This is a genomic window from Campylobacter sp. IFREMER_LSEM_CL1085, assembly GCF_025772235.1.
Lineage (GTDB): Bacteria > Campylobacterota > Campylobacteria > Campylobacterales > Campylobacteraceae > Campylobacter_D > Campylobacter_D lari_D.
The window spans coordinates 1-56,103 of the sequence record NZ_JAKMRU010000002.1 but is presented as its reverse complement, the minus strand read 5'-3'; the positions used below and the strand labels follow the sequence as shown (position 1 = coordinate 56,103).

The 56,103-nt window shown below is 30.8% G+C and carries 61 protein-coding genes, 2 tRNA genes and 2 pseudogenes (1 of these 65 only partly in view); 43 read left to right on the top strand and 22 right to left on the bottom strand.

The features are described 5' to 3' along the window. From L8W56_RS01365 to map, 8 genes are all read left to right on the top strand, one after another. Positions 1-765, top strand: the 3' portion of a protein-coding gene (locus L8W56_RS01365; protein ID WP_263659249.1) for a type II asparaginase. It extends 267 nt beyond the left edge of the window; 765 of the gene's 1,032 nt are visible here — the last part of the coding sequence; its start codon lies off the left edge, out of view; the stop codon is at positions 763-765. Positions 766-850: 85 nt separating this feature from the next. After that, positions 851-1,498, top strand: a complete 648-nt coding sequence (locus L8W56_RS01360; protein WP_263659180.1) for a ferritin family protein — start codon at positions 851-853, stop codon at positions 1,496-1,498. Between the two features lie 54 nt (positions 1,499-1,552). Then, positions 1,553-2,026 carry a DNA-deoxyinosine glycosylase gene (locus tag L8W56_RS01355; RefSeq protein ID WP_263659179.1) on the top strand — a complete coding sequence of 158 codons (474 nt, stop codon included), beginning with the start codon at positions 1,553-1,555 and terminating at the stop codon, positions 2,024-2,026. After that, positions 2,026-2,577 carry a ribonuclease HII gene (locus tag L8W56_RS01350; RefSeq protein WP_263659178.1) on the top strand — a complete coding sequence of 184 codons (552 nt, stop codon included), beginning with the start codon at positions 2,026-2,028 and terminating at the stop codon, positions 2,575-2,577. The genes L8W56_RS01355 and L8W56_RS01350 overlap by 1 nt, the downstream gene beginning before the upstream one ends. A gap of 160 nt (positions 2,578-2,737) precedes the next feature. Continuing rightward, positions 2,738-3,766: a tRNA-dihydrouridine synthase gene (locus L8W56_RS01345; RefSeq protein WP_263659177.1), complete on the top strand. Its 1,029-nt coding sequence runs from the start codon at positions 2,738-2,740 to the stop codon at positions 3,764-3,766. A 98-nt stretch (positions 3,767-3,864) separates the two neighbouring features. Further along, the gene (locus L8W56_RS01340) at positions 3,865-5,148 is read left to right on the top strand and encodes an aromatic amino acid transport family protein (protein WP_133319191.1); all 1,284 of its coding nucleotides are present in this window, start codon (positions 3,865-3,867) and stop codon (positions 5,146-5,148) included. Between the two features lie 11 nt (positions 5,149-5,159). Then, on the top strand, positions 5,160-6,527 hold the full coding sequence (locus L8W56_RS01335) for an L-serine ammonia-lyase (protein ID WP_258107772.1): 1,368 nt from the start codon (positions 5,160-5,162) through the stop codon (positions 6,525-6,527). An 89-nt stretch (positions 6,528-6,616) separates the two neighbouring features. Continuing rightward, positions 6,617-7,372, top strand: a complete 756-nt coding sequence (gene map, locus L8W56_RS01330; protein ID WP_263659176.1) for a type I methionyl aminopeptidase — start codon at positions 6,617-6,619, stop codon at positions 7,370-7,372. 16 nt (positions 7,373-7,388) lie between these two features. Here map and L8W56_RS08830 read toward each other — a convergent pair whose 3' ends face one another. The 4 genes and pseudogenes from L8W56_RS08830 to L8W56_RS01315 all read right to left on the bottom strand — a co-directional run bounded on the left by L8W56_RS08830 (position 7,389) and on the right by L8W56_RS01315 (position 11,442). Beyond that, positions 7,389-8,015 carry a methyl-accepting chemotaxis protein gene (locus tag L8W56_RS08830; RefSeq protein WP_263665375.1) on the bottom strand — a complete coding sequence of 209 codons (627 nt, stop codon included), beginning with the start codon at positions 8,013-8,015 and terminating at the stop codon, positions 7,389-7,391. Positions 8,016-8,516: 501 nt separating this feature from the next. Further along, positions 8,517-9,191, bottom strand: a pseudogene (locus tag L8W56_RS08825) (DAHL domain-containing protein); the annotation flags it as partial. Next, positions 9,175-10,098 (bottom strand): cytochrome-c peroxidase, encoded by a 924-nt coding sequence (locus L8W56_RS01320; protein WP_263659248.1) that lies wholly within the window; start codon positions 10,096-10,098, stop codon positions 9,175-9,177. The pseudogene L8W56_RS08825 and the gene L8W56_RS01320, both read right to left, overlap by 17 nt. A gap of 54 nt (positions 10,099-10,152) precedes the next feature. Beyond that, positions 10,153-11,442: an MFS transporter gene (locus tag L8W56_RS01315; protein ID WP_263659173.1), complete on the bottom strand. Its 1,290-nt coding sequence runs from the start codon at positions 11,440-11,442 to the stop codon at positions 10,153-10,155. A gap of 137 nt (positions 11,443-11,579) precedes the next feature. Here L8W56_RS01315 and infA point away from each other — a divergent pair, with 137 nt between their 5' ends. The 17 genes and pseudogenes from infA to flgE all read left to right on the top strand — a co-directional run bounded on the left by infA (position 11,580) and on the right by flgE (position 25,307). Then, positions 11,580-11,798 carry a translation initiation factor IF-1 gene (infA, locus tag L8W56_RS01310; protein ID WP_012660842.1) on the top strand — a complete coding sequence of 73 codons (219 nt, stop codon included), beginning with the start codon at positions 11,580-11,582 and terminating at the stop codon, positions 11,796-11,798. 173 nt (positions 11,799-11,971) lie between these two features. Then, positions 11,972-12,085 (top strand): 50S ribosomal protein L36, encoded by a 114-nt coding sequence (gene rpmJ, locus L8W56_RS01305; protein WP_002781429.1) that lies wholly within the window; start codon positions 11,972-11,974, stop codon positions 12,083-12,085. A gap of 3 nt (positions 12,086-12,088) precedes the next feature. Continuing rightward, positions 12,089-12,454, top strand: coding sequence for a 30S ribosomal protein S13 (gene rpsM / locus L8W56_RS01300; RefSeq protein WP_012660843.1), 366 nt, complete (start codon positions 12,089-12,091; stop codon positions 12,452-12,454). 9 nt (positions 12,455-12,463) lie between these two features. Next, on the top strand, positions 12,464-12,856 hold the full coding sequence (rpsK, locus tag L8W56_RS01295) for a 30S ribosomal protein S11 (RefSeq protein WP_133319145.1): 393 nt from the start codon (positions 12,464-12,466) through the stop codon (positions 12,854-12,856). A 30-nt stretch (positions 12,857-12,886) separates the two neighbouring features. Next, positions 12,887-13,513: a 30S ribosomal protein S4 gene (rpsD, locus tag L8W56_RS01290; RefSeq protein WP_263659172.1), complete on the top strand. Its 627-nt coding sequence runs from the start codon at positions 12,887-12,889 to the stop codon at positions 13,511-13,513. A gap of 14 nt (positions 13,514-13,527) precedes the next feature. Beyond that, positions 13,528-14,541: a DNA-directed RNA polymerase subunit alpha gene (locus tag L8W56_RS01285; RefSeq protein ID WP_039627711.1), complete on the top strand. Its 1,014-nt coding sequence runs from the start codon at positions 13,528-13,530 to the stop codon at positions 14,539-14,541. 3 nt (positions 14,542-14,544) lie between these two features. Continuing rightward, positions 14,545-14,898 (top strand): 50S ribosomal protein L17, encoded by a 354-nt coding sequence (gene rplQ, locus L8W56_RS01280; RefSeq protein WP_263659171.1) that lies wholly within the window; start codon positions 14,545-14,547, stop codon positions 14,896-14,898. 116 nt (positions 14,899-15,014) lie between these two features. Then, positions 15,015-15,914, top strand: a complete 900-nt coding sequence (hisG, locus tag L8W56_RS01275; protein ID WP_133319147.1) for an ATP phosphoribosyltransferase — start codon at positions 15,015-15,017, stop codon at positions 15,912-15,914. A 9-nt stretch (positions 15,915-15,923) separates the two neighbouring features. After that, on the top strand, positions 15,924-17,204 hold the full coding sequence (gene hisD / locus L8W56_RS01270; protein ID WP_263659170.1) for a histidinol dehydrogenase: 1,281 nt from the start codon (positions 15,924-15,926) through the stop codon (positions 17,202-17,204). Next, positions 17,201-18,268, top strand: coding sequence for a bifunctional histidinol-phosphatase/imidazoleglycerol-phosphate dehydratase HisB (gene hisB, locus L8W56_RS01265; protein ID WP_263659169.1), 1,068 nt, complete (start codon positions 17,201-17,203; stop codon positions 18,266-18,268). The genes hisD and hisB overlap by 4 nt, the downstream gene beginning before the upstream one ends. Positions 18,269-18,334: 66 nt before the next feature. Further along, the gene (locus tag L8W56_RS01260) at positions 18,335-19,033 is read left to right on the top strand and encodes a hypothetical protein (RefSeq protein WP_041570259.1); all 699 of its coding nucleotides are present in this window, start codon (positions 18,335-18,337) and stop codon (positions 19,031-19,033) included. 21 nt (positions 19,034-19,054) lie between these two features. Continuing rightward, a complete protein-coding gene (gene hisH / locus L8W56_RS01255; protein WP_263659168.1) occupies positions 19,055-19,636 on the top strand; it encodes an imidazole glycerol phosphate synthase subunit HisH in 582 nt (193 codons plus the stop codon). A gap of 6 nt (positions 19,637-19,642) precedes the next feature. After that, positions 19,643-20,377, top strand: a complete 735-nt coding sequence (locus L8W56_RS01250; RefSeq protein ID WP_263659167.1) for a 1-(5-phosphoribosyl)-5-[(5-phosphoribosylamino)methylideneamino] imidazole-4-carboxamide isomerase — start codon at positions 19,643-19,645, stop codon at positions 20,375-20,377. Continuing rightward, positions 20,359-21,126 (top strand): imidazole glycerol phosphate synthase subunit HisF, encoded by a 768-nt coding sequence (gene hisF / locus L8W56_RS01245; RefSeq protein WP_263659166.1) that lies wholly within the window; start codon positions 20,359-20,361, stop codon positions 21,124-21,126. The genes L8W56_RS01250 and hisF overlap by 19 nt, the downstream gene beginning before the upstream one ends. Positions 21,127-21,137: 11 nt before the next feature. Continuing rightward, the gene (gene hisIE / locus L8W56_RS01240; protein ID WP_263659165.1) at positions 21,138-21,764 is read left to right on the top strand and encodes a bifunctional phosphoribosyl-AMP cyclohydrolase/phosphoribosyl-ATP diphosphatase HisIE; all 627 of its coding nucleotides are present in this window, start codon (positions 21,138-21,140) and stop codon (positions 21,762-21,764) included. A 334-nt stretch (positions 21,765-22,098) separates the two neighbouring features. Further along, a pseudogene (locus L8W56_RS08820) lies at positions 22,099-22,703 on the top strand (NYN domain-containing protein). A 135-nt stretch (positions 22,704-22,838) separates the two neighbouring features. Beyond that, positions 22,839-25,307, top strand: a complete 2,469-nt coding sequence (flgE, locus tag L8W56_RS01225; RefSeq protein ID WP_263659162.1) for a flagellar hook protein FlgE — start codon at positions 22,839-22,841, stop codon at positions 25,305-25,307. Between the two features lie 167 nt (positions 25,308-25,474). On the opposite strand, the gene L8W56_RS01220 is transcribed toward flgE, so the two are convergent. After that, the gene (locus tag L8W56_RS01220) at positions 25,475-26,056 is read right to left on the bottom strand and encodes a zeta toxin family protein (RefSeq protein ID WP_263659161.1); all 582 of its coding nucleotides are present in this window, start codon (positions 26,054-26,056) and stop codon (positions 25,475-25,477) included. 133 nt (positions 26,057-26,189) lie between these two features. Further along, entirely contained in the window at positions 26,190-27,431 is a 1,242-nt protein-coding gene (locus L8W56_RS01215; protein WP_220567024.1) for a multidrug effflux MFS transporter, read from the bottom strand. A 122-nt stretch (positions 27,432-27,553) separates the two neighbouring features. Between L8W56_RS01215 and L8W56_RS01210 the strand changes: the two genes are divergently transcribed. Genes L8W56_RS01210 through L8W56_RS01155 form a run of 12 tightly spaced genes read left to right on the top strand, consistent with a single transcriptional unit; the run spans position 27,554 to position 37,555 of the window. After that, entirely contained in the window at positions 27,554-27,823 is a 270-nt protein-coding gene (locus L8W56_RS01210; protein WP_039619526.1) for an iron-sulfur cluster biogenesis protein NfuA, read from the top strand. After that, entirely contained in the window at positions 27,810-28,349 is a 540-nt protein-coding gene (locus tag L8W56_RS01205; protein ID WP_263659160.1) for a histidine kinase, read from the top strand. The genes L8W56_RS01210 and L8W56_RS01205 overlap by 14 nt, the downstream gene beginning before the upstream one ends. Further along, positions 28,333-29,616 carry a UDP-N-acetylmuramoyl-L-alanyl-D-glutamate--2,6-diaminopimelate ligase gene (locus tag L8W56_RS01200; RefSeq protein ID WP_263659159.1) on the top strand — a complete coding sequence of 428 codons (1,284 nt, stop codon included), beginning with the start codon at positions 28,333-28,335 and terminating at the stop codon, positions 29,614-29,616. Before L8W56_RS01205 ends, L8W56_RS01200 begins: the two co-directional genes overlap by 17 nt. Next, entirely contained in the window at positions 29,617-29,922 is a 306-nt protein-coding gene (locus L8W56_RS01195) for a YbaB/EbfC family nucleoid-associated protein (RefSeq protein WP_039667857.1), read from the top strand. Then, positions 29,919-30,998, top strand: a complete 1,080-nt coding sequence (locus tag L8W56_RS01190) for a PDZ domain-containing protein (protein WP_133319161.1) — start codon at positions 29,919-29,921, stop codon at positions 30,996-30,998. The genes L8W56_RS01195 and L8W56_RS01190 overlap by 4 nt, the downstream gene beginning before the upstream one ends. Then, the gene (locus L8W56_RS01185; RefSeq protein WP_263659247.1) at positions 30,998-31,843 is read left to right on the top strand and encodes a polyprenyl synthetase family protein; all 846 of its coding nucleotides are present in this window, start codon (positions 30,998-31,000) and stop codon (positions 31,841-31,843) included. The genes L8W56_RS01190 and L8W56_RS01185 overlap by 1 nt, the downstream gene beginning before the upstream one ends. Before the next feature lie 3 nt (positions 31,844-31,846). Next, entirely contained in the window at positions 31,847-33,751 is a 1,905-nt protein-coding gene (gene tkt / locus L8W56_RS01180) for a transketolase (protein WP_263659158.1), read from the top strand. Between the two features lies 1 nt (position 33,752). Then, the gene (locus tag L8W56_RS01175) at positions 33,753-34,853 is read left to right on the top strand and encodes an MlaE family lipid ABC transporter permease subunit (protein WP_412175535.1); all 1,101 of its coding nucleotides are present in this window, start codon (positions 33,753-33,755) and stop codon (positions 34,851-34,853) included. Next, positions 34,850-35,572 carry an ABC transporter ATP-binding protein gene (locus L8W56_RS01170; RefSeq protein ID WP_263659156.1) on the top strand — a complete coding sequence of 241 codons (723 nt, stop codon included), beginning with the start codon at positions 34,850-34,852 and terminating at the stop codon, positions 35,570-35,572. Before L8W56_RS01175 ends, L8W56_RS01170 begins: the two co-directional genes overlap by 4 nt. Continuing rightward, a complete protein-coding gene (locus L8W56_RS01165; RefSeq protein ID WP_263659155.1) occupies positions 35,572-36,399 on the top strand; it encodes an MlaD family protein in 828 nt (275 codons plus the stop codon). Before L8W56_RS01170 ends, L8W56_RS01165 begins: the two co-directional genes overlap by 1 nt. 1 nt (position 36,400) lies before the next feature. Then, on the top strand, positions 36,401-36,991 hold the full coding sequence (locus tag L8W56_RS01160; protein WP_263659154.1) for a hypothetical protein: 591 nt from the start codon (positions 36,401-36,403) through the stop codon (positions 36,989-36,991). Positions 36,992-37,033: 42 nt separating this feature from the next. Next, a complete protein-coding gene (locus L8W56_RS01155; protein WP_133319168.1) occupies positions 37,034-37,555 on the top strand; it encodes a flagellar FLiS export co-chaperone in 522 nt (173 codons plus the stop codon). A 28-nt stretch (positions 37,556-37,583) separates the two neighbouring features. On the opposite strand, the gene L8W56_RS01150 is transcribed toward L8W56_RS01155, so the two are convergent. Further along, positions 37,584-38,123 carry a superoxide dismutase family protein gene (locus L8W56_RS01150; protein ID WP_133319169.1) on the bottom strand — a complete coding sequence of 180 codons (540 nt, stop codon included), beginning with the start codon at positions 38,121-38,123 and terminating at the stop codon, positions 37,584-37,586. A gap of 109 nt (positions 38,124-38,232) precedes the next feature. Between L8W56_RS01150 and L8W56_RS01145 the strand changes: the two genes are divergently transcribed. Both L8W56_RS01145 and L8W56_RS01140 read left to right on the top strand, forming a co-directional pair. Beyond that, positions 38,233-39,114 carry a helix-turn-helix domain-containing protein gene (locus tag L8W56_RS01145; protein WP_220567031.1) on the top strand — a complete coding sequence of 294 codons (882 nt, stop codon included), beginning with the start codon at positions 38,233-38,235 and terminating at the stop codon, positions 39,112-39,114. 66 nt (positions 39,115-39,180) lie between these two features. Continuing rightward, positions 39,181-40,017, top strand: a complete 837-nt coding sequence (locus L8W56_RS01140) for an ATP-binding protein (protein WP_263659153.1) — start codon at positions 39,181-39,183, stop codon at positions 40,015-40,017. A 20-nt stretch (positions 40,018-40,037) separates the two neighbouring features. Here L8W56_RS01140 and L8W56_RS01135 read toward each other — a convergent pair whose 3' ends face one another. The 6 genes from L8W56_RS01135 to L8W56_RS01110 form a co-directional block, all read right to left on the bottom strand. Beyond that, the gene (locus L8W56_RS01135; RefSeq protein WP_133319172.1) at positions 40,038-40,292 is read right to left on the bottom strand and encodes a zf-TFIIB domain-containing protein; all 255 of its coding nucleotides are present in this window, start codon (positions 40,290-40,292) and stop codon (positions 40,038-40,040) included. 49 nt (positions 40,293-40,341) lie between these two features. Continuing rightward, positions 40,342-41,031 carry a uracil-DNA glycosylase gene (gene ung / locus L8W56_RS01130; protein ID WP_220567033.1) on the bottom strand — a complete coding sequence of 230 codons (690 nt, stop codon included), beginning with the start codon at positions 41,029-41,031 and terminating at the stop codon, positions 40,342-40,344. Positions 41,032-41,039: 8 nt separating this feature from the next. Beyond that, positions 41,040-42,347, bottom strand: a complete 1,308-nt coding sequence (locus L8W56_RS01125) for a sensor histidine kinase (RefSeq protein WP_263659151.1) — start codon at positions 42,345-42,347, stop codon at positions 41,040-41,042. Further along, positions 42,337-43,023, bottom strand: a complete 687-nt coding sequence (locus L8W56_RS01120; RefSeq protein WP_263659150.1) for a response regulator transcription factor — start codon at positions 43,021-43,023, stop codon at positions 42,337-42,339. Before L8W56_RS01120 ends, L8W56_RS01125 begins: the two co-directional genes overlap by 11 nt. A gap of 1 nt (position 43,024) precedes the next feature. Beyond that, positions 43,025-43,450, bottom strand: a complete 426-nt coding sequence (locus tag L8W56_RS01115) for a DUF1104 domain-containing protein (protein ID WP_133319176.1) — start codon at positions 43,448-43,450, stop codon at positions 43,025-43,027. Between the two features lie 62 nt (positions 43,451-43,512). Further along, positions 43,513-44,265 (bottom strand): SIMPL domain-containing protein, encoded by a 753-nt coding sequence (locus L8W56_RS01110; protein WP_263659149.1) that lies wholly within the window; start codon positions 44,263-44,265, stop codon positions 43,513-43,515. An 88-nt stretch (positions 44,266-44,353) separates the two neighbouring features. Here L8W56_RS01110 and mutY point away from each other — a divergent pair, with 88 nt between their 5' ends. Both mutY and L8W56_RS01100 read left to right on the top strand, forming a co-directional pair. Next, positions 44,354-45,382 (top strand): A/G-specific adenine glycosylase, encoded by a 1,029-nt coding sequence (gene mutY, locus L8W56_RS01105; protein WP_263659148.1) that lies wholly within the window; start codon positions 44,354-44,356, stop codon positions 45,380-45,382. Further along, positions 45,372-46,223: a radical SAM/SPASM domain-containing protein gene (locus L8W56_RS01100; RefSeq protein WP_263659147.1), complete on the top strand. Its 852-nt coding sequence runs from the start codon at positions 45,372-45,374 to the stop codon at positions 46,221-46,223. The genes mutY and L8W56_RS01100 overlap by 11 nt, the downstream gene beginning before the upstream one ends. On the opposite strand, the gene L8W56_RS01095 is transcribed toward L8W56_RS01100, so the two are convergent. Genes L8W56_RS01095 through L8W56_RS01080 form a run of 4 tightly spaced genes read right to left on the bottom strand, consistent with a single transcriptional unit; the run spans position 46,213 to position 49,737 of the window. After that, positions 46,213-46,890, bottom strand: a complete 678-nt coding sequence (locus L8W56_RS01095; protein WP_263659146.1) for a class I SAM-dependent methyltransferase — start codon at positions 46,888-46,890, stop codon at positions 46,213-46,215. The two genes, L8W56_RS01100 and L8W56_RS01095, sit on opposite strands and share 11 nt — an antisense overlap. A 1-nt stretch (position 46,891) precedes the next feature. Next, positions 46,892-47,767 carry a CsgG/HfaB family protein gene (locus L8W56_RS01090; protein ID WP_243705634.1) on the bottom strand — a complete coding sequence of 292 codons (876 nt, stop codon included), beginning with the start codon at positions 47,765-47,767 and terminating at the stop codon, positions 46,892-46,894. Then, positions 47,761-48,381: a penicillin-binding protein activator LpoB gene (lpoB, locus tag L8W56_RS01085; protein ID WP_263659145.1), complete on the bottom strand. Its 621-nt coding sequence runs from the start codon at positions 48,379-48,381 to the stop codon at positions 47,761-47,763. Before lpoB ends, L8W56_RS01090 begins: the two co-directional genes overlap by 7 nt. A gap of 9 nt (positions 48,382-48,390) precedes the next feature. Further along, entirely contained in the window at positions 48,391-49,737 is a 1,347-nt protein-coding gene (locus L8W56_RS01080) for a hypothetical protein (RefSeq protein ID WP_263659144.1), read from the bottom strand. A gap of 53 nt (positions 49,738-49,790) precedes the next feature. Here L8W56_RS01080 and L8W56_RS01075 point away from each other — a divergent pair. Next, positions 49,791-49,878, top strand: a tRNA-Ser gene (locus tag L8W56_RS01075). Here the strand turns inward: L8W56_RS01075 and L8W56_RS01070 are convergent. Further along, positions 49,879-50,529, bottom strand: coding sequence for a putative metalloprotease CJM1_0395 family protein (locus L8W56_RS01070; protein ID WP_263659143.1), 651 nt, complete (start codon positions 50,527-50,529; stop codon positions 49,879-49,881). It lies immediately after the preceding tRNA gene. 126 nt (positions 50,530-50,655) lie between these two features. On the opposite strand from L8W56_RS01070, the gene L8W56_RS01065 reads away from it, so the two are divergent. Beyond that, positions 50,656-50,732 (top strand) — tRNA-Met (locus tag L8W56_RS01065). Between the two features lie 236 nt (positions 50,733-50,968). Here the strand turns inward: L8W56_RS01065 and L8W56_RS01060 are convergent. The 4 genes from L8W56_RS01060 to L8W56_RS01045 form a co-directional block, all read right to left on the bottom strand. Then, on the bottom strand, positions 50,969-51,610 hold the full coding sequence (locus tag L8W56_RS01060; RefSeq protein ID WP_133319183.1) for a potassium channel family protein: 642 nt from the start codon (positions 51,608-51,610) through the stop codon (positions 50,969-50,971). Next, positions 51,607-52,950 (bottom strand): TrkH family potassium uptake protein, encoded by a 1,344-nt coding sequence (locus L8W56_RS01055; protein ID WP_133319184.1) that lies wholly within the window; start codon positions 52,948-52,950, stop codon positions 51,607-51,609. Before L8W56_RS01055 ends, L8W56_RS01060 begins: the two co-directional genes overlap by 4 nt. A 93-nt stretch (positions 52,951-53,043) precedes the next feature. Continuing rightward, positions 53,044-54,378 carry an anaerobic C4-dicarboxylate transporter gene (locus tag L8W56_RS01050; protein ID WP_133319185.1) on the bottom strand — a complete coding sequence of 445 codons (1,335 nt, stop codon included), beginning with the start codon at positions 54,376-54,378 and terminating at the stop codon, positions 53,044-53,046. An 18-nt stretch (positions 54,379-54,396) separates the two neighbouring features. Then, entirely contained in the window at positions 54,397-55,809 is a 1,413-nt protein-coding gene (locus tag L8W56_RS01045; protein ID WP_263659141.1) for an aspartate ammonia-lyase, read from the bottom strand. Positions 55,810-56,103 lie beyond the last annotated feature (294 nt).

Here is a 56,103-nt window from a genome sequence, read left to right as displayed (position 1 = left end):
GTCAATAGGCTTTTAAAATCTGATGTAGATGGAGTTGTGATTACTCATGGTACTGATACCATGGAAGAAACTGCATATTTCCTAAATTTAACCGTAAAAAGCGATAAACCTGTTGTTTTAGTTGGTGCAATGCGCCCATCAACTGCAATTAGTGCAGATGGTCCTAAAAATCTTTACAATGCTGTAGCGTTAGCAGCAGATCCACAAGCAAAAAATAAAGGTGTAATGGTGGCTATGAATGATAGAATTCAAAGCGCTAGAGGCGTTATGAAAACTCATAGTTTAAATGTAAATGCATTTAGTTCACCGGATATGGGTGATGTGGGTTATATAGTAGATGGAAAAGCATTCTTCTACAATACTAATACAAAATTACACACCAAAAAATCTCCATTTGATGTTAGCAAGCTAAAAGAATTACCAAAAGTAGATATTCTTTATAGTTATGCAAATGATGGTAGCGGTGTTGCAGCAAAAGCTTTGTTTGAAAATGGAACTAAAGGTATAGTTGTAGCTGGAACAGGTGCTGGCAGTATTCATGATTATCAAAAAGATGTATTAAAAGAATTGCTTAAAAAAGGTCTTAATGTAGCGGTAAGTTCACGCGTAGTAGCTGGTAGAGTTGCAGTAAGTGATGCTGATGCAAAACTTGGTTTTATTGATACAGGTGATATGAGTCCTCAAAAAGCTAGAGTATTATTAATGCTTGCTTTAACTAAAACAAGTGATCCTAAGAAAATTCAAGAATATTTCTTAAAATACTAAAATCTTTTAGCGCCCAAATGCTACAATAACATTTGGGTGAGTTTTTCAATCAAAATCTTACTTAAATTAATCACAAGGATATTAAATGAGACAATATGAAAGCTATAAATGCCAAAAATGCGGCAATGAAGTAGAAGTGCAAAATGTAGGTGGTGGAAAGCTTAGTTGCTGTGGTCAAGAAATGGAGTGCATTACTAAAGATTTAACAGCCATAAATTTGATGAAAGCTTTCGCAGGTGAATCTATGGCAAGAAACAAATATGATTTATTTGCAGATATTGCTCAAGAAGAAGGTTGGCATGCTATTGCAAAGCATTTTAGAGAAGCTGCAGAAAATGAAAAATGGCATGCAAGAGCTGAGTTTAAAGCTTATCATGAATTAGTAGATGGTAAAGCTTTAGAAGAAACTGCTAAAAATTTAATCTGTGCAGCAGAGGGTGAAAATTACGAGCATACTACCATGTATCCAAATTTTGCACAAATTGCAGAAGATGAAGGCAAGAAAAATATAGCAAGATTATTTACTGCCATAGGTAAGGTAGAGATAGAACACGAAAGAGAGTATTTAGCGCTTAAAAAAATGCTTGAAGAGGAAGACTTCTTTAATTCAGATGTAGAAGAATTATGGGTTTGTGAAGTTTGTGGGCATATACACCGTGGTAAAAAAGCACCAAATGCCTGTCCTTTGTGTAAAGCTCCAAAAGAATACTTCAAACGAGAATTTTTAGGATAATTTTAAAAATCTTGATAAAAATGATAAAATATTTTATTTTTATCAAGGCCTAATATGCAAATTCTAAGTCATCCTTTTGAACCTTTTTTTGATGAAAACTCAAAAGTTTTGATACTAGGTTCTTTTCCATCTATTAAATCAAGAGAAGAAAATTTTTATTATCAACATAGTAAAAATCGCTTTTGGCGTATCTTTGAAATATTATTTGAGTGTGAGTTAAAAACAGTACAAGTTCAAAAAGCTTTTTTGAAAGTAAATCATATAGCACTTTGGGATGTTATAGCAAGTTGTAAGATAAAAAATTCAGATGATAAAACTATTTCTTATGCCAAAGCAAATGATATAAGTATTATTTTAGATAAGGCAAATATAGAAAAAATTTGTGTATTAGGTAAAGTTGCAAGTAAATATTTTGCTAAATTTTATCCTGAGCAAGAATTTTTTGAACTTCCTTCAAGCTCACCTGCCAATATAAATTATTCTTTAGAAAATTTAGTAGAAAAATATACTATTATAAAGGAAAAATAATGGCTTTAGTTGGAGTAGATGAGGCTGGGCGTGGAGCTTTAGCTGGAGATATGCACTTGGCAGCTTGCAAGCTTTTAAAAAATATTGATGGTTTAGCTGATTCTAAAAAATTAAGTGCAAAAAAAAGAGAAGAATTATATGAGCAAATTCTTTCTAATTCAAATTTTTTAATCCTTGCTTTTTCACCTTTGCAAATTGATATTTTAGGACTTAGTCAGTGTTTAAATTTGGGCTTAAAGATAATAAAAAAACATTTTAACCAAGATGAGGTTTTATATGATGGAAATTTAAATTATGGTGTTTTGGGTATTAATACTATGATTAAAGCTGATATGAAAGTGCAAGAAGTTTCAGCCGCTAGTATATTAGCTAAGGTAAGTCGTGATCAAAAAATGTGTTATTTTTCTAAAATATATAATAATTATGATTTTGATAAACACAAAGGTTATGGTACAAAAGCTCATATAGAAAAGATTAAAGTATTTGGTTATTCGCCCTTACACCGCAAAAGCTTTATGTTAAAGTGTTTTGAGAAAAGCTTATTTGATTAGATTGTGTTTTGTAGTTTTAATAATGAAAAAATATAATTAAAAACTATTTTTTTAATAATAATCTATTAAAAATTATAATATTGGTCTAAAATACTCTATGTTTTAAGAAAAATTAATTTTTTTCTATTATAGTAATATAAAAAATATTTTAAGGGGTATTATGTCTTTACTTTTAAGTGAGCTAAAGATTGGAAATTTTTATGTAAAAAATCGCATCGTAATGCCTCCTATGGATATGTATGAAACACAAGTTTTAGATGGTAAGATTAATCAATTTCACTTGATACATTATGGAGCTAGAGCTTTGGGTGGTGTTGGGCTTATCATAGTTCAAGCTTGTGCGATTAGTGAAAATGCAAAAATTGCTGATAATGATATAGGCCTTTGGGGAGATTTTCAAATTCGAGGACATAAGGAGCTTGTCGATCTTTGTCATCATTTTGGTGCTAAAGTTGCTATCCAACTAAATCATAGTGGTCGTAAAAATTCATGCAAACAAGCTATATCAAAAGCCCCAAGTAATATCGCTTTTAGTGAAAAATTTTCTAAACTTCATGTTTTAAGTAAAGATGAAATTTTACAAATTGAACAAGAATTTATCCAAAGTGCTAAAAGAGCTAAAGAAGCAGGCTATGATGCGATAGAGCTTCATAGTGCTCATGGGTATTTGCTTAGTTCATTTTTATCTCCTTTATCAAATCAAAGAGATGATGAATATGGTGGTAGTTTTGAAAATAGAGCGCGTCTTTTGTGTGATATCATTAAGCGTATAAAAAAAGAAGTTGATATTACTTTATTTGTAAGAATTTCAGCTACAGAGTGGCAAGAGGGTGGTTGGAATTTGGAAGATAGTAAAAAACTTGCCTTGATTTTAGAAAATTTAGGCGTTGATATGTTAGATATTTCAGCAGGAGGAAATATCAACAAACCTTCTTTAGTGCCAAATATAGCACCACTTTACCAAGCTCCTTATGCTAAGGCTTTAAAAGAAGTTGTTAAAATTCCTATATCTTGCGTGGGTCTTATAAATAGTGCTAGCGAAGGTGAGGCTTTGCTTTTGGGTGAGGTGTGTGATTTAGTTTGTTATGGTAGAAAATTATTAAGAAATCCAAATTTTGCAAATGAAGCCGCAGTTGCTTTAAATGAAAGGGAAAAAATCACGCCAAACTACTCAAGAGCATATTTGTAAAATAATACAAAAAGTTTTTAGGTAAAAGCTTTTTTTATTATTTTATACAAGGAGAAAATGTGGATAATCTTAAGTGGAATTCTTTTGATACGCGTTGGATGCTTTCTCTTTTTGGGACTGCAGTTGGTGCTGGGATTTTATTTTTACCTATTAAAGCAGGTGTTGGTGGTTTTTGGCCAGTTGTTGTAATGGCTTTGATTATTTTTCCAATGGTGTATTTAAGCCATAGAGCCTTAAGTCGTTTTGTATGTCAAGCAAATGGTAATGATAAAGATATTACTCATGCGGCTGAAGAGTATTTTGGTAGAAAAGTAAGTATTTTTATTTCTGTGCTTTATTTCTTTGCAATTTTCCCAATTTGTTTAGCATATTGTGTAGGTATAACTAATACTTTTGAGAGTTTTATTTATAATCAATTCTTACCACTTTTAGATCCAAATGGTTCTTTCGCAAACGCAATTAGTGCTATGTATCAAACAAGTGTAAATGAGCAAGGAAAAACTATAGCTAATTTACTTCCTTTTTATAGAGCGCTTTTTGCTTTTGTTTTAGTAAGTATTTTTATGCTTATTATGCTTTTTAGTGAAGAATTAATTACCAAAGTATGTGAGTGGCTTGTATATCCTTTATGTGCTATTTTATTTTTATTTTCTTTATATCTTATCCCGCAATGGTCGTTTGAAAGTTTTAGTGCTATTCCTGGAACAAAAGAATTTATTACTATAGTATGGCTAACTTTACCGGTTTTAGTGTTTTCATTTAATCACTCACCAGCGATTTCTACTTTTTCTTTAAGTGTAAAAAGGCAATATCCTGAAAATTCAGTACAAAAAGCAAATCAAGTGTTATTTAGAACTTCTGTAATGTTACTTGCTTTTGTAATGTTTTTTGTGGTATCTTGCGTGCTTTCTTTAACTCCTGCAGAACTTGCTGAAGCTAGAGCACAAAACATACCTGTACTTTCTTATTTTGCTAATAAACTTGATAATCCATTTATTTCTTATGGTGGTCCACTAATCGCATTTTTAGCAATTTCTAGTTCATTCTTTGGGCATTATTTTGGTGCTAGGGAAGGTGCTTATGGTATAGTTAGAAAATGTTGTAAATTAGCAGGTAATGATAATCCGGATTTGAAAAAAATCGCAGTTTATTCAACTTTGGTAATGTATATTGTTATGTTAATTACTGCTTATGTAAATCCAAGTATTTTAGGTTTTATTGAAAGCTTAGGTGGTCCAATCATTGCCGCAATCTTATTTTTAATGCCTATGATTGCAATTTACACTGTATCTAAAATGAAAAAATTCCAAAACAAAGCTTTAGATGCATTTGTGTTTATCACAGGTATTTTGACAATCATCACTGTAATTTATACTTTTTAAGGTGCTGATGAATGAGTAGTAATTTAAGTATATTTAAAGTTGGTGTCGGTCCTTCATCTTCTCATACTTTAGGACCAATGCTAGCAGGGAATATGTTTTGTGAAAAAATCAAAGATAAAATCACACAAATTACAAAAATTCAAATCAAACTTTATGGCTCTTTATCGCTTACTGGTAAAGGCCATTTAAGTGATAAAGCTATTATATGGGGGTTGAGTGGCTTAAGAGCAAAAGAATTAAATATTGCTTTGCAAGATCGTGTGTTTAATAAAATTTTGCAAGATAAAATTTTGGTTTTAGATGCTCAAAAAGAATTAAATTTTGATTATGATAAAGATTTGATTTTTGAAAAAGACTTTTTACCTTTGCATGAAAATGGATTGAAAATAAGTGCTTATAATGAAAATAGAGAAATCATTGCTGAAGAAATTTATTATTCGGTAGGCGGTGGTTTTGTTATGAGTGAAGCTGAACTTCAAAAACACAAAGATGGAGCTTGTGAGCAAAAACATACTAAATTAGAACTTGATATTAATAATGCAAGCGATGCTTTAAGAATTTGCGAAGAAAATTCATGGGATCTAGCAAAACTCTCTTATGAATATGAGCTTCAATTTCACACTAAAGAAGAAATTAGAGCTTATTGTTTAGAAATTTGGGAAGTAATGCAAGAAGTTTATTATAATGGTATTCATCCAAGCTCAGATTTTCTTCCAGGGAATTTACATTTAAAACGCCGCGCCAAAGGACTTAATGAGCGTTTGGCTATGACAAGTGATCCTTTAGGAATTATTGATTTTATTTCTTTATATGCTATTGCTATTGCAGAGGAAAATGCAAGTGGAGCTAGAGTGGTAACTGCACCAACTAATGGTGCATGTGCTGTTGTACCTGCTGTAATGCTTTATCTTAAAAATCATACTATTGGTTTTAACGATGAAAAAGCCATTAATTTTTTACTTACTGCTATGTTAATAGGCTCTTTTTATAAGAAAAATGCAAGTATAAGTGGTGCTGAAGCTGGCTGTCAAGCTGAAATTGGTAGTGCAAGTTCTATGGCAGCAGGAGCTATGGCTACTGTAATGGGTTTTGATGCAAAGATAGCTTGTAATGCTGCTGAAATTGCAATGGAGCATCATTTAGGTTTAACTTGTGATCCAGTAAGTGGTTTAGTGCAAATTCCTTGTATAGAAAGAAATGCCTTTGGAGCGATTAAAGCAATTTCAGCTGCTAGAATGGCAATGAGTAGAAAATCAACTCCAAAAGTAAGTCTTGATGAGGTTATAAAAACTATGTATGAAACCGGCAAAGACATGAACTCAAAATACAAAGAAACTTCTTTAGGTGGCCTAGCTACTAATCTTACAAGTGTATGTTAAAACCTTAAGTTTTAAAACTTAAGGTTTTTCCTTAAAGCTTTTAAAAGCGCATAAATGCTAAATTTTTAAAAATTTTAAGGAAAATATAAATGATAGAAATCAAAAAACCAGCAGAAATAGAAAAACTACGCAAGGCAAATGAACTTGTAGCTAGAACGCTTGACTATCTAGAGGGTATTATAGTTCCGGGTATGAGTTTAAAAGAAATTGACATTAAGGCAGAAGAATTTATACTTGATCATGGTGCAAAACCATCTTTTAAAGGCTTATATGGTTTTCCAGGCAGTATTTGTATCTCGCTTAATCAAGCTTGCATTCATGGCGTAGGGGATGAGCGTATTTTAAAAGAAGGCGATATTTTAGGGCTTGATGTGGGTACTTGCATAGATGGATATTATGGAGATGCAGCAAGGACTATACCTATAGGTCAAATTTCAGCCACTGATGAGGCTTTGATTGCTTGTGCTAAAGATGCTTTGTATTATGCTATAGATATTATCAAAGAAGGTATGCGTTTTAAAGAGCTTTCATATGAGCTTGGCGAGTTTATCGCTAAAAGAGGATTTGTACCTTTGAAAGGTTATTGTGGTCATGGTATAGGTAAAAAGCCACACGGTGAGCCTGAAATTCCAAATTATTTAGAACCAGGTGCTAGTGCAAAAAGTGGACCTAAAATCAAAAATGGCATGGTATTTTGCATAGAGCCTATGGTATGTCAAAAAGATGGCACACCGGTACATTTAAAAGGTAATTGGGAAGCAGGAAGCAAAGATGGATTAAATGCTGCTCATTATGAGCATTGTGTTGCAATTATAAATGGCAAAGCAGATATTTTATCTAAGTAAGAAAGTTTAAACTTTCTTACTCAAATGTTTTTAGTTTTTCTGAAAGTTTAGAAGCATTTTCTAAAACATCTTGTGAAATTTGTGTTAGCTCGAGTGAATAGTTTTTAACACAATTTGCAAGCTCAGTCACTTTTTCTACATTTTGTTCTAACTCATTCATTTTAGCTTTTGACTCATCACTTTTTTCTTCCATAATTTTAGTAGAATGGATACTTGTTTTTAATTTTTCTATAGAAGCACCGACTTCACCTTGTAAGATATTAGCTTTGTTGGAAGTATCACTCATAGATTGATGAATTCCATCCATCAAGCTTTTGTTGTCATTGATTTGTTGTACTATAGTTCTTACAGTAGTTTCTATAGCGACTAAAGATTTTGTAGTTTTATCAGCTAAGTTTCTAACTTCATCAGCAACAACAGCAAAGCCTCTACCATGTTCTCCTGCACGAGCTGCTTCAATAGCTGCATTTAAAGCTAGTAAGTTAGTTTGATCGGCTATATCTTTGATAGCTGCTGTAACTTCTACAATACTATCAGCACTTTGTACTAGTATATCCATAGCACTTAAAACACTTTGTTCTTTTTCTCCACTTAGTAATATAAGCTCTACTAACTCTTTAAGTGTTTTTTCAACTTCTCCCATAACTTCTTGCATATCATGCATATCTTTTATAGTATTTTTAGCTAGATTTTGAGTTAAGTCTATATGACTTTCTAAAACAGAACTTATTTCATGGACATTAGAAATTTGCTCATGCTGTAAAAGTGAACTTTGCTGTAAAATTTCAGCATTTTGGGAAAGTTTTTGTGAGCTTTTGTGGCTTGAATTTGCAGTTTGTATGGCTTCTAAAACTGAATTTTGCACTATCTGTATGAAAGAATTAATATAGTTAGCACTTGTAGCTAATTCACTTTTTTTATCAATGTCTAATCTTGCACTTAAATTCGCATGTTCTCCCGCTAGATTTGCACTTAGTTTTTCAAGTAAAGATATAGGTATGATTACTTTTTTTAATGTTAAAAGTATGAAAAAAATCAATACAACTAAGGTAAATAGGAAAATTCCTATAGCTGTATAAAGATTATATTTATTTTGTAGATTGATATTTTTAGCAATTAAATTTTGGTGTGCTAGAATTTGTTTTTGCAGTTCTTGATCAAGAAAACTTTGAGAATTATCTTTTAATATTTTAATTTGACTTAATATCATCTTACAATGTGTATTAAAAAGCTCAAATAACTCTTGTGGTAATTGAGAATCTTTTGCGTTTAAATTTGTGACAAGATTTTGTAATCTATTTTGTGCTAAAGGTTCTAATATATCCATAGTTCCTATAATGCTTAAAATATTTCCTATATATTCTATTTGTTTAGCCTCTTGAGTAGTGAGTGCTAATTGATTTGTTTGTTTGATGATCTCTTGTTGAATTTCGTAAAGATAAAGCTTTGAATTTATAGCAATAGAATTGGCTGATTTAAAATGTTGTAGTTGCGTATTTTTTTTCTGAAAAATTGCTTCTAGCTTTTTAGTATCTATTTCATTGGCTTTTAAAATAGCTAAAGTATTTTCAAAATCTCTTACTAGTTTGACGCTAATGTCATAGTTTTGTAGATTTAGTTTATTTTTAAAAATTTCATCTATTTTAGTATCTAGAATTTCTAATTTTTGAAAAGAATCCATAATAAGTGAATTTCTTTTGGTGGTATTGTAAGTATTAAAAATAAATAAAGTCAAAGTTAAAAGCAATACCAAAACCACTATGGATAAAGTGATGAATTGTTTTAAAAAAGAGAAAGTTTTTTTATTTGAGTGGATCATGGTATTCTCCTGTTAAAGAATTTAAAAATGCAACTATATCATCAACTACATCTTGCTCTAAAAATTTACCAAGCTGATAATACGCCATAAATTGTACGCAAGCATCAAGTGTTGGCATAGAACCATCATGAAAATAAGGAGCAGTTTTGGCTATGTTTCTAAGACTTGGCACTTTTACTACAAATTGATCGTGAGGATCTTGAGTGATCTCATAGCGTCCTTTCCAATTTGTTCCATTATCATAAGGAACAAATACCCCCATTTTTTGATACATATTTCCACCTATATTTTGTCCTTGATGGCACGCTATACAACCATTTGATAAAAAGGCATTATAGCCTCTTTTTGCTTGTTCGCTTATAGCATTTTTATCTCCCTTTAAGTAGCGGTCAAATGGGGAATTTGGCGTAAGTAAGGTTTTTTGAAATTCAGCTAAAGCATCTGCTATATTATCAAAGGTAACTTCTCCGTAAAGTCTTTTAAATTCTTTTTCATAAATTGCGTTAGTTTTTACTATTTGCACCACTTCATCTGCATCTTTTAACCCCATTTCTTTAGGGTTTAACAAAGGATGTTTGGCTTGTTCTTGTAAATCTTTTGCATTGCCTCTCCAAAATTGTGCTAGGCTAAAAACGGCATTAAAATTTGTAGGAGTATGGAATGGCTCATCTATTATGCCATTAATACCTGTTGAAAAAGTTTTATTATCTACTCCAAAATTTGCAATATCATGACAACTATTGCAAGATACTTTTTTATCTTTTGATAAACTTGTATCCATATAGAGTTTTTTTCCTAAAATAGCTTTTTCTTTATTATAAGGAATGCCTTCTGGTATAGGTGTAATCATTTCAAATGCTAAAAGTGGTAACAAAGAAAGTATTAAAACAATAAAAATTTTCATAATCATTTTCCTTTAATTTTATAAATTTTTAATTAATAATTTTTTTTAATTATAACATTAAAATCTTAACCTCTTATAAGTAAATATGGTAGTTATCAGTGTTATCAGGGATAAAAACAAAATATAAATAAAAATTCCATACACGAAAGGATTTTCAGGTTTTATAGCCAAAGAATGTAATGCAAATACAAGTTGAGGAGTGAAACCACCCGCTATTGCATAAGCTATATTATAAGAAAAAGAAATTCCACTAAAACGAATACTTGGCTTAAAAATTTTACACATTAAAATAGGTGCTAAAGCATTAATACCACCAAAAAAACACGCTATAAAATAAAAATATATACTCAAATGCAAAATTTGAGCATAGAAAAAATAAAAATAAAAAAAGCACGATAAACTAAATCCTATGGTAAAAATTAAAGCGGTAGCTAAAAAACCAAATTTATCAACCCAAATTCCAGCAAGTAAAGTTCCACAAGATAAAATCACTATTGCAAACATTTGGATTAAAATCGCATCTGTTTTATCAAGAATCAAAACTTCTGATATAAAATTAGGCATAAGTAAAATAAGTATTATCACGCAAGCTGTGAGCATCCAAGTTAAAAGCATAGAAGCAATGATGTCTAAATAAATATTTTTTTCTTTAAAAAGTGTTTTTAAAGGAAATTTTTCTAAATCATTTTCTTGTCGCATTTTTTGAAAAACAGGTGTTTCTTCTAAAAATTTTCTAAGATATATAGAAATGATACCAAAAAATCCACCTATAGCAAATGGAATACGCCAAGCATATTCATAAATTGCTTCTTGATCAAAGTAATGATTAATCGCTAAGGCAACAATACAACCTAAAAGAATTCCAAAAGCCATAGAAGCATTAATAGCGCTAACATAAAAACTATCTCTTCCATCGGGTGCATGTTCTTTTACAAATACCCAAGCACCAGGGAGTTCTCCGCCTATAGCTATACCTTGAGCTATTCTAACAAGTAGTAAAAAAATAGGAGCAAAATATCCTATAGTTTCAAAAGTAGGTATAAAAGCTAGAGAGAAAGTTGGAAGCACCATGAGTAATATACTAAGCATAAACATCTTTTTGCGACCCATTTTATCTCCAAAATGTGCCATAATTATACCACCGATTGGTCTAGCTAAATATCCTGCCGCGAAAGCCCCATAAGTGTTTAAAAGTTTCCAAAAATCACTTAAATCACTAGGAAAAAAATTTCTTGAAATATAATTAGCAAAAAATACAAAAATAACAAAATCATAAAATTCTAAAGCTCCACCCAAAGAAGATAAGGAAAGAGTTTTAAAATCACCTCTTTTTAAAGTTTTTGACATCTATAAATACTTTCTTTTTGTAGTAATTTTGTAATTATAGTAAAAAATATTATAGTTTGTAAAAAAAATATTAAAAATTTAAAAAGAAAAATTGTGATAAAATAATAGCTTTGTATTTTATAGAAAGGAGAGAAATATTGGCAAAAGATGATATTATCGAAATCGATGGTAATGTAATCGAAGCTTTACCTAATGCGACTTTTAAAGTCGAATTAGATAATAAACATGTGATACTTTGTCATATTGCAGGTAAAATGCGTATGCATTATATTAGAATTATGCCTGGCGATAGAGTTAAAGTAGAGCTAACGCCTTATAGTCTTGATAAGGGTCGTATTACATTTAGATACAAATAAGTCTAAGTTGTTTAAAAGCAAAAGTAAAGTATAATTAGCACTTTTGCAGAAATTGCAATAAAACTGTATGAAGAAGTATTTTCAAAATCACCACTTATTTTGAAAATAGTTGGTTGCTCTAAAAACCTGGTGCAGTTGTAAAAAAGTGGAATTTACAATAACAGGAGTAAAGCATGAAAGTTAGACCATCTGTTAAAAAGATGTGTGACAAATGCAAAGTAGTTCGTCGTAAAGGCGTAGTTCGCATTATTTGCGAAAATCCAAAACACAAACAAAGACAAGGATAATTTATGGCTCGTATTGCAGGTGTAGATTTACCAAAGAAAAAAAGAATTGAATATGGTTTGACTTATATTTATGGTATAGGTTTACATACTTCAAGAAAAATCTTAGATAAAACCGGAATTTCTTATGATAAAAGAGTTCATGAGTTAAGTGAGGACGAAGCAGCGGCTATCCGTAAAGAAATTCAAGAAAACTATATGGTTGAGGGTGATCTTAGAAAACAAGTTGCTATGGATATCAAAGCATTAATGGATCTAGGAAGCTTTAGAGGCTTAAGACATAGAAAAGGCTTACCGGTTCGTGGTCAAAAAACAAAAACAAATGCCAGAACTAGAAAAGGTAAGAGAAAAACCGTTGGTGCAAAATCATAAGGATAGAAAATGGCAAAAAGAAAAGTTGTTAAGAAAAAAATAGTTAAAAAAAATATAGCTAAAGGTATAGTTTATATCAGTGCAACATTTAATAATACTATGGTTACTGTAACTGATGAAATGGGAAATGCTATTGCATGGAGTAGTGCAGGTGGTTTAGGATTTAAAGGTTCTAAAAAATCAACTCCTTATGCGGCACAACAAGCAGTAGAAGATGCTTTAAATAAAGCAAAAGAACATGGTATTAAAGAAGTAGGCATTAAAGTACAAGGGCCAGGAAGTGGTCGTGAAACAGCAGTTAAAAGTGTAGGTGCTATGGAAGGTATCAAAGTAACTTTCTTAAAAGATATTACCCCATTAGCTCATAATGGTTGTAGACCACCAAAACGTCGTCGTGTCTAAGAATAAGATATAAGATTTAGGAGAATTATAATGGCAAGATATAGAGGACCAGTAGAAAAATTAGAAAGACGACTTGGCGTAAGCTTGGCAATGAAAGGCGAAAGAAGATTAGCAGGTAAAAGTGCTTTAGATAAACGCCCTTACGCACCAGGTCAGCATGGACAAAGAAAAGCTAAAATTAGTGAATATGGACTTCAATTAAGAGAAAAACAAAAAGCTAAATTTATGTATGGTGTTAGTGAAAAACAATTTAGAAGATTATTTAGTGAAGCTGCTAGAAAAGATGGCAATACCGGTGCGCTTTTAATCCAGCTTTTAGAACAAAGACTTGATAATGTTGTTTATAGAATGGGTTTTGCTACAACACGCCGTTTTGCTAGACAACTTGTAACTCATGGACACATTTTAGTAAATGGTAAAAGAGTAGATATTCCTAGTTATAGAGTAGAAGCAGGCCAAAAAGTTGAAGTGATTGAAAAAAGCAAAAACAATCCTCAAATTTCAAGAGCGATCGAACTTACTGCTCAAACTGGTATAGTTGCTTGGGTTGATGTAGAAAAAGATAAAAGATTTGGAATTTTTACAAGAAAGCCTGAAAGAGAAGAAGTTATCATTCCAGTTGAGGAAAGATATATCGTTGAGTTGTACTCTAAATAATAAAGGTTTTTGATATGAGACATATTACAACTTCTGCTTATACACCAACAGAGTTTAGTATTGAAAATATCAGTGATACAGTAGCAAAAGTAAGTGCATGGCCTTTTGAAATTGGTTATGCTATTACTTTGGCGCATCCTTTGCGTCGTTTGCTTTATTCAAGCACAGTAGGTTTTGCTCCAACAGGAGTTAAAATCAAAGGCGTAGCACATGAATTTGATAGTATGCGTGGTATGCTTGAAGATGTAGCATTGTTTATTATCAATCTAAAAAAATTAAGATTTAAACTAAAAACAGATTCTGAAAAAGAAATCGTAACTTTTAGTTTTAAAGGACCAAAAGAAATTTGCGGAAAAGACTTAGACAATGAAGTTGTTGAAGTTGTGAATGCAGATAGCTACCTTGCAACGATTAATGAAGATGCAGATTTAGAATTTACTTTAATCATTGAAAAAGGTATAGGTTATGTGCCTTCTGAAGAAATTCAAAATTTCTTAGATCCTGAATTTATAGCACTTGATGCGTTCTTTACTCCGGTAAAACATGCGGTTTATGATATAGAAAAAGTGCTTTTTGAAGATAATCCAGATTATGAAAAAGTTGTTTTTACAATCACAACTGATGGTCAAATTTCACCAAGTGATGCTTTTAAAAATGCTTTAGAAGCAATGTATAAACAATTATCAGTGTTTGATAAAATCACTAATGCACAAAGTGTTGTAAGAAGTCAAACACCAAATAATGAAGTAGAACATGTAAAATTACTTCAAAATATAACTGAGTTAAATTTAAGTGCAAGAAGTTTTAACTGCTTAGAAAAAGCAAATGTAGTTTATATTGGTGAACTTGCCTTAATGAGTGTTAGCGAACTTGCAGATTTAAAAAATCTTGGTAAAAAATCTTTAGATGAGATTAAAAGTGTAATGGAATCTATAGGTTTTCCTATAGGAAATTCAAAACTCAGTGATAGTGCAAAAGAAACGCTAAAGAAAAAAATTACAGAATTAAAAGCACAAAATGAAGGATAATCAATGAGACATAGACATGGATATAGAAAGTTAGGTCGCACTTCTACTCATCGTGCAGCCTTATTAAAAAACCTTACCATTGCTATTATTAAAGCAGGTAAAATAGAAACAACATTACCTAAAGCAAAAGAATTAAGAGGTTATGTTGAAAGATTGATCACTCGTGCAAGAAAAGGTGATTTCAATGCTCACAGAACAGTTTTTGCTAGCTTGCAAGATAAAGAAGCTACAAATAAACTTGTAACAGAAATTGCACCTAAATTCGCAGATAGAAATGGTGGTTATACAAGAATTATCAAAACAAGAATCCGCCGTGGCGATGCTGCAGAAATGGCTTTCATCGAATTCGTAGCTTAATTTTTAGCCTTTTAAAGGCTAAAAACTTCTTATTTTTATTTATTTACTTACTATTTTTTGTATTTTTATCCATTTTTTGCTACTATTAATTTTTTTAACTACAAAAAAGGAAAAAAATGCAAGAAAATTCAAGATTACGCATAGCTATACAAAAATCAGGTCGTTTAAGTAAAGATTCTATTGCCTTGCTTGAGTCTATAGGCGTAAAACTTCGCATACACGATCAAAGTTTAATTGCTTTTTCTACAAATTTACCTATTGATTTACTTAGAGTAAGAGATGATGATATACCAGGGTTAATTTTTGATGGAGTAGTAGATCTTGGCATAGTTGGAGAAAATGTTTTAGAAGAAAATGAGTTAGAAAGAAAATCAAAAAACGAAAATGCAGATTTTATAATGCTTAAAAAACTTGATTTTGGTGGGTGCCGCTTGTCTTTAGCATTACCAGAAAATAGTGAGTATAAAGGTATAGAAAGTTTTAAAAATTTACGCATAGCAACTTCTTATCCACAGCTTTTAAAGCGTTTTATGGAAGAAAATAATATCCCCTATAAAACTTGTATGTTAACAGGCTCAGTTGAAGTAGCACCAAGTGCAAATTTAGCTGATGGAATTTGTGATTTAGTTTCAAGTGGAGCTACTTTAAAAGCAAACGGACTTAAAGAAGTTATGGTAATTTATAAGTCAAAAGCTTGCATTATCCAAAGAAAAGAAAGTTTAGCTTCACACAAACAAGAATTAATCGATAAATTACTCATTAGAATTCATGGAGTTATGCAAGCAAGAGAGTCAAAATACATCATGTTGCATGCTCCTATTGAAAAGCTAGAAAAAATCACAGCCTTGTTACCAGGTGTTGAAAAACCTACGATTTTACCTTTAGAAAATGATAAAGCTAGAGTGGCACTACATATGGTAAGTCAAGAAAATTTATTTTGGGAAACTATGGAAGCTTTAAAAAAAGAAGGTGCAAGTGCGATTTTAGTTTTACCTATTGAAAAAATGCTCTCTTAAAGGATAAAAATGCAAATACTTGATTTTGAAAAATTAAACCAAAACGAACAAGAATTAGCACTCAAGCGTCCTGCTATGAGTGCTAATGCACAGGTTAAAACCATAGTAGAACAAATCATTGAAGATGTCAAAACAAATGGCGATGAAGCTTTAAAACAAATGGCTATAAAATTTGATAAAGTAGAGTTAAATTCCATCAAACTAAGCGATGAAGAGCTTAGTAATTTAGCAGAGCAAATTGATGATGAGTTAAAACAAGCTATTAAAATAGCTTATGAAAATATCTATAAATTCCACAAAGCTCAAGAAAGTCAAACCATAGAGGTTCAAACCTTTGAAGGGGTAACTTGCAAGGTGCTAACAAGAGCCATTGAAAAAGTAGGGCTTTATATACCAGGAGGCTTAGCACCACTTTTTTCAACCGCACTTATGCTAGCTATCCCTGCTAAAATTGCAAAATGTAAATTCATAGCCTTAGCTTCCCCAGCGCCATTACATCCTGCCATTGCTTTTGTGGCAAAACTTTGCGAAGTTGATGCAGTGTATCAAATAGGTGGAGCAGGAGCCATAGCAGCGCTTGCTTATGGAACGCAAAGTGTGCAAAAAGTGGATAAAATTTTTGGCCCAGGAAATGCTTTTGTAACTGAAGCCAAAAAGCAAGTTAATAATCATGGAGTAGCTATTGATATGCAAGCAGGGCCTTCTGAAGTGTTAGTTTTAGCAGATGAGTTTGCTAATGCTAAATTTATAGCTTCAGATTTACTCTCGCAAGCTGAACATGGAGCAGATTCTCAAGCGATTTTAGTTTGCACAAGTGAAAAATTAGCCAAAGAAGTTGATAGTGAAGTTGCTTTGCAGCTTGAAAAACTCTCGCGAAAAGAAATTGCTTCAAAATCTTTAGCACACTCTAAAATCATTCTTGCAAAAGATATAAAACATGCCATAAGTATTTCAAATGACTATGCACCCGAGCATTTGATCATTCATACACAAAATCCATCTAGCTTGCTTGATGATATTATGCATGCAGGTTCAATATTTTTAGGTGAGTATTCTCCAGAATCCATGGGAGATTATGCAAGTGGGACAAATCATGTATTGCCAACTTATGGTTTTACCAAGTCTTATTCTTCATTAGGGCTTGCTGATTTTATGAAAAGAATGAGCGTGCAAGAACTTAGCAAAGAAGGCTTTAAAAAGCTTGGTCCTGTGGTGGAAATTTTAGCAGCAGCTGAAGGACTTGATGGGCATAAAAATGCCGTGAGTTTAAGATTAGAAAGTCTAAAATGAGTGCAAAAATTTTATTTATTGATAGAGATGGCACGCTCATTGATGAGCCAAAAGATGATTTTCAAATCGATTCTTTAGAAAAACTTGAGTTTGAAAAAGGTGCCATCAATGCACTTTTAAAGTTAAAAAATTTTGGTTTTAAATTTGTTATGGTAAGTAATCAAGATGGTCTAGGCACAAATTCTTTTCCTAAGGAAAATTTTGACAAGGCTCATGAAAAAATGCTAAGTGTTTTTCAAAGTTGTGGCATAGAATTTGAAGATATTTTTATATGCCCGCATTTTGAGCATGAAAATTGCGCCTGCAGGAAGCCAAAAACTGCCATGCTTGAAAACTACATCAAAAATAAACTTTATGACAAAAATAAAAGTTTTGTTATAGGCGATAGAGACAGCGATATGCTTTTGGCGCAAAATCTTGAAATTCAAGGTTTAAAATATGACAAAAACGACTTTAATTGGGAGCAAATTGCTGATTTTATTTTGCAAAATTACCGCAGTGCCTGTATAGAGCGTAATACCAAAGAAACCCAAATTCAAGTTAAAATGGCTTTTAATGAAAAAGCAAAAGCTAATATAAAAACAAATATCGCATTTTTTGATCATATGTTAGAGCAAATTGCTACGCATGCAAATATATCTTTAGAGATAAAATGCAAAGGAGATTTAGAAGTTGATGAACATCATAGCGTAGAAGATGTCGCACTTGCTTTGGGCGAGGCTATTAAAAATGCACTAGATCAAAAAATAGGTATTGCAAGATATGGCTTTGTTTTACCTATGGATGAGTGCTTGGCAAGTTGTGCGATTGACTTTTGTAATAGACCGCATTTAGTTTATAAGGCTAAATTTAAAAAAGAAAAGCTTGGAGAATTAAGCACAGAAATGATAGAGCATTTTTTCTACTCACTAAGCTATGCTATGGGTGCGAGTTTGCATTTAAAAGTTAAAGGCAAAAACGATCATCACAAAGCCGAAGGACTTTTTAAAGCCTTTGCGAGAGCTTTAAAAATGGCTATAAAAATAGAAAATGAAAACCTAGCAAGCTCTAAAGGAGTGATATGAAAATTTTTTTTATAATGCAAGTGTTTGTAAAATATGATCACTTATTATGTTATATGAGACTTAACAATGAAACAAAAAGATAATGTTATAGAAGCTTTTAAAAATAATAATAACTTTGCAACTTTAAGTCAGCTTTATATGCTGACAGATGTTAGTAAATGGGAAACAAAAACACCTTTTGCAAGTATTAGAAGAATATTACAAACAAATAAAGAATTTTATAAAATCACAGCAGGACTTTGGGGTTTAACAGAGAAAAAGCATGAGATTGAAAAAAAATTAAATTTGATAAATAACGAATGTCAGTTTAGTCATTCTTATTATCAAGGGCTTATTGTCTCAATTGGAAATTTAAGAGGCTTTCAAACTTTTGTTCCTAGTCAAGATAAGAATAAATATTTTATGGATACTAGGTTAGGCGACTTGGCTACTTTAGATTCTCTTTATAGTTTTACATATGATGAATTGACACAAAAAGCTAAATTTAGCGATTGTATTTGGTTTAATGAACGAAAAATGCCTCATGCTTTTTATGAGGTAGAGCATTCTACTAATATAAAAAATTCTATTAACCGTTTTTATGAGCTTCAAGATTTTAGAGCAAAATTTTTTATTGTTGCGCATAAAAATAGATATAGAGAATTTCAAAATATAATTTCGAATTCTATTTATGAAAAAATAAAAGATATTGTATATTTTGCAGATTATGAGAGTATTGCTAAGCAATATGAGAAAGAGAGTGTAAAATATGAAATGGGAATTTAATTTTTCAAGAAAGTGTTTATCATGAAACTAGCTATTATAGATACAGGTTGTGCGAATTTAGCTTCACTTGCTTTTGCACTCGAGCGTTTAGGACAAAAAAGTATTATCACGCATGATTTAAAAGAACTCTCACAAGCAGATAAGCTTTTGCTTCCTGGGGTTGGCACAGCAGCTAAAGCAATGGCTAATCTACAAGCACTTAATTTAGAAAATTTTATCCAAACTACCACAAAACCACTTTTAGGCATTTGTCTTGGTATGCAAATTTTGGGTAAATTTTCAGAAGAATTACACCAAAAAACACTTGGTATTATGCCTTTTGAAACACAAAAATTCCAAGAAAAAGCAAATTTTACTTTCCCACATATGGGGTGGAATCAAGTCTTTAGCCCTCATGAGCTTTTTAAAGGCTTAGATGGAGCTTATTTTTATTTTGTGCATAGTTATTGTGTGAGTTTAAATGAATACACCATCGCAGAGTGTGAGTATTCTACCAAATTTAGTGCAAGTTTAAATAAAGACAATTTTTATGGTGTGCAGTTTCACCCTGAAAGAAGCGGCGAAGCGGGCGAAGTATTATTAAAAAATTTCATAAATATGTAGGTAAAAATGCAAACTCAAATCATTCCGGCATTAGACTTAATAGATGGTAAAGTAGTAAGGCTTTATAAAGGAGATTATGCTAAAAAGCAAGAATACAGCTTTGATCCTTTGGCTAAATTTCAAGAGTATGAGGCTCAAGGTGTTGCTTGGCTTCATTTGGTGGATTTAAGCGGTGCAAAAGATCCTAGCAAAAGACAACTAAAACTCATAGAAAACCTAGCTTCTAAGATAAGAGTAAATCTTCAAGTAGGTGGAGGAATTCGCACTAAAGATGAAGTTAAAGCTTTGTTTGATAGCGGTGTTAAACGCGTAGTTATAGGCTCTTTAGCGGTTAAAAATAAGCCCCTTGCACAAGAGCTTTTGAGTGAATTTGGCGTAGAAAGTATAGTCTTAGCGCTTGATAGTATTTGCGTTAAAGATGAGTTTTTTGTGGCTGTTGATGCATGGAGTAAAACAAGCGATGAGAGTTTGTTTGGGCTTTTAAATTTTTATAAAGATGTAAAACATATCTTATGCACAGATATCTCTAAAGATGGCACGATGAGTGGAGCAAACATCACTTTATACAAAGCTTTGCATGAGAAATTCCCACATTTGCAAACCCAAGCAAGTGGAGGCGTGGCGAGCTTAGAAGATTTTAAAAAGCTAAATGGCATAGTAAGTGGTATCATCGTAGGTAAAGCCTTGCTTGATAAAGAATTTAGCATAAAGGAGGCTCAAGAATGCTTACAAAACGCATAATTGCATGTTTAGATGTAAAAGATGGTAGAGTAGTTAAAGGGGTGCAGTTTAAAAATCATGAAGATATGGGAGATGTTATAGAACTTGCTAAATTTTACTCACAAAATGGCATTGATGAGCTTGTATTTTATGATATTACAGCTTCAGCCAAGAATGAGCGTATCAATAGAGCTTGGGTAAGCAAAGTAGCACAAAATATCTCTATACCGTTTTGCGTCGCAGGGGGTATAAAAAGCGAAGATGACGCAAAAGAACTTTTAGCAAATGGTGCTGATAAAATTTCTATTAATTCTCCTGCTTTAAATGATCCTGATTTAATCTCACGCCTTGCAAAAAGCTTTGGAGTGCAATGCGTAGTTGTAGGTATAGATACTTTTAAAGATGAAAACAATGAGCTTTTAGTCTATAAATACACTGGAGATGAGAGCAAATCTCATCATAGTGGTAAAAAAACACTAGATTGGGTAAAGCAAGTATGCGAGCTAGGAGCTGGCGAAATCGTGCTAAATATGATGAATCAAGATGGCATGAGAAAGGGTTATGATCTCGATCAACTTACCAAGGTTAGACAAATTTGTCCTGTGCCTTTAGTGGCAAGCGGTGGCGCAGGGACCAAAGAGCATTTTTTGGACGCTTTTAAACTTGGTGTTGATGGAGCTTTAGCAGCTTCAGTGTTTCATAAAAAACTTATAGATATTAAAGAATTAAAACTATTTTTAAAAGATCAAGGCATGCAAATTCGTATTTAAAAGGAAAAACTATGGGTATAAATGAAGAAGAATTTATAAAAAGTATAAATTGGCAAAAGGTAAATAACCTTATCCCTGTGATAATCCAAGATTATCATTCTTGTGAAGTTTTAATGCAAGGTTTTATGAATGAACAAGCTCTAAGAGAGAGTTTTAAGCACCAAAAGGTTGTATTTTACTCACGCACTAAAGAGCGTTTGTGGATGAAAGGTGAGCAAAGTGGGAATTTCTTGCATATCATAGATATGGGGCTTGATTGTGATAGAGATTGTATTTTAATCCTTGTAAAAGCTCAAGGCGCTACTTGTCATACAGGCGATACTTCTTGTTTTGAAACGCTTTCTAAAAAAGCTGATTTTGTATTTTTATCGCGTCTTGAAAGACTTATAAACTCACGCAAAAACACTTGCGCAAGTTCTTCTTACACGGCTGAACTTTTTTCAAAAGGCACTAAACGCATAGCACAAAAAGTAGGTGAAGAGGGCGTTGAAACCGCTTTGGCTGCTACTATTAAAGATAAAGATGAGTTGATAAATGAAGCTGCTGATTTACTTTATCATTTAGAAGTGTTATTAGCTGATGCGGATTTGAGTTTAAATGATGTGATTGCTAAATTAAAAGAAAGAAATAAAAATTAAGCGTGATTTCTCACGCTTAATTAAGCAATATTTTTGAAAAGATTCACTGACTATATCGAGTAATTTTAAAAAAACTTTACAAAATTTTACAAATGTCTTTTTGAAAAGTTATAGCAATTTTAATTTATTATGTTAAAATAAATCATCATTGCATAGCGAGAAGTCGTCTAGCCGTTTATTTTTAGATTGACATCTCGTTATGTATAGTAGGACTTTTATAAATAATTTTAGTGAAGATATAAACTTTTCTGTTATACAGCCTAGAAAAACTGCTGTTTTGGTAGATTTATCCTTTTTTATAGAAAGATATAACACTTTAAAACATATCAAAGATATGACTCCTGAAGAATTAGCTAAAAGATTAAAAGATTATGTGTTTGAGTCTGTTAAAAGAAATAGAGATTATTTATATAGAGTTTATGTTTATGACTGCGAACCATTAAATAAAAATGTTCCAATACCGCCCATAAAAAAACAGATAAATCATTAAATCTTGGAAAAACCGATACTTTTAAATTTAGAACTAGATTATTAGATTATTTAAGACAGCAACCATATTTTGCTGTAAGATTGGGTGAGATTGATGAAAATAACTTCCAATGGAAAATCAAAAATTATGATAAATTTAAACAACTTTTATATAAAGAGATAGAAATCGATAGTTTAACTGAGGATGATTTTGTTTTAGATATTAGGCAAAAAGGTGTTGATATGAAAATAGGACTAGATATTGCTACTTTATCTATAAAAAAGCAAATTGAAAAAATCATTCTTATCACTGCAGATAGCGATTTTATACCGGCTATAAAACACGCAAGAAAAGAAGGGGTTATTGTTCAGTTAGATCCTATGAGAGTTCCAAATTCTCAAATCAAAAAAGGTTTATTAGAGCATATAGATATTCTTTCATCAGTCTTTAAAAATACTAGCAATTCTTAATTACACAATTCACATTATAAATTTATACAAGTTTTAGAAATATTTACATTTTTGGAACACTTATTGCTTTGTCTTGGCTAAGCAATAGTAGATTGTGAAGTAATCACAAAGCAATATTTTTTAAAGGATTTAATTATGATGAGATCTCTTTGGGCTGGGGTTTCAGGACTCCAAGCACACCAATACGCAATGGATGTAGAAGGTAATAACATAGCCAATGTTAATACATTTGGTTTTAAATATTCTCGTGCGGATTTCTCAACGCTTATGAGTCAAACTTCTAAGATAGCTACAGCTCCAGATGGCAACCTAGGTGGTAAAAACCCTATGCAAGTTGGACTTGGTGCAGGTGTAAATTCTACTACTAGAATTCACTCTCAAGGTAATATCCAAACTACAGACAAAAACACCGATATGGCTATCAATGGTGATGGATTTTTCATCGTTTCAAATGATGGTGGCACTACGCAGTTTTTTACCCGTGCAGGGGACTTTAAAACAGACGCAGTAGGAAATTTCGTAGATAATAACGGCTACACCGTTCAAGGTTGGAATTATAATCAAGAAACGGGTCAAATTGACTCTTCAACTTCAGTGCAAGATATAGTTATCCCACCTGGTATGAGTATGCCTGCTAGAGCAAGTACTTCAGTAAGCCTTACAGCAAATTTAGATAGTGGTAATACTTTAGGTATGAATGCTTCTGCTAAGCGTCCTATCTATGCTCTTGATTCTACTCATGGTATGAGAAATGATACAGGAACAGTAATAGATGAAAATGATACTGGCCATACTGAGTTTTATACTACTTCTAAAAGTGGAGCCCAAGTAACTGAAAAAGGTGTAGATATGGGCGTGGTGTTTAACGCTCAAGGTGAGGGTTTAAACCTAAGAAGTGGACAAGGTATGTGGGTAAGTTTTGCAGATGCTAAACATACATCAAATGTTAAAATGCATGCTAATTTACCAGAAGATCCATCTAAATGGACAGCAAATACTCAATATACTTATTGGGGTTTTAAGCAACCGGATGGAAGTGTGCAAAATGCAGTTTTAGATATTACTATTAATGGAACTCGTATTCATGCTGAAGGTGTAGGACAAGAAACTTTTATCAATGCCATCAATGCTAAGACAGCTGAAACTGGTGTAGTAGCTTCAGTGGTAGATGGTAAAATCACTTTTACTAATGATAATAGCACAGGAACTACCGCTAAATCTAAAAATTTAGATATTACCATTCATGATACAACTACAGCTGGTGGCCAAGTTAGAGTTCCTCAGGTCCCAGAACAAGGACAAAATGTAACCGAAGCAAATTTAAGGCTCGATGGAGTAGCTCGCAGCGCGTGGTTAGGAACAACTGGAGCAGCTAATAATCAAGCTAAAACTACGGTTCAAGTTATAACAGCACATGAGTATATATATAGTTCTAATAATGTGGATATAGGAGCCAATCCTAATCCTGGGGCAAATACAGCTGGGCAAGCAAATATGCCTAGTGCAAATGGACAAAGAACCTTCCATACCACTGAAGATTTAAGAGAGCTTTTACAAAGAGATGCAAGATGGGGTGTGGATTATGATGGTGATGGATCTTTGGAAAATTGGGCTAATGGTGGTGGAAATGCTATAGGTCAAGATGCAAACCCTTTGGTGGAGGTGGTAGTAGAAAGCGATGGTAGATTTAAAATAACTAATCCAAAAGGTCCCGCTGCAAAAGATATGACTTTTAAAGTTACAGGTTTTTCAGATGAAACCAATAAAATCGCTACCAATGATAAATTTACAGCGATGTTTAGTGCTTTAGATGGAAATTTCAACGCAGGTAATAATGAAAAATATTCTCAAGATATGTACTTATCAGCTCATACTGCTAGTATAGAAATCTTTGACTCATTAGGAACTAGACATGAGCTAACCGTGCAATTTACCAAACAAACTAAAACAGCAGATGGTGGGGCTGAATGGTCTATCATCATCTCAGTGCCTGAACCTGCAGAGATTAATTTTAGTGGTGATGGAGCTCCGGGAAATATAGTAGTAGGAAATTTAAGATTTGGTAATGATGGCTCACTTCAAAGCTATACACCAAATGTATTAAATTTCACCGGAAATAACGGCTCAAAACCTGATCAAGTTATAAAACTTGACTTTGGAACAACAGGTGGTTTTGATGGTTTAACAAGCTATGATAAAGACTCATCTACTACTAAACAAGAAACAGATGGTTACACAGGGGGTAATCTAAAGCCAGATGCATTAAGAACTGATGAGAATGGTTATATCTATGGAGAATTTACAAATGGTAAAACTCTAGCGCTAGCTAAGGTTGCTCTAGCTACTTTCCCAAATAATATGGGTCTTGAAGAAATGGGTAATAACCTTTATAAAGCGACAGCAAACTCAGGAACAGCTACCATAGGTCATGCAGGCGAAGGCGGTAGAGGGGGCTTAAAAGGCTCAGCCATAGAAATGTCGAATGTGGATTTAAGTCGTGCATTAACAGAGCTTATCGTAATCCAAAGGGGTTATCAAGCAAACTCAAAAACGATTACCACAAGTGATCAGCTTTTAAATACTTTGCTTCAATTAAAACAATAATCTTAACCCAAGGTTTTAAAAACCTTGGGATCAAGCTTTACAAGGTTATCGAGGTAGCCTTGTAATACTTGATAGCCTTGAAGCCTTCAATCTATTGCTAACTCACTTCTTTCTTGCCTTAAGGAGTGAGTAGCATGATTTGCATATCGACAAGTTAAAATAAAAATTTATAAACTTGGATTTTTAAAATTTATCATTAATGGTTCTAGCCATTTGGTAGTTTCAAATACTTCTAGCCTGTTGTTTTTAAATTCTAAGAGTTTTTTATAATTTTGAGTATTGTCAAAAATAGTAATGCGATTACAGAATTTGGCAACGGTGTTAAAATTTTGTAAAGACTCGTAGTATCTTTTTTCTATAAGCTCTTCTTTTATATCATGCCCGCCTTTAGCTACGCGAATTTTAACTCTTTGTTTTGCTGTGTTTGGAGAGTCTAGTCCGATGTAGTAAAGATTTATAGTGTAAGAATTTTTTTGTAGCTTTTTGAATAAAGATAAAATGCTAGTGCCGCAAAGTGTGGTTTCTTGGTTAAAATCATAAGCTTTTTTAATATAGTTTTCACGCATTTTAATGGCTATCCTTGAAGCTCTAAATTGATCTTCTTGATTTTTCCAATCACCAAAGCTACTTACGATTTCATCGATGTTGATTCTAAGTCCAAAGTCTTTGTTTTTTTCAAGTTCATTATAATATAAGGTAGTTTTTCCACATCCTTCGGCTCCTGCAAAAATAGTAGCTATTTTTTTCATTAATAAAGCCTTTATTTTATTGATTGATGAGAAATTTTAACATAAATTGTTTATAAGTGTTTTGAAAATAAATATAAAGTTTTTTGAAAAAGGTTCGATATAGTCAGTGAATCTTTTCAAAAATATTGCTTAATTAAGCGTGAGAAATCACGCTTAACTTCTTTTTGATTTTATTTAACTTTCTTTTATTAATCAAACTTAGATAAGAAATCAAAGATAAAAATGTGCAAGTTCCTAAAATAAGTGATAAAAATATAGGTGTATTAGCATTTAAAAGACTTACTAAAAATGCCATTACTCCTGCCATAGCAAATTGTGCTGCACCTAAGAGTGCTGAAGCACTGCCTGCATTTTGTTTTGATCTTGCCATGGCTAAGGTTGTGGTATTTGGCAGGATAAAACCCAAACTTGCTATGATAAAACACAAAGGAATTTCAAAAGCCCAAAAACCTAGCTCAAAAGTTGCACCCAAAATGAGTAAAAAAGTTAAAAAAGTAATCACCATAAGCGCTCTAGGGAGTATATAATAAGGAGAAAATCTAAGGACTAATCTTGCATTGATATTTGCACATATAACAAAGCTTAGAGCATGAGCTCCAAAAAGGGCTGCGTATTGTTGCTCGCTTAATCCAAAAACGCGTGTAAAAACAAAAGATGAGCCGGTTAAATAAGCAAAAAAACCTGCAAATATTAAATTTCCACAAAGCAAATATACTACAAAACGGCGATCTTTTAAAACTTTTTTGTAACTTTTTGTAACCTCTTTGTGATTGAATTTTTTTCCTTTGGTGTTGTGATTGCTTTCTTTTAGAACAAAAATAACAAGTAAAAATAAAATAAAGCCTAAGATAAACAATGTTAAAAATATACTACGCCAAGAAAAAAATTCAAGTAAAATTCCACCAAAAGTAGGAGAAAGCATAGGTGCTAAAGAAGTAAAAACCATCATTAAAGCATAAACTCCTGCTGCTTCTTTAAGCTCAAAAACATCATTTACTATAGCTCTTGCTACGACTACACCCACGCAACCCCCTAAAGCTTCAAAAAAACGCAAAGCTATAAAAGCATGAATGGAATCAACTAAAACACAAGCAATACTTGAAGAAATAAAAATAAAAAGTCCTATATATAAAGGTTTTTTTCTGCCATATACATCACTTAATGGTCCATATAAAAGCTGACCTAAAGAAAAGGCGATGAAAAAACTTGCAAGAGAAAGTTGAGTGTAAAAAGAATTTGTTTGGAAGCTTTTTTCTACTTCATTTAAAGCAGGTAAATACATATCAGTTGAAAGTGGTGCTATGGCAGATAAAAAGCCTAGTATGATAATGAGTTTGAGTTTTTCAAAACCTTTTATTTGGGTGTGTTTTTGCATAAAATTTCCTAAAGTCTTTTTACCATTGTATAGCAAAAAGTCTAAAATAAACAATAATTTACATTTTTTAAAGGCAAATAAGATAAAATTAAACTAAAAATAATCAAGGAAAAATTATGAATATGCCTTTTAGTGATGAGGAATTAATCGAACCTGTAAAAGCCAGTCTAGCTAAAACTATGCATATTTTAGAAAATGATGGCGGAGGGCTTGATTTTTTGGGTGTGAAAAATGGTGTAGTTTATGTGAAACTAACCGGAGCTTGTCATGGCTGCCCAGCTAGTGGGACGACTTTGAAATATGGCTTGGAAAAACAACTTAAAATCGATATACATCCAGATATTACTATAGTAAATTTAGCAGGTGGGGAAAGCGAATTTGCAAAATTATAAAAAAATAGCCATAGAATGTTTTTACAAAAAAGATTTTAAAAATGCTAAGATGTATTTTTCTCTTGCTTATGAAAAGCGTAAAAATAAGAGACTTTTAACTTTTATTAATATTTGTGATTTGGCTTTAAAAAGCCCTGAAGAAGCTTTTGTTTTTTTTGAATTTTTTATGCAAAATTATAAAAATACTAAAGTAGATAAAGACTTAGAAAAACTCATTAATCTTAGCCAAAGTGTGCAGTTTGAAGAAGATAGCGAAGATTTTGAGGGCTTGAGTTATCAAGATTTTTTACTTAGCGAAGCAAAAGTTGGGTTTAAACAAGCCTTAGAAAATGTTATAATATCTAATAAACTTATTATTAACGATAAAGAAGATTTTGTGGATTTTTTAGAAAAGCTTTTAGAACATGGTTATAAAGATATGCTCGTAGCTTATATGGAAGATGTTTCAGTGCATTTTTATTCTAATTATAGATTTATTAAGCTTAGTGAGAAAATCAAGGAATTAAATTATGATAGTAAAGATTGAAAATACTTTCATTTGTGATAATTCTAATGAATGCGAAAAAGATTGTTTTTTCTTAAAAACTACTCAAAATGAAAAATTTCTTCATCAAGCTTTAGAAAAACAAGCAAAAGTTATTGGCATTGGCGAATGCAAGAAGCTTTTAAATATAGATGAAAGTATTAAAATCATAGGTATTACAGGCACAAATGGCAAGACAACTACTGCAGGGGCTATTTACTCTATCTTGCTTGATTTAGGTTTTAAATGTGCCTTAATGGGAACTAGGGGTAGTTTTATAAATGATAAAAATATCACTCCAAAAGGCTTAACTACTGCTCCTATTTTACAAACCTTAGAGCTTTTATCTTTAGCAAGTAAGGAAAAATGTGAATTTTTGATTATGGAAGTAAGCTCGCATGCTTTGGTGCAAAATCGCATTGAAGGGCTTGAGTTTAAGGCTAAAATTTTTACTAACATCACTCAAGATCATTTAGATTTTCATGGGGATTTTCAAAACTACCAAGCAGCAAAAGAAAGTTTTTTTACCGATGAGTGTATGAAATTTATCAACAAAGATGCAAAAGCTATAAATTTTAATGTCAAAGGTGCTTTTACTTATGGAGTGGAAAATCCAAGTTATTACCACATTAAAGCTTATGCTTTAAAAAATGGCATTGAAGCTGTGGTAAATTTTGGTAAAGAAACTTTTATGATTGATTCTTCTTTGGTGGGGCTTTTTAATCTTTATAATCTTTTGGCTGCAAGTGCTTGTGTAAATGAACTTGTTAAGCCAAATTTAAAAGAGCTTGAAAAGGCCATTAGTAATTTTGGCGGCATTGAGGGTAGAATGCAAGTGGTTGCAAAAGATGTGATTGTAGATTTTGCTCATACGCCCGATGGCATAGAAAAAGTTTTAGATGCTTTAAAATATCGTGATTTGATTGTAGTTTTTGGAGCAGGGGGAGATAGAGATAAAACTAAGCGTCCGTTAATGGCTAAAGTTGCCAAACACTATGCTAAAAAACTCATCATCACAAGTGATAATCCGCGTTCAGAAGAGCCAATGGATATAATTAATGATATTTTAAATGGTATAGAAAAAGATGAGAGTATTTTTATAGAATGTGATAGAAAAGAAGCGATCAAAAAAGCATTAGAGTTTAAAACAAAAGATGATTTTGTAGTGATTTTGGGTAAGGGCGATGAGACTTATCAAGAAATCAAGGGTGTAAAATATCCTTTTAATGATAAAGAAGTAGTATTAGAGATATTAAAAGAAGGAAAATAAATGTTTGAAAATATGGATTTTTCTAAAATGGGCGAGCTTTTAACTAAGGCTCAAGAAAAAGCAAATGAATTAGAGCAAGAAGCTTTAAAAAAAGAATTTAGTGCAAAAAGCGGTGGTGGTTTAGTAAAAGTTAGTGCTAACGGAAAAGGTGAAATCATCGATATAAACATTGATGATTCTTTGTTAGAAGATAAAGAGTCTATGCAAATTTTACTAATAGCAGCGATTAATGATGTGATGAAAATGGTAGAACAAAATAAAAAATCAATGGCTAGTAATTTATTTAGCGGAATGGGAATGCTATGAGAATTTTACTTTGTATTTTGGGTGTAGTTTGCACACTTTTTGCTGTGCCAAGACCGACTTTTAATGATTTTTTGGGTTGTTATGAAAAAAATAAAGCTAGTATGTTGATTTATGAGGGCTTACCCGCCTTTGCTTTAAATGAAAATACTTTAGCAGTAGTTAAAACTAAAAACGCGAAATTAAACAGCTATACTAAATATGATCCCTTTTTAAATTTGTATTTAGTAAAAACAGATTTTAGTTTAATTCCTGCACCTATGGGAAATGAAGAAGATTTAACACGCAATAGTTGGGTGGGAATTTTAGATAGCAATAAAAGCTATATAGGACATTTGAAGTATTTTGGGCAAAGTTTGACAGAGCGTGATCAACTTGACTTTGCTTCTAAAATCGGAGAGCTTAACTCGCCGTGTTGTAAAATGCTTGGTATAAGTTTAGAAGATGGCAAACTTATAGGTAATCGTTATTTAAAACACTTTGCAAAATATCCTGATGCTTATTGGGGTGATATAGGTGTGGATTTTGATATGCGTGATGGCAAAATTTATGTTAAAAATGTGCGTAAAAATGGACAATTTTTACTTAATGATGAGCTTGTGAGTGTTGATGGACAAGCTTATGATGATTTAAGAAAACTAAATGAAAAAATTTTATTTGCTGATCGCGGTGCAACTTTATACTTTAATGTATTAAGAGATAATAAAGATGTTAATATCTCCACTATGGTTTTTGATAAAGACTTGGGTGTATTTGCTAAGCCTAAAAAAGTGGTTCAAGCTAAGCCAAGTTCTTTTTATAGCAATCTAGGATTGCGCGTAGATATGAAAATGAATGTTACAGAAGTTACTCCAAATTCTAAAGCACAAATGGCTGGATTTTTAAAAGGGGATAAGATTTTAAGAATTAATAATCAAAAAATCAACAATTTTAATGAACTTCAAGCTGTTTTAGCTCAAGCTAATACTTTTGATATTCTAGTCTCAAGACAAGCAAGCAATATCCCTTCAGCGAAAAATAATGACTTTGAGCATTTTAATAAAGGATACTTTGACTTTTTTATAAGGCTAAATAAGTGATTTTAGAAAAATTCAAACAGCATTTAGAGCAAAATTTTCCTAAAACTCAAAGTTTTCATCCATTTTTTAATGAAGCATTAAAATGGATGTTAGAAGCTGGTGGGAAGCATTTTAGAGCCCAACTGCTTTTGGGTATAGTTAATGCTAAAAATCCTGCTTTGTTTGAAAAGGCTTTAAATGCAGCTTTGGCTTTGGAATTTATCCACACTTACTCTTTAATACATGATGATTTACCCGCTATGGATGATGCTTCTTTGCGTAGAGGAAAGCAAACTTTACACAAAAAATATGATGAAACTACGGCTATTTTAGTGGGCGATGCTTTAAATACTCAAGCTTTTTTACTTCTTTCTAAGCTTGATTTAAAAGAAAATGTTAGATTAAAACTCATAGAAATTCTAGCCTTTAATGCAGGGCTTGGCGGTATGATTATCGGGCAAGCTATTGATTGTTATTTTGAAGATATGCCTTTAAATTTAGAGCAAGTTGAGTTTTTGCACATTCATAAAACTGCAAGATTGATTGCAGCGGCTTTAAAAATGGGTTGTGAAATTTGTGAGTTAGATGAAAAAGAATGCGAGCAAATTTATGAAATAGGGCTTTTGATAGGATTAGTTTTTCAAATCAAAGATGACATTATCGATGCGACTTTAGATACTCAAGAAGCAGGAAAGCCAACTCATAATGATTTGCATAAAAATTCTTTTGTTAAACTTTTAGGTTTAGAAGGTGCTAAAAAGGCAAAAGATGATAAAATTGCTTTATGTGAAGAAAAAATGAAAAATTTAGACTCTAAGCTTGCTAATGAGCTTCAAATTTTGATTGATAAATATTTAAAAGGTTAAACAATGTTACAAAAACAAGCCAACACTATAAGATTTTTATGTGCGGATATGGTGCAAAAAGCAAATTCAGGCCACCCAGGTGCTCCAATGGGTTTAGCAGATATTATAAGTGTTTTAAGTACTCATTTAGTGCATAATCCAAAAGATCCTACATGGTTAAACCGCGATAGATTAGTCTTTTCAGGTGGTCATGCTAGTGCTTTGCTTTATAGCTTTTTACATTTGAGCGGTTATGATGTAAGTTTAGAAGATTTAAAAAATTTCCGTCAATTACACTCTAAAACCCCAGGTCATCCTGAAATTTTCACTCCAGGTGTTGAAATCGCCACAGGACCTTTAGGACAAGGCATTGCAAATGCGGTTGGTTTTGCTATGGCAGCTAAAAAAGCAAGTTTGCTTTTGGGTGAGGATATTATCAATCATAAAGTATATTGTTTATGCGGTGATGGAGATTTACAAGAAGGAATTTCTTATGAGGCTTGTTCTTTAGCAGGTGTGCATAATCTTGATAATTTAATCATCATTTATGATAGCAATAATATTTCAATTGAAGGTGATGTGGCCATTGCTTTTAATGAAAATGTAAAAGAGCGTTTTAGAGCGCAAAATTTTGAAGTACTTGAGATAGATGGGCATGATTTTGAGCAAATTGATTTAGCATTAAAAACTGCTAAAGAAAGCAAAAAGCCTTGTTTGATTATCGCTCACACTACTATAGCTAAAGGAGCTTTAGATCTTGAGGGAAGTCATCATTCTCACGGAGCACCTTTGGGCGAAGAGCTTATAAAAAAGGCAAAAGAGGCTTTAGGTTTTGATCCACAAAAAACTTTTGAAATCCCAGAAGAAGTTAAAATTCGCTTTAGCGGGGCAATAGAACTTGGGGATTTAGCACAAGCTAAATGGAATCAAAAAGTGCAAAATTTAAATGCAGAGAAGCAAGCATTGCTAAAAGAGCTTTTAGAGCCTGATTTTTCAAAAATACAATTTCCTGATTTTAAAGGACAAGATTTAGCTACTAGAGATAGCAATGGTGTGATTTTAAATGTTATCGCTAAAGCCTTACCGGGATTTTTAGGTGGTAGTGCAGATTTAGGTCCATCAAATAAAACTGAACTCAAAGATATGGGCGATTTTCCAAATGGAAAAAATATCCACTATGGTATAAGAGAGCATGCAATGGCTGCTATATCAAATGCTTTTGCAAGATATGGTTTGTTTTTGCCTTATTGTGCTACCTTTTTTATATTTAGTGAGTATTTAAAACCTGCTGCAAGAATAGCAGCTTTGATGAGGGCTAAACACTTTTTCATCTTTACTCACGATAGTATAGGTGTAGGTGAAGATGGCCCAACACACCAACCTATAGAGCAGCTTAGCACTTTTAGAGCTATGCCAAATTCATTGACATTTAGAGTAGCTGATGGGGTTGAAAATGTAAAAGCATGGCAGATTGCACTTAAAACTAATATGCCAAGTGTTTTTGTTTTATCGCGTCAAAAGTTAAGTGCTTTAAGCGAGCCTGTTTTTGGAGATGTTGAAAATGGGGCTTATTTGTTAGAAGAAAACGCAAATGCACAATTTACACTTTTAGCAAGTGGTAGTGAAGTGTCATTATGTGTAAAAACAGCTAAGATTTTAAAAGAAAAAGGTGTGATTGCTAATGTGGTTTCTATGCCTTGTTATGAGTTATTCATTGCTCAAGAAAAATCTTATAAAGAAAGAATTTTACAAGGTAAGGTTGTAGGCGTGGAAGCTGCAAATTCAAACGAGCTTTATAGAATTTGTGATGAGCTTTATGGTATAGAAAGTTTTGGTGAGAGTGGTAAAGATAAAGATGTATTTGAGCATTTTGGATTTAGTGAGGAGAAATTAAGCTCATATATTTTAAGTCTATGTAATGAAAAATAAAATAATCAAAGATGTTAAAAATCAAGAATGCATTTTTAGCGTCTTTGGTATATGGGATAAAACAAGTGTAGGAAAATTGGAAAAATTAGATTTTCCTACTCAAAAAAATATTATTTTTGATTTTGCAAATTTAGATTTTATAGATACTGCTGGGATTAGGTATTTTCTAGCTTTAGAAAATGAATTTAAGCAAAAAGGTTTTGAGCTTAGTAGGATAAATCTTAAAAGCGGGCATGCTAAGCTTTTTGAACTTTGTCAAAAACACTACAAAAGCTTTTGTGATTCTTATGAAGATAAAAAAACAATCAAAGATTTTTTTGAAAATTTAGGAAAGAAAGTTGCAAATTCTTTTACAATTTTAGTGCAGTTTTTAAATTTCATAGGACTTATTATTTATACTTGTTTTAAAACACTTTTAAACCCTAAAAAACTTCGCTTTAAGGCATTTTTATATCATGTAGAAAATAGCGCTATTAATGCTTTACCTATTATTATGCTAACTTCATTGCTTGTGGGTGTGGTGCTTGCTTATCAAGCTGCGTATCAGCTTGCACAATTTGGAGCTAATATTTATATTGTTGATTTAATGGGAATTTCTGCCACTAGAGAGCTTGCACCATTAATTAGTGCTATTGTTATTGCAGGCAGGAGTGCAAGTTCTTATACAGCTCAAATTGGAGTAATGAAACTTACTGATGAAATTGATGCGATGAAAACTATGGGTTTTAAAGAAAGTGAATTTATCATTTTGCCTAGAGTTTTAGCTTTAGCACTTGCTATGCCTTTGGTAGTAATAGTAGCTGATATTTTAAGTATTATAGGTGGAATTGTAGTTGCTTGGTTTAGTTTAGAAATTAGTGCGAGTGAGTTTATGAGTCGTTTTAAAGAAGCAGTGGAGCTAAAACATATTATCATAGGACTTATAAAAGCACCTATTTTTGGATTTTTGATTGCTTCTATTGCTTGTTTTAGAGGATTTTTTGTACAAAAAACTACCGAAAGCATAGGTGTTTATACGACAAAAAGTGTGGTAAATGCTATTTTTTGGGTGATAGCTTTTGATGCGATTTTCTCTGTATTTTTGACAAAGGCTGGATTTTGATTATAAAGGCTAAAAATATCAGCACTTATTTTGGAAGTAAATGTGTACATGAAGATATTAGCTTTGAAGTGCAAGATAATGAAATTTTTGGCATTTTAGGTGGTAGTGGTAGTGGTAAATCTGTGCTTTTAAGACAAATGTTAATGCTTGAGCATTTTGATAAGGGAGAGTATGAAATTTTAGGTAAGAGATTACAAAATATAAGCGATGAAGATGCTTTGTTTTTGCAAAAACAATGGGGTGTTGTTTTTCAATATGGAGCATTATTTAGCTTTTTTAATATACTTGAAAACATTAGCATACCTTTGGTTGAATACACAAAACTTAGTAAAAACGACATTAAAGAAATAGCTATGATGAAGCTTAAGATGGTAGGGCTTGATGAGAGCGTGGCTAAGCTTTATCCAAGTGAGTTAAGTGGGGGTATGAAAAAAAGAGTGGCCATAGCTAGAGCTTTGGCGCTTGATTCTAAATTACTTTTTTTAGATGAGCCAACTTCAGGGCTTGATCCTTATAGCTCAAGAGAATTTGATGAGTTACTTTTGAGTTTAAAACAAAGCTTTAAATTATGTGTAGTCTTAATTACTCATGATAAAGAGAGTATGAAAAATGTTTTAAACCGCTTTTTGATTATAGAAGAAAAAAAAGTTGGTTTTTTGGGAAATGTCGAGGCTTTGCAAGAGCAAAATCCAAGACTTTATGAGAGGTTTATGCAATAATGGAAAACAAAGCAAATTATATTTTGATTGGAATTTTTGTTTGTGTGTTATTTTTTATCAGTTTGTTTTTTATAGTGTGGTATGGAAATTTAAAAGATGAAAAATCATTCAAATATTATGAAATTTATATGGAAGAATCAGTTGCAGGACTTAGTGTAAAAGCTCCAGTTAAATTTTTAGGAGTAGATGTTGGAAGTGTTGAAAACATCAGTATAGATAGCTCAAGTAAGCAACTAAGAGTAAAAATTTTAGTTAAGCTTGATTCTAGTTTGGCTGTTAAAACAGATACTTATGCAAGTTTGCAAATTCAAGGCATAACAGGATTTAAATTTATTCAGCTTGCAGGAGGTAGTGAGGAAGCTAGTGTTTTGAGAGCAGGTGATGATGTTTATCCTATTATAAAATCAAAAGAAAGTTTTTTTGCAAGCATAGATAAGCAAACTTCAAATTTATTAGAACTAATCACAAGTTCAAAAATAAAATTAGAAAAACTCTTAAGTGATAAAAATTTAAAAAATATAGAGCAAATTTTGCAAAATTCATCAGAATTTTCTGCACATTTAAATGCTAATGTACCAGTATTCTTAGCAAATTTAAATAAAACAAGCTCTAAACTTGGCAAAAGTGCAGATGAATTTTCAAATTTTTTAAACAATGCTAATGACCAACTTAATGAGCTTAATAAAAGTAGAATGCTTTTAAATGAAAATTTGGATATTTTAAGAGTTTTGTTTTTAGATTTTACGCAATTATTAAATATTTTAAAGCAAAATCCTTCAGATATAATTTATAAAGATAAGGCTACTCAATATGCTCCAGGAGAATAAAATGAGATATTTATATATTAGTTTAATAGCTATTTTTTTTAGCGCTTGCTCTTTGATTAATCCAAGTCAAACTTTACCTGCAAATAAATATTTTAGTATTAATTTAGAAAAGCTAGAGCAAAGTCAAAATAAAAAAAATGCAACTATTATAGTTTCCTTACCTAAAGGCTTAGCTTATACTAATGAAATTTTTTATAAAAAAGATTATACTATCAATACCTATGCCTATCATTTTTGGAAAGAAAATCCTGCTTTAATGATAAAATCTTTTTTGGAATTTCATTTGCAAGATTTGGGGGTATTTAAAGCAGTTTTAAATCAAGATAGTCTAGCTAGTGCTGATTATGTTTTAGAAAGTAAAGTGGATATTTTAGAGCAAGATTTTAATGATGAGATGCATTCTAAAATAAAGTTTGGTATTAATTTAAATTTAGTGCAAATAAACACTAAAAAACTTATAGCGAGTAAGTACTTTTACTATGAAAAAGAATTAAATGATAATAATCCTCAAATTTTAATCCAAAACTATGATGAGATTTTTTTGCTTTTTGCTAAAGATTTTAGAGTTTGGGTAGATCAAAATTTGGAATAAAAAATGCTTTTCTTGTTATAGCAATAACAAGGAAGGTGTATTATGAGAGATGAATTAGAAATCTTACAAAAACATTTAGGACAAGTAGGTTCAAGTATAGATGGTGCGAATTTAAAACATCAAACGCAAAAATTTAGTGAAGATATTACTGATGCTAATGACTTTATAGGTGCTTTGCAAATTTTAGATTCTTCATTGAAAAAAATTTCAAAACTTCTAGAAGATAAAAACTATGAAGATGTGCAAGATAAAGTTTTAATTGCTAGTGAAAGTTTGAAAATAGTAGATAATTGCTCATTTTTAGGTAATGCTTTATTTGATAATAATTATAATGTAAATGTTGGTTCAAAGGCATTTGCTTTTGAAATTTATAATCCTTTAAAAATTTTAGAAACTAGTGATTATGAAGGTATGAAAGCTTATATAGTCGATAAAAGAGAAGAAATAGCTTCTATGCTTAGTGAGCTTGCAGTGGCTATTGCTACTTATAGTCCTAGTCAAAGTTTTGGCGGATCAAGCCATGATTTTATGGGTGATTTTGATTTTACTAAGCTTTTTAAATAACACTAAAGGCTAAAAAGCCTTTAGATTTTTATTTTATAACACCACATGCCATTCTAGCACCGCCACCGCCAAGTGCTGCAGGATGATCGCTGTGATTATCTCCTCCAAAATGTATCATTAGAGCATGATTTTTAAGCTCATCAAGAGTTTTGATTTTTGGTGCTAATACAGGGTTAGTTGCTTTACCATCTTTTTCTACATAAAGTGGTGGTAAATCCCCTTTGTGACCTTTATCATCCCATGGGCTTGAGTGAGCATCTGTTTTTTCAGGATCCCAGTGTCCACCTGCTTTCATACCTAAACCTTTATCAGTTGCTCCACAATCAGCATTTGCATGAACATGAAAGCCATGAATTCCACTTTCTAAACCTTTAAGATTTGGATAAAATGCTACCCCATAAGGAGTTTGTACTGCTACAACTTCGCCTGCATCTTTATTAGCTTTTTTATCAAGAATTTCCATTTTGATAACTAAATGATCTTTTTGTGCTTTTGGATTAAAATTTTCTAAATTTGCTCCAAATAAAAAGCTTGATGCTAGTAAAGAACCTAGAATGATTTTTTTCATTTTTTCTCCTTTTTTAATTGAAATTAATTATATTGTAACATAAATTCTTAATAAAAAATATTTTTTATTGTATTATATAAATAATCAAAAAACTTATAAAAAGGTATATATGTTAATTTTTCCAAAAGATCTTGAAAAAATCAGTCAAAATGTTTTGAAAAATACTTTTTTTTCTTTATGTTGGTATCAAAAAGATTTTTCAAATGATAAAAATCAAGAAGTTGTATTTAAAGATTATGCTTTAGTATTTATTTTAAAAGGTTCTAAAAGTATTTATACTATGGATAATCAGTTTAATGTAAAAAAAGATGAGCTTGTGTTTTTTACAAAAAATTCTTTTTCCATTAGAGATTATTTAAATGATGAAAATATATATGAATCTATTATTTTGTGTTTTAAGGAAAGTATTTTAATAGAACTTATTTTTAAATATCAAGAATTAATTTGTAAATTAGATTCTCCAAAATATGCTAAAAGTTTATTTAGTTTAAAAACTAATCTGATAACTAAAGGTATTTTCGAGTCTTTCTTACCTTGTATAAATGAATTTAATGAGAAAAATAAATATCTGCTTAGATTAAAATTTGAAGAATTATTTTTGTCTTTATTATATAGTGAAGATAATGCAGAGTTTTTAGCTTTTTTAAAAGCCATTTTAAGTGGTTTTAAATTAGAGCTTTATAAGATGTTTGCATATTGTCAAAATGACTTTGAAAGCGTAGCTTCTATGGCCAAATTTAGTAAAATGGATATAGCAAGTTTTAGTCGTAATTTTAAACAAAGTTTTGGTATTACTCCTAAAGAATGGCTTGATAACAAGCGTTTTGAAAGAGCTAAATTTTTACTTGAATTTTCTACAAAAAATATCACTCAAATTTGTTATGAACTTGGATTTAATTCTCCTGCTTGGTTTATAGCAAGATATAAAAAAAGATATGGCATTACCCCAAAACAAGAACAAAAGTCAAAAAACTTATATTTTTTATCTTAAAAATGATAGATTTTATTTTGGTTTTTTATTAGAATTTGTTAATAAAATTTAAGAAAGGTAACAATTATGAAAAAAAGTATTTTAACTTTGGCCTTATTTGCATTTTGCAGCGCAAATGCTTTAGAGGTTCAAGAATTTAAAGGTTTTGCACATCCTGAAAGTGTATATGTAGATAAAAATGCAGTTTATGTATCTAATGTAGGAAAAGAGCTAACTCCGTTAAATAAAGATAATGATGGTTTTATTTCAAAATTAGATAAAGATGGAAAAATTTTGGAATTAGAATTTATAAAAGGTCTTAATGCTCCAAAAGGTATGTCTAAAATAGGTGATGTTTTATATGTGGTTGATATTGATATTTTATATGGCTTTGATATAAAAAATAAAAAAGAAATTTTCAAACTTCCTATAAAAAATGCGGTATTTTTAAATGATATTGCTGTGTTAAATAATGACACATTATTAGTTAGTGACACAGGTACAGGATACATCCACAAAGTATTTTTAAAGGATAAAAAATATGAAAACTTTATCCATTTAGATTCAAAATATGGTGGCCCAAATGGATTGTTAATAGATAAAAATACTTTATTTGTAGCAGGCTATGATCCAAGTGATAAAGCAGGTGGGAAAATCATTAGTATTGATTTAAATTCAAAGAAAATTCAAGAATTAAGCAAAAAAATAGAACAATTTGATGGCATTGTGTATGATAAAAATAAAAATCTTTTAGTGTCAAGTTGGGGTAAAAATCTTCAAGGATATATTTATACTCTAAAAGATAATAAAGAAATAAAACTTGATTTGGCTTCTATAAAAGGTCCTGCAGATATGTTTTTTGATGGTGAGTATTTATGGGTGCCAAAAATGGCAGAAAATGCTTTAATTAAAGTAAAAATATAAAAACTTTTAAGCCTTTGGGCTTAAAAGTCAAATAATTCCCCAAGCCAACTTTCTTTTTTCTTGTATTTATAGCCGTTATTATGATGGTAGTTTGCTTGTTGGTTATAATTTTGTTGTTGAGGTTGTTGCGTACTTTGAGAAGAATTTCTTTCTATGATTTTATCAAGCTCACCACGATCAAGCCAAACACCACGGCATTTTGGACAATAATCAATTTCAACTCCATTTCTTTCGCTCATCAATAAGTCAGTATTTACACAAACTGGACAAGTCATTGTATTCCTTTTTTTGAAAATTTTTGAAAGTATATAAGTTTTAAGTAAATTAAGGGTTTAAATTCCAATCAATAAGACTTTTACCAAGTTTTGATAAAATTTCATTACTTTTTGAAAAATGCTTGCAACCTAAAAAAGCATTTCTTGCTAAAGGCGAAGGATGTGCTGCTTCTAGGATAAAGTGTTTTTGAGGGTTGATTAAATTTTTTTTATTTTTAGCATAATTTCCCCAAAGTAAAAATATCAATCCTTCTTTTTCATTGCTAAGTTTTGATATAACCGCATCGGTAAATTTTTGCCAACCAAAATGTGCATGTGATGCAGGTTTATTTGCTTCTACACTTAAAATAGAATTTAAAAGTAAAATTCCTTGTTTAGCCCATTTACTTAAATCACCATGTTTTGCTATAGGGATGTTTAAATCATCTTGCAATTCTTTATAGATATTAAGTAAAGATGGGGGAATTTTAACACCCATTGGCACGCTAAAGCTCAAACCCATGGCTTGATGAGGGTTGTGGTAAGGATCTTGTCCTAAAAGTATGATTTTTAAATCTTGTAAAGGGGTTAGATTAAAAGCATTAAAGATTAAATTCGCGGGTGGATATATAGTTTTTCTTTCATTTAAAGCATTGATATAATGAGTTTTTATTTCTAAAAAATAAGGCTTTAAAAACTCTTCTTTTAAAAATTCCTTCCAAGCGTTATCTATTTTAATTTTTTCTAAGCAAATTTCCATTTTTATCCCTACCAAGAAAGTATAAATTCACTTCCTTTATCTTTTTTACTCAAAACTTTTATGTTGATATTGTTTTTATCGGCTATTTGTTTGACTAAATTTAAGCCTATGCCAAAACCACCTTGGTCTTGATTAAAGCGTTTGTAGCGTGTAAAAATTTGAGTAATTTCTTTAGCGCTCATACCTTGACCTTCATCTTTAATACTAAGTGTTTTTTCTTTTAAATAAATAAAGATTTTTTTATTAGTATTGGTGTATTTTATGGCATTGCTTAAAAGATTGTCAAGTAAAATTTGCATTTCTTCTTTATTTGCATAGAAATTTTGTTCTAAAAGCTCTTTTTCAATGATGAGATTTTTTTGAGAGATTAAAGTGTCAAAATATTCTAATCTTTGTTCTAAAAGCTCTTTTAAATTTATATCTTCTTTTGTATTTTCTTTTTGTAAGAAAAAATTTAAGGCTATGAGGTTTTGATAGATATGATTTAAATTTTTACTTGCTAGTTTGATATGATTTAGTTTTTTAGTGTTATTTGGATTTAAATTTGTATCATCAAATTTTTTAATACTAGCTAAAATCACGCTCAAAGGCGTGTTAATTTCATGTGTGGTATCTTTAATAAAATCATTGAGTGTTTTAAATTGTTCTTTGATATTTTTAAAAACAAGCAAGATGAGTATATAAGCAATTATAGCAAGTAGTAAAATACATATAAGTGTATAAAAAATAGTTTTTAATTTTAGTTTCCAAAGTTCATTAGCATAATCGTTAATATCTAAATTATTGTAATTATCTTTGCGGTATTGTTCTTTTTTAAAGCCAAGATCTTCTGTTTCTATAATGATATGGATATTTTTATGTCTCAAAAAATGAGAATGGTGTTTTGGCTTTCTTAAATTACTCGTATCTATATAAGTATTAAGATTTCTAATCCTTGAAAAATCTATGAATAATCTTTTGTTTTCGTTGTAAATAAAGTTGTTTTCTTTAAGCTGTGTTAATATTTTTAAAGCATCAAAAGTTAAATTACTAAAAATGATTTGATTGTTTGCAACAATAGCAAATTGAGTATTTATTTTTTTAGAAATATAAGAAAAATCATCTTTGTTTAATAAATTTTTATCGTGTCTTGCTTCAATGATATTTTGTAAAATATAATTATAGTGAGTGTATGAGTGTGTGATTTGATTTAATCGTATATAATTTGCTTCTTTTTGATAAAAAGTAATAAAAAAAATCGTTAAAAATACGCCACTTGTGATGATATAAAGGGCTAGGATTTTAAAAATGGTATTATTAAAGTTTTCACTTTTCATTTTCTAGCCTAATGGCATAGCCTATATTTCTTTGATTGATGATAAGGTCTTTACCAAGAATTTTTCTTAAATTTTTGATATACACCCTAAGGCTCATAATCACAGGCTCTTCATCTAAACTCCAAATTTCGTCAAAAATAGTTTCTATATTTACAAAATGAGGGCGTTTTTTTAAAAGTAAAGCTAGGAGTTCTTTTTCTTTATTAGTTAGGTTGATAATTTCTTCATTTTGATAAAGGGTTTTATTGATAGGATCAAAAGAAATATTTTTTGAAGAGCTAAGTAAGATTAAGTCTTCCTTTTGATGACTAAAATTTCTTTTAATGATATTTTTTACACGGATAATTAACTCATCAACATCAAAAGGCTTTTTAATATAATCATCACAACCTGATAAAAATCCTTGTTTTACATCATCAAGCATGGATAAAGAAGTTAAAAATATAGCAGGAGTGTTTTTAGCACTTTCTCTTAATTCCTTTAATACTTCAAAACCATTGCCTTTTGGAACTTTAATATCAAAAATCCAAAGATCAAAATTTTCTTCATAAGCTTTTTCTAGTGCCTCTTGTGCATCATATACACAAGAGACTTTAAAACCTTCATCGCTTAAGGCTTCATTGATGATTTCATTTAAGCTTAAATCATCTTCTAAGAGTAGAATTTTTGCTGCCATTTTATCTCATTGAGCAATTTCCATGATTTGCACCATGCCCTTGATGATTCATTTTATGGGTTTTGTGTTCATTTTTGTTATAATGATGTAAATTTAAATCTCGTATTTCTTTGCCACTCATTTCATCGGTTAGTTTTTGCATATCTTCTTGAACGATAGCCTTTCTTTGACTTCTTTCTTGAGGAGAAAGTTTAGAGATGTTTTCGCGTAAGTTACTTTTAAATTGTTGATGAAAAACTTTTGCGTCTTTGTATTTCATCTCATTCATTCTCTTTTTCATTTCTATAATTAAGTCAGCTTGATCTTGTGCTTTTACGCTTTTTGCAAGATTTAAAATTTCATCATTGCTTTTTTTGGAAAAATCAGCACTAAATGCTAAAGAGGCTGCTAAAGAACCCATAATAAATAAACCTATAATTTTTTTCATTTTTTCTCCTTTAAATTAATGATGAGAAATTATAAAAACCCAAGATAAAGCCAAAATAAAATTTATTGACAAACAAAAAGCACATTAGCTTTTAAGCTTTGCTTTTCATTTTTAATAACAGGAAGCACTACACTATCTGCACTAGCTGCTAAACTTGGAGAATTGTATTTGATATTACAACTATCAAAATGAACATTTTTTACTATGCAAGTTTTTATTAAAGTTTTAGAATAATATTGAGCTTTTTCAAAAGCTTTTTTAAACGCAAGATCGTATAAATCTTCTTTGTTTGCTTCTAAGGTTGCTTCGTCAAATCCTGCTTGCAAGGCTTTAGTATTAAAAGAAATTAAAGTATTAGTATTGCTGATATTTTCTATATCTTTTATAAGATTTTCATAGTCTTTATTTTTATTTTGTGGGATTTGACAAGTGAAATTAGAATACAATCTATACCCATTAAGTGTTTTTACTCCTTGATAATAATTATAACTTGGCTCTAAAGTATAACTTCCACCTTTACAATAGTCTTCTTTGGCAATACGATCTGAAATTTCTTTGAAAGTTTTAGCAATATGATTTTTTTCATCACTAGAGATGATAGTTTTTTTACTAAGTTCTTCGCTCGCACTAAAATTTAAAACAGCATTAAAAACATTTGGCATGATTTCATTTGATACTTCTATATTTCTTGAAAATTCTACATTTTGTTTATTATGATTTTTTAAACCTAAAAATTCAGTATTAAAAACTACTCCTAGTACAAACAATACCAAACAAAGTAATCCTAATCCTAAACCTTTTAAAAAACTTTTCATTTTTACTCCTTTTTAAAAATATTTTTTAATTTTAACATAAAGCTTTTAAGAATAGATTGTATAATTTTTAAAAACAAAGAAAGTTTTAATGCAAAAAATTCATGAAAGTATTTTAAAATGGTATAACGAGAATGGTAGAAAAAACCTTCCTTGGCGTATTTTGCATAAAGAATATAGAAAATATGGTAGCGAGGATGATTTAAAAAAGCTAAAAAATATTGATAATGCTTATGCTGTTTATATTAGCGAGATTATGTTACAACAAACTCAAGTAAATAGTGTTTTGCAAAATTATTATTTTCAGTTTTTAGCTAAATTTCCTTCTTTAAAAGCACTTTCTATGGCAAGCGAAGATGAGGTTTTAAAAGCTTGGCAAGGACTTGGGTATTATACTAGAGCTAGGAATATACATAAATGTGCAAAAATTTGTGTGCAAGAATTTAATGCAAAATTACCATTTGATATTAAAGAGCTTCAAAAACTTCCTGGTATTGGAGAATATACAGCTGGTGCTATAGCTTGTTTTGGTTTTTTACAAGCTAAAGCTTTTGTGGATGCAAATATTAAAAGAGTTTTGAGTAGATTTTATAGTTTGCAAAATCCAAACTCTAAACTTTTAACGCAAAAAGCAAAAGAGTTTTTAAACTATGATAATGCATTTGATCATAATCAAGCTTTGTTGGATATAGGGGCTTTGATTTGTTTACCTAAAAATGCAAAATGCAAGCTTTGCCCCATAGAGAGTTTTTGTAGTGGAAAAAATGAATATGAAAAATTTCATGTATCTAAAAAAACTCAATATGAAAATATTATTTTAAATATACTCATAGTGCAAAAAAATGAGCAGTTTTTGCTTATCAAAAGTAAAGAAAAGCTATATTTTAATATGTATAATTTTTTAGAATACAATAAAGAAAAAAATGCAAAATTTATAGGTGAATTTAAACACTCTTACACCAAATATAAAATTAATGCCAAGGTGTATTTTTTAAAAGATGATGATTTTGAAGATTTAAAAGCTAAAGCTTTTGCTTATAAAGAATTAGAGTATATCACGCTTTCAAAACTTGCTTTAAAAGCATTTGAGCTTTTTAAAAAGAGTGATTATGTATTTTGAGAAAATTTATATAGAATTAAGTGATATTTGCGGTTTAAAATGTGATTTTTGTCCTAGTCAAAAAGCCCAAAGAAAACAAATGAGCCTTGAAGACTTTGAAAAAATTTGTAAAAGCGTACATAATCATGCCAAGTTTTTTACATTTCATGTGCTTGGAGATCCTTTAAGGATTTTAAATTTAAAAGAGTATTTAAAAATAGCTTTAAAATTTAATATGCAAATAGAGCTTACTACGAGTGGGTTTTATTTTGATGAAGAAAAAATCAATCTTGCTTTAAGTTTTAAAAATATACACCAAATTAATATCTCTTTGGGTGCTTTTTTATCTCAAAGTAAAATGAGCTTAAAAGAATACTTTGAGCCTGTTTTAAAACTTATTTTTTTGCACTTGGAAAATAAAAACAATTCTTTTATCAACTTAAGACTTTGGAATTTAGATAAAAATTTTAATCCACCTTTAGAAAATGAAAAAATTTATGATTTTTTAGAACAAATTTTTAAAATAAAAATTCAAAATCAAAAAGTTAAAAATCGCCTAGAAAGGCATGTTATATTACACCAAGCTAGGCTTTTTAAATGGCCTTCTTTGAAAGATGAGGTTATTAGGGAGAATGGGTGTTGTCATGCTTTAAATGGACAAATTGCTATTTTAAGCGATGGAACTTTAGTGCCTTGTTGTTTGGATACTAAAGGGGATATAAAACTTGGAAATTGTTTTGAAAAAGATTTTAGCGAGCTTTTAAATTCGTCTTTATATATAGAATTAAAAGAAGGCTTCAAGCAAGGAATTTTAAAAGCGGATCTTTGCAAAAGATGTGAGTTTTTGCAATTTAAAAACTGATTTTCCTTGCTCGGACAATTATAATTTCAGGAAATTCTTCATCTAAAAAAGGTTCTTCAAAAAATCCATCTATGATAAAACCATTTTTAAAACAAGTGTTGAAAATTTCTTCTAAAGAACGGTGGTAGTAGTGATGTTTTACAGGTTGTTTTTCAAATGCATACCCAAGATAATTATGCGGACTAAGATATTTTTTAGTTAATGTTACAAAACAAGGATGTTGAGTAGCAAAAACAAAAATTCCATTTTCTTTTAGTAGAAAATAAAGACTTTTAAATAAGGGCTGGATATTTTCCATATCCATGATAGCCATATTTGAAACAGCTTTGCTAAATGTGTGTTTTTTAGCTAAATTTTGCAAAGTTAATTCATCGCTAGCGTCTATGGTTTGAAAATGAATTTTGTGTAAAAAATTTTTCCATCTTTGTTTTGCTAATTTTATCATTTGATCACTATAATCAAAAGCATAAATATTTATGTTGTATTTTTTGCACATATAAGCGGAAAAATTTCCATTTCCACAAGCAATATCTAAAATATAATCATCATCTTGTATGTTTAGCAATTCTTCAACTTTAGGACGCACAACTTTTTTATGAAATTCATTAGAATCATCTCCCATTTGTACATCCCAAAATTTTGCATTAATATCCCATGCTTTTTGCATTTTAAAAACCTAAATTAACTCCACCTTCATTGTTGATTTGATAGTTTGCATCCAAACCATGTTCTATTTCTTCTTCTTTGTCATTGTCTTTAGAATGTTTAAAAATATCTTCGGTAATTTTTGTAGCTATACCTCTAAGGGCTTTTTGTTTGCTTGATTTGCTTGTAGAACTCATTTTAAATTCTAGGGTATTGGAAGCTTTGATTTGAGTTGTAGCAAATTCTATCAAACGATAATCAATGTTAATATTATAAGTTTGAGTGTTAATTTCATTTTGTGTTTGTGTTATTTTAGGATTTAAAATAAGTAAAAAATCAGCCCCTAAAACATTATAAAGCTTAACAAGTTCATCATCGCTTGCATTTTTTATAAGTAAAGATTTTTCTTGATTATAAAGATCAAGATTTGCTCTATCTAAAATTCTAAATTTTTTACTTTGGAGCAAAACGCTTAAAAGCTCTTGTTCAAATTTAGCCGAAAGTTCATCTTTAACTTTATTGATGATAATTAGCGAACTTTTATCTTCAAGATTTTTTTCACTATAAAGTTTTTTGTAAATTACAACTTTTGCATGGAATTCATTTTGATTTGTTTGAGTTAAAGATTTAATATCATAGCTATTAAAAACTCCATTGCTAACTAAGTCTATTTCTTCATCATAACCTATATTGAAATTTCCATTAAAGCTAAATTCGAATTTTTTAAGCTTAACTTGTTTTAAACCCTCCATTTTCCCAAGAGCTTCATTGATGGCATTTTTTATTGCTTCACTTCTTGTATTTCCAAAACCCTCACCATAACTTTCTTTGTTTAAAGCACTTTGTGCTTGACAAAAATAAACAAGAGCGAAAAAAAGAATTAGTAGTTTTTTTACCATGTTACACTCTTGCTTTTACCTGTTTTATCAATAGTTTTTTCATCTTCCCAAAAAGCTAAACCGCTAGTTAAATCTGTAAGAATTAAATGGAAAAAATATTCAGTTTGGATTTTGCCATTATAAAGTTTAATGGTATCTTGTCTGATTTTACCAGAAAGTGAGAAATTTGGGGCCAAAAGTGTGCCTTTTTTAGCTATGGAATTTTGATTAAATTCTTCATTGTCTCTTAAATCTCTTACATCATGAGATAAACTATCTTTTGCTCCACCTGCTGCTACAGCGGTTGTTAATATAAATTTACCAGATTTTCTTAATGCTATGGTAATTTTCGAAGTGAGTTTATCTGTGTCTATTCTTTGCGGGGTGTCATTGATGATTTTTCCTATGGCAATAACTTTTCTATTAGAGCTATTTAAATTTGCAAAAGCAGGATCACTAAGCAAGCTTTGTATCATACCTTCAGCAGTTTTTTCAAAATCTTCTCTATCAAGTCCTAAAGTAAGTGCGTTTCCTTGAACTTTTTGCGAAGCTTTACCATCAGTATATTTTGGTTGTGAAGAACAAGCGCTGAAAATCAAAAGCGCAAAAACCATAAAAAATAAACTTTTTTTCATTTTATCTCCTTATTTTTCTTTAATTTTGTAAATAATATTTGAATTTGGCACAAAAGATCTTATAAGCACAATATAATTTTTATCTTTTTCCAGCTCATCTTCAAAGATTATTTTTTCTTTATCATTATAAATTTTAACTAAACCTTCATTTTTTAGCATTAAAATACTAGCACTTTTTGGTAAAGCTTGCCACATTCTAAGATCTGCTTTATTGATTAAAGCAGTGCTAACAGTGCTAATAAATGATAAAAAGCCACTAGAATCATTATTAGCTATGGCTAAATTAATTGAAGTTTTAAGAGCGCTTGAGGCTAGGGTTTTCATCACCATAGAGGGTAAAAGAGTTTTAAATTCACTTGCTATAATATCATCAAAATAAATTAGATTTTGTGTTTTTTCATCTTGACTTTGCAAGAATTTATAAGAAGCATTTCTTGATTTTAAATAAGCAAAAGCTACACTAATATTTGCAAGATTATCATTAAAAACAAATGGCAGGGTAAGATCAAATTCTTCTTTTGTAGCACTAAAACCATCTTCATAAATGATAAAAATATATTTTTGTTGAGGGAAGGATGTTTTTAAATGAGTGAATTTTTCAAATACTTGAAATTGTTTTTGAAGTTGTTTGTTTTTTACATCGCTTAATGCTACTTCTTTTAAAAGATCATAAGCTTTAATATAATCTTTATCAAAAAAGAAAAATAAAGCACTAAGATAACTAGCATAGATATTAGTATAATTTTTATTTGCGTTAAATGTGCTAAGAAGATTGTCATATTGTTTATAGATAGGGTTTAAATTTTGCTTAAAACTCGCATATGTTTTTTTATCTTTTTGAAGCTCTTTTTGGTATTCTTCTTGAGCTTTTTGTATATAATCATAAAAATATTCTTTCATTCTATCTTGTCTGTATAAAGCTCTGTTAAACTCTACTCTTGCATTTTTAAAATCTCCCAAGCTCATATAATTTAAACCTTTGTAGGTATTTAGCATAATCCTTTCGTAAAAATAACCTTGATAATCATTGATGGTGTCATTAAGTAAAATTTCGCTAAAATTTCTTGTGGCTTTCTGAAGCCCGTTTTGTAAATCTACATCATATTTGTAAGCCTCTTCTGCTTTATCAAAAAAAGCATTACTTTTTTCATAATCTTTACAAACTCTTGCTAAAGAGGCTAAATTTAACCCTGTGTATATAGTGTCTTTGTCTGCATTTTTTAAAGTTAAAGTATTTTCATCACATTGTTTGTTTATAAAGGCTTTTTCATAAGATAAATTAACATTAGCATGATTTGAACAAGCACTTAAAAAAAGTAAAATAAAAAGATAAAAACAAGAGTAAAAAAGCTTCATAAAATCCCTTTTTTAGTATAAATTTAAAAAAATAAGTTATAATTTTCATTTTTAGAGAGGTGTCCGAGTGGTCGAAGGAGCACGCCTGGAACGCGTGTGTGGGGTAACTCACCGAGGGTTCGAATCCCTTCCTCTCTGCCACTATGCACTTTTATTATACTGACTTCCTATGTAATCTTGTGATGAATTTTGTGTGTATGATTTTATGGCTTTAGAATTTGGATTTGCTTTTTTATCGTCTTCGTCTTTATTTTTATCATTTTGAGTCGTTGATTCTTCTGCTTTTATTTTAGCTTGCTCGGTGCGCGCATCATTTTGCATTTGCATAGCATTAGCTGCTACTTTATAATCTTGAGGGCTAGGATCAGCTGGTGCCATAGCTGCAGCAATTACTTGCATAGCATTGGCTATAGTTTCTTCAGGAGTATTGCCTTTTTGCATTCTTATAGGCACTTCTCCTTCAACTGCATACATTTTATTATCAGGACCTCTTGTATAGCCAAAACTTGCAGCTCCTGCTAAGGCTCCACCTGCTGCTTGGTGGGCTGCTTCATGAGCCCTTACTTCTCTGTCGATTTTTTCAAGCTCTCGTACCTGTTTTACTTCTTCACTACTTAAGTCTTTACCATTAACTTTTTGAGTTTTTTCATCTTTTTCTTGATCGTTTTTATTTTCTTTTGTTTGCTGTGGGTTTTCTTTTTCAGAAATATTTTCTTTTGTTTGTTCTTTGTCTTTGTTTTGATAAGGATTTTGCGTATAAAAGGCACCGCCATAACTTGAGCTAATTTGCATTAAAATCCTTTTTAAATATAATTTCATATTTTTAGCACAAAAAAGTTAAAAAATATATAAAATTTATAAAATAAGTATTTTATAAAATGTTAAGCAAAATAAAGTATAATTTTAACTTCTTTTTATGTCAGGGTAGCTCAGCTGGCTAGAGCGCTGGTCTCATAAGCCGGAGGTCGGGAGTTCAAGTCTCCCCCTTGACACCACTTAAAATATCTTTTTAATGTTATATTTATTTTTTATATTTTCTAAATTAGCTTTCAAGAATACTTATAAGTATAGTTTTTGATTATATTTAATTCATTGTAATGTCCTTATTTTACAAGGACATTAAAAATTTAGTGACCTAGGATATGGATCGGGTCTGTGTAGCCGTACACTAGAGTTTCTTTTCTAGATTTATCATATTGATAGTGCAAAGTAAAAGTAGCATTTAAAATCTTCAATAATCATATTGATTAAGTTCTTCTTGAGTGCCAAGTAGCATTAATATATCGTTTAAATAAGCGGTATTTTCTAGATTTGGCATAATGCTCCAAGTATCATGTTGTTTGTGTGCAATGACTTTTAAATTTTGTCCAATAGATTGCAAAGTTTTCCCCGCTAAATTCTCATCGATTAAAAGTTTTGCTACCTTTATGGTGTTGGCTGAAAGATCTATGATTTCAAAATTTGGATTAGTGATAAGAATTTTAGCCAAACGCTTTGCAGATTCTTTTTCAGGATAGATGACTTTATTAACCCCAAGTTTTGAAAGAATTTGTCCATGTGTAGAAGAATTTGCTTTAGCTATGATATTTTTTACCCCTATTTCTTTTAAGGCCATGAAGGTAAGTATGCTTGATTCTAGATTTTCACCTATACTAAGTATGACAACATCAGCATTTGAATAGCCCGCTTCTTTCAAAGCTATGGTGTGAGTAGAATCTAAGATATAAGCAAAATCCGCATGATCTTGCAACTCTTTAACAGCTTCTTCATCAATATCTGAAACAATAACTCTTTTGCCTTGGTCAATAAGTTCTTTTGCTAAAACAGAGCCAAATCTTCCAAGTCCTATAATACCATAAGTTTCTTTTTTCATAGTATGATTTTTCCTTTTGGGTAATTTAAATATTTTTCTTTTTCTTTAAAAAATATACTAAATAAAAACGCAAGCACGCCCACTCTACCGCTAAGCATTAGTAAAATAACAATAAGTTTGCTTTCGGAGCTAAAAAGCGCACTAAGTGATAAGGTCCCACCATCGCCAACTGAAACACCTACTGTGGCAAATGCTGAACTTGTTTCAAAAAGCAAAGGTAAAAAACTTTTATCATCTTCAATCAAAGATAAAAGCAACACGCAGGTAATAATATAAACAATTGAACTTACTGCTATAATGAAAGCTTTATTAATAGTTTCGCTTGGAATTTCAAAGTTAAAAATTCTTGCATTACTATCTTTGATACTCCAATATGCATAAATTAATAGTACCGCAATAGTAGTTACTTTAATGCCCCCCGCAGTTCCACCTGGTGCACCACCTACAATCATAAACAAAGATCCAAAAAATAAGCTTGCATCCTTAAAGGTGCTAAGATCAAGAGTATTAAATCCTGCAGTTCGGTAATTTACCGCTGTAAAATATGCACTCATAATTTTATCAAAAAGAGAAAATTCTCCTATGCTTTTTGGGTTATGATATTCAAATAAAAACACAATCAAACTTGCAAAAATGATTAGTATAATAGTGGAAATTAAAACAAGCTTTGTATGCAGACTTAGACTAGCAAAGCGTTTTTTTGAAAAAAAGTATAATTCTAGCAATACAAAATAGCCCAAACCGCCAATAATAATCAAAGAGGTAATGATAAAGTTAATCCAAAAATCATCCCTATAAGGCATTAAGCCACTTTCAAATATGCTAAAACCTGCATTATTAAAAGCAGAAATGGAGTGAAAAATACTAGCCCATAGAGCATCAGTTAAATTCATATCTAATTTAAATCTTAAAAATAATAAAACAGCACCAACAATTTCAATAGCAAATACAAAAAATAAAACCTTTTTCAAAAATCCTACAAGCCCATCAGCACCAGGATAAATTAAGGATTCTCTTAAAAGATTTTTTTCCCCAAAACTCATCTTTTTCCGTACTAAAATATATAAAGCCATGGCTATACTCATATAACCTAAACCACCTATTTGGATAAGTAGTAAAATAACAAGCTGTCCATAAAAACTAAAATCTAATGAAGTATTTAGCACAATGAGTCCTGTCATACTTACAGCTGAAGCACTAGTAAAAAATGCATCTAAAAAAGATATTGGTTTAGTGTGCATAATGGGTAGCATAAGGATGAAAGTGCCAAAAAGAGCTATAAGTATATAACCTATAAATAAGATTCTTATATTATTTCTATCTAAAGATAATTTTGCCATTTTATTTCTTTAAAAATTAAAAAAATATTCTACTTAAAATTAGTTAATAAGTAAAAGAAGAAAACTTTCCGCTAAAAGCGGAAAGTAAGAGCATTAAAGCATTCCTACTGCTAAAAATCCTAATGAAACAGCAATAGCAATAGCCAATACACCCGGGATAAAGAATGCGTGATTAAATATAAATTTTCCAATTCTTGTTGTACCTGTATCATCCATTTGAACTGCACCTAATAAAGTAGGATAGGTTGGAAGTACAAAAAGTGCTGAAACAGCAGCAAAACAAGCAACTAGCATATAAGAATCTGCAGGATTTGTAGCTGAAATTCCTAATGCAGCAACGATAACTGGAACAATAGCTTTTGCAGTAGCTGCTTGAGAGTATAAAAGCATACTAGCAAAGAAGAAAGCAACTGCAAGCATAGCAGGAGTTTGTTTAACCCATTCACCCGCTACTTCTTTAATACCTGCTTCATGGCCTGCAACGAAAGTATTTCCAAGCCAAGCAACACCAAATACACATACACAAGCTGTCATACCTGATTTAAATACACTTGTATCTAAAATTTTTGCAGGTTCAACTTTACATAAGAATGTAATTAAAGTTGCAGCAGTTAATAAAAAGCTCATAATTGCAGCATCTCTTGGGATAACTACAGGATCAATCCATTTAATATTATTAGAAATTGCAGTAGCATAAAGAACAACTGCTAATACCGTAAATAAAAATATAGCAACTGAAAGTTTTGCACCCGGTTTATCTTCACTATGTAAAACATCTGAAGCGCTTTTTACAAGACCAGCTTTTAAGCGTTCTTGATATACAGGGTCTTTGCTAAGATCCATTGGAGTAATTAAACTTACAATAAAAGCTGTAATCATACAAGCAGCAAAAGTAGTTACAATCCAAATTCCAATTAATGCAGGATAGTTCCAGCCAAGTGGCTCTAGTACACCAGTCATATAAACAACAGCAGCACTAACTGGAGAAGCTGTAATACCAATTTGTGAAGCAACAACCATTAATGAAAGTGGAGCTGATGGCTTAATATTTTGAGATTTTGCAACATCAATAACAACAGGCATTAATGAAAATACTGCATTACCAGTACCTGCTAAAATAGTAAGTAACCAACCGCAAGCTGGTGCAAGATAATTAATGAATTTTGGGTGTTTACGCAAAATTCTTTCAGTAACTTTTACCATGTAGTCTAAGCCACCTGCTTGTTGCATTGCAGAAATCGCAGCAATAGCAGCAGCGATGATTAAAATAACATCCCAAGGAATATTACCTGGCTTCATGCCTAAAACAAGACCTAAAATAACAACACCCAAACCTCCGGCATAGCCTATTGCTATGCCACCAAGGCGGATACCTATGAATATTGCCCCAAGGAAGACAACAAGTTGTAAAATAATCATAATATCCATGATTAAACTCCTAAGTTATTAAGCTTTTCTTTTTTCTGTCATATGTGGATTTAACATATTTTCTGGTGTTAAAATCTCATCAATTTTTTCTTTTGGTAAATAGCCTCTTTCAAGACAAATATCACCTACTGCTTTTCCAGTTTCTAGAGCTTCTTTTGCAATACTTGCAGATTTTTCATAACCTAAAACAGGATTAAATGCAGTCACGATTCCGATTGAATTTAATACAAGTTTTTTGCAGTTTTCAGGGTTTGCTTTTAATCCTTTAATAGCTTTTTCAGCTAAAGTTTTCATTGCATTTTCAAGCAATATGATCGAGTTAAATAACCCATAAGCAATGCCTGGCTCAAAAGCATTAAGTTCAAATTCACCTCTTTCAGAGCAAAGCATAATAGTAACATCATTACCTATAACTTCATAGCAAGCTTCGCCAACTGCTTCACAAATTACAGGGTTTACTTTACCTGGCATAATAGAACTACCCGGTTGCATAGCAGGCAAACTAATTTCAGCTAGACCGCATCTTGGACCTGAATTCATCAACCTTAAATCATTTGCGATTTTAGATAATCTTACAGCTGCAGTTTTTAATGCGCCACTTACATGTACAAAATCAGCTGTATCTTGAGTAGCTGCAATGAAATTTTCAGCAGGTTTAAAATCAACACCAGTGATTTCTTTTAATTTTTTTTCAACCACAAATTTATAATCAGGGTGGCAGTTAATTCCTGTTCCAATAGCTGTAGCACCTAAATTTAAATAGCTCATTGACTCACGAGCTGCTGTGATCTTTTCAATATCACTTTTAATATAGCTAGCAAAAGCATTGAAAGTGTTTCCTAAGGTTGTAGGAACCGCATCTTCAAGTTCTGTTCTACCCATTTTGATGATATCTTTGTATTCTTTAGCTTTAGCTTCTAATTCAGCTTTTAAACCTTCCATAGCTTTTAAAAGATCACTAAGTTTTGCATAGGTTGCTACTTTGATTGAGCTTGGATAGGTATCGTTTGTAGATTGACCTAAATTTGTATGATCATTTGGGTGAAGGTATTGATATTCTCCTTTTTTATGACCCATACTTTCAAGAGCAATATTTGTGATAACTTCGTTAGTGTTCATATTTGTGCTAGTACCAGCACCACCTTGGATCATATCCACAACAAATTGATCTAAAAATTCACCAGCAATCAATCTATCGCAAGCTTTAGCAATAGCATCAGCTTTATCTGCATCAAGAACTCCAACTTCTTTGTTAGCTAGAGCAGCTGCTTTTTTAACTTGAGCAAAAGCTTTTACAAAATAAGGATAATCTTGTAGTCTTCTACCACTCATATTGAAGTTTTCTAGTGCTCTAAAAGTTTGCACTCCATAATAAACTTCATCAGAAATTTCTAACTCACCAATAAAGTCGTGTTCTTTTCTTGTTCCCATGATGTACTCCTTGTGGGTTTTATTTAAGTTTCGTTTATGAACTTAATAGGTATTATATAACAATTTTTTATAAAAGTTTCATAAAATTTTCCAATTTTTTCTAATTTTAATAAAAATATATAAAATAATATAAAGTATTGATATTCATTTTCTAAATAGTGGATATTTTATGAATAATTTTATTTATAATGATATTAATTATATTTATTTTTTGTATATTTTTTTGAAGTATTTGTTGAAGTTATGATTGTAATGGGTATCATTTTTTAGATAATTTGATTATAAGCTATCATC

What these genes read in the sequence shown, in the direction of transcription:
- L8W56_RS01360 (WP_263659180.1), top strand. Translation starts at nt 851, where the DNA reads ATGAGACAATATGAAAGCTATAAATGCCAAAAATGCGGCAATGAAGTA.
- L8W56_RS01355 (WP_263659179.1), top strand. Translation starts at nt 1,553, where the DNA reads ATGCAAATTCTAAGTCATCCTTTTGAACCTTTTTTTGATGAAAACTCA.
- L8W56_RS01350 (WP_263659178.1), top strand. Translation starts at nt 2,026, where the DNA reads ATGGCTTTAGTTGGAGTAGATGAGGCTGGGCGTGGAGCTTTAGCTGGA.
- L8W56_RS01345 (WP_263659177.1), top strand. Translation starts at nt 2,738, where the DNA reads ATGTCTTTACTTTTAAGTGAGCTAAAGATTGGAAATTTTTATGTAAAA.
- L8W56_RS01340 (WP_133319191.1), top strand. Translation starts at nt 3,865, where the DNA reads ATGCTTTCTCTTTTTGGGACTGCAGTTGGTGCTGGGATTTTATTTTTA.
- L8W56_RS01335 (WP_258107772.1), top strand. Translation starts at nt 5,160, where the DNA reads ATGAGTAGTAATTTAAGTATATTTAAAGTTGGTGTCGGTCCTTCATCT.
- map (WP_263659176.1), top strand. Translation starts at nt 6,617, where the DNA reads ATGATAGAAATCAAAAAACCAGCAGAAATAGAAAAACTACGCAAGGCA.
- L8W56_RS08830 (WP_263665375.1), bottom strand. Translation starts at nt 8,015, where the DNA reads ATGGGAGAAGTTGAAAAAACACTTAAAGAGTTAGTAGAGCTTATATTA.
- L8W56_RS01315 (WP_263659173.1), bottom strand. Translation starts at nt 11,442, where the DNA reads ATGTCAAAAACTTTAAAAAGAGGTGATTTTAAAACTCTTTCCTTATCT.
- rpmJ (WP_002781429.1), top strand. Translation starts at nt 11,972, where the DNA reads ATGAAAGTTAGACCATCTGTTAAAAAGATGTGTGACAAATGCAAAGTA.
- rpsM (WP_012660843.1), top strand. Translation starts at nt 12,089, where the DNA reads ATGGCTCGTATTGCAGGTGTAGATTTACCAAAGAAAAAAAGAATTGAA.
- rpsK (WP_133319145.1), top strand. Translation starts at nt 12,464, where the DNA reads ATGGCAAAAAGAAAAGTTGTTAAGAAAAAAATAGTTAAAAAAAATATA.
- rpsD (WP_263659172.1), top strand. Translation starts at nt 12,887, where the DNA reads ATGGCAAGATATAGAGGACCAGTAGAAAAATTAGAAAGACGACTTGGC.
- L8W56_RS01285 (WP_039627711.1), top strand. Translation starts at nt 13,528, where the DNA reads ATGAGACATATTACAACTTCTGCTTATACACCAACAGAGTTTAGTATT.
- rplQ (WP_263659171.1), top strand. Translation starts at nt 14,545, where the DNA reads ATGAGACATAGACATGGATATAGAAAGTTAGGTCGCACTTCTACTCAT.
- hisG (WP_133319147.1), top strand. Translation starts at nt 15,015, where the DNA reads ATGCAAGAAAATTCAAGATTACGCATAGCTATACAAAAATCAGGTCGT.
- hisD (WP_263659170.1), top strand. Translation starts at nt 15,924, where the DNA reads ATGCAAATACTTGATTTTGAAAAATTAAACCAAAACGAACAAGAATTA.
- hisB (WP_263659169.1), top strand. Translation starts at nt 17,201, where the DNA reads ATGAGTGCAAAAATTTTATTTATTGATAGAGATGGCACGCTCATTGAT.
- L8W56_RS01260 (WP_041570259.1), top strand. Translation starts at nt 18,335, where the DNA reads ATGAAACAAAAAGATAATGTTATAGAAGCTTTTAAAAATAATAATAAC.
- hisH (WP_263659168.1), top strand. Translation starts at nt 19,055, where the DNA reads ATGAAACTAGCTATTATAGATACAGGTTGTGCGAATTTAGCTTCACTT.
- L8W56_RS01250 (WP_263659167.1), top strand. Translation starts at nt 19,643, where the DNA reads ATGCAAACTCAAATCATTCCGGCATTAGACTTAATAGATGGTAAAGTA.
- hisF (WP_263659166.1), top strand. Translation starts at nt 20,359, where the DNA reads ATGCTTACAAAACGCATAATTGCATGTTTAGATGTAAAAGATGGTAGA.
- hisIE (WP_263659165.1), top strand. Translation starts at nt 21,138, where the DNA reads ATGGGTATAAATGAAGAAGAATTTATAAAAAGTATAAATTGGCAAAAG.
- flgE (WP_263659162.1), top strand. Translation starts at nt 22,839, where the DNA reads ATGATGAGATCTCTTTGGGCTGGGGTTTCAGGACTCCAAGCACACCAA.
- L8W56_RS01220 (WP_263659161.1), bottom strand. Translation starts at nt 26,056, where the DNA reads ATGAAAAAAATAGCTACTATTTTTGCAGGAGCCGAAGGATGTGGAAAA.
- L8W56_RS01215 (WP_220567024.1), bottom strand. Translation starts at nt 27,431, where the DNA reads ATGCAAAAACACACCCAAATAAAAGGTTTTGAAAAACTCAAACTCATT.
- L8W56_RS01210 (WP_039619526.1), top strand. Translation starts at nt 27,554, where the DNA reads ATGCCTTTTAGTGATGAGGAATTAATCGAACCTGTAAAAGCCAGTCTA.
- L8W56_RS01200 (WP_263659159.1), top strand. Translation starts at nt 28,333, where the DNA reads ATGATAGTAAAGATTGAAAATACTTTCATTTGTGATAATTCTAATGAA.
- L8W56_RS01195 (WP_039667857.1), top strand. Translation starts at nt 29,617, where the DNA reads ATGTTTGAAAATATGGATTTTTCTAAAATGGGCGAGCTTTTAACTAAG.
- L8W56_RS01190 (WP_133319161.1), top strand. Translation starts at nt 29,919, where the DNA reads ATGAGAATTTTACTTTGTATTTTGGGTGTAGTTTGCACACTTTTTGCT.
- tkt (WP_263659158.1), top strand. Translation starts at nt 31,847, where the DNA reads ATGTTACAAAAACAAGCCAACACTATAAGATTTTTATGTGCGGATATG.
- L8W56_RS01165 (WP_263659155.1), top strand. Translation starts at nt 35,572, where the DNA reads ATGGAAAACAAAGCAAATTATATTTTGATTGGAATTTTTGTTTGTGTG.
- L8W56_RS01160 (WP_263659154.1), top strand. Translation starts at nt 36,401, where the DNA reads ATGAGATATTTATATATTAGTTTAATAGCTATTTTTTTTAGCGCTTGC.
- L8W56_RS01155 (WP_133319168.1), top strand. Translation starts at nt 37,034, where the DNA reads ATGAGAGATGAATTAGAAATCTTACAAAAACATTTAGGACAAGTAGGT.
- L8W56_RS01150 (WP_133319169.1), bottom strand. Translation starts at nt 38,123, where the DNA reads ATGAAAAAAATCATTCTAGGTTCTTTACTAGCATCAAGCTTTTTATTT.
- L8W56_RS01145 (WP_220567031.1), top strand. Translation starts at nt 38,233, where the DNA reads ATGTTAATTTTTCCAAAAGATCTTGAAAAAATCAGTCAAAATGTTTTG.
- L8W56_RS01140 (WP_263659153.1), top strand. Translation starts at nt 39,181, where the DNA reads ATGAAAAAAAGTATTTTAACTTTGGCCTTATTTGCATTTTGCAGCGCA.
- L8W56_RS01135 (WP_133319172.1), bottom strand. Translation starts at nt 40,292, where the DNA reads ATGACTTGTCCAGTTTGTGTAAATACTGACTTATTGATGAGCGAAAGA.
- ung (WP_220567033.1), bottom strand. Translation starts at nt 41,031, where the DNA reads ATGGAAATTTGCTTAGAAAAAATTAAAATAGATAACGCTTGGAAGGAA.
- L8W56_RS01125 (WP_263659151.1), bottom strand. Translation starts at nt 42,347, where the DNA reads ATGAAAAGTGAAAACTTTAATAATACCATTTTTAAAATCCTAGCCCTT.
- L8W56_RS01120 (WP_263659150.1), bottom strand. Translation starts at nt 43,023, where the DNA reads ATGGCAGCAAAAATTCTACTCTTAGAAGATGATTTAAGCTTAAATGAA.
- L8W56_RS01115 (WP_133319176.1), bottom strand. Translation starts at nt 43,450, where the DNA reads ATGAAAAAAATTATAGGTTTATTTATTATGGGTTCTTTAGCAGCCTCT.
- L8W56_RS01110 (WP_263659149.1), bottom strand. Translation starts at nt 44,265, where the DNA reads ATGAAAAGTTTTTTAAAAGGTTTAGGATTAGGATTACTTTGTTTGGTA.
- mutY (WP_263659148.1), top strand. Translation starts at nt 44,354, where the DNA reads ATGCAAAAAATTCATGAAAGTATTTTAAAATGGTATAACGAGAATGGT.
- L8W56_RS01100 (WP_263659147.1), top strand. Translation starts at nt 45,372, where the DNA reads ATGTATTTTGAGAAAATTTATATAGAATTAAGTGATATTTGCGGTTTA.
- L8W56_RS01095 (WP_263659146.1), bottom strand. Translation starts at nt 46,890, where the DNA reads ATGCAAAAAGCATGGGATATTAATGCAAAATTTTGGGATGTACAAATG.
- L8W56_RS01090 (WP_243705634.1), bottom strand. Translation starts at nt 47,767, where the DNA reads ATGGTAAAAAAACTACTAATTCTTTTTTTCGCTCTTGTTTATTTTTGT.
- lpoB (WP_263659145.1), bottom strand. Translation starts at nt 48,381, where the DNA reads ATGAAAAAAAGTTTATTTTTTATGGTTTTTGCGCTTTTGATTTTCAGC.
- L8W56_RS01080 (WP_263659144.1), bottom strand. Translation starts at nt 49,737, where the DNA reads ATGAAGCTTTTTTACTCTTGTTTTTATCTTTTTATTTTACTTTTTTTA.
- L8W56_RS01070 (WP_263659143.1), bottom strand. Translation starts at nt 50,529, where the DNA reads ATGCAAATTAGCTCAAGTTATGGCGGTGCCTTTTATACGCAAAATCCT.
- L8W56_RS01060 (WP_133319183.1), bottom strand. Translation starts at nt 51,610, where the DNA reads ATGAAAAAAGAAACTTATGGTATTATAGGACTTGGAAGATTTGGCTCT.
- L8W56_RS01055 (WP_133319184.1), bottom strand. Translation starts at nt 52,950, where the DNA reads ATGGCAAAATTATCTTTAGATAGAAATAATATAAGAATCTTATTTATA.
- L8W56_RS01050 (WP_133319185.1), bottom strand. Translation starts at nt 54,378, where the DNA reads ATGGATATTATGATTATTTTACAACTTGTTGTCTTCCTTGGGGCAATA.
- L8W56_RS01045 (WP_263659141.1), bottom strand. Translation starts at nt 55,809, where the DNA reads ATGGGAACAAGAAAAGAACACGACTTTATTGGTGAGTTAGAAATTTCT.